Raw genomic sequence first — 56,271 nt, forward strand, 5'->3', positions numbered from 1 at the left:
GAGTGGAGACGTTTGCACAACTGCTTGGTCATGCGGTCTGCTGCAATGACTGCCGTGCAAGTTGTAGCAGCAGGAAGCTTTCTCTTACTCACCTGTTCCACCTCCATCCCTAGTATGCTAAAAATTTCCTTGATCATGCGCCAAAAAATGAAAAAGAGGCTGTGCAATCATGCACAACCTCTCTTCGCTACACTCTTTAGTTCATAACTACGCGCCCTTGGTTATGTAATAGATGATCAAACCATCAGCGAACAGGAATACTGCCAGGGATACAAGACCAAACCCGATAGCAAACTTGTTCTTTGCTTTGACCGAGTTAACACAGCCCCAAGCAATAAAGAATGTGAAGACAAACATCAGGAAATCAAACAAAATGATCTTCATAAACTACGACACTCCTTTACCAAGATGACGCATACCGGAATACAATGGCAATTCCATTATATAGCTTTGGCTATTACGAAACAAGCATATCCAAATTTGTGACAAACGATTTCACAATTGTGCAATAGGACTATTCCCCTGCATTATTCCCTGCCACATCAATGTTCATGCTGGTCGCCTGTTCGTAAACAAATCCAAATTGATACAATTGCGCCTCATCTCGATGCTTTCCAATCAACTGAAAACCGATTGGTAGCCCTCCATGTGAGAATCCGCATGGAATCGACAAGCCTGGATTTCCAGTAAAGTTGGTAGGGGATGTCAGTCGAAGCAGAGCTTGTCGCACGCCTTCTGCATGATTTCCGATCAGTACTTCACGCTGGTTAATATTTGTCGGGATAATTGGCAGGGTAGGTGTGAGCAACACATCGACATCCTGAAAGCTCTCATTGAATTGATCAATCAGGTGCTTCCTGCGCTGCTGCACCTGCACGTACTCGTAACCACGCACCTCTTTACTCATGACCAATCGTTCACGCACTTCAGGGTCCAGATCATCTGCGTGATCCCTCATCGTTTTTTCATGCACGGCATACGCTTCTGCTTGAATCGTAATCCGTTGACCTTCTGCAATTTCATCAATGCCTTTTACAGCAACCTCCCGTATTTCTGCACCGAGGCTACGGTACACATCAATCACTCGATCAACCGCTTTTCTGACCTCTTCCTCAATATTCTGAAAGAAAAAGCTAGGCAATCCGATGACTCTCCCCCGCACACTCTCACCGATAAGACGGGAGTAGTCTTCCCTTGCCTTCGCAAAGGAATACGGATCTTTTTCATCGTGCCCTACGAGAAGATTTAACAGCGCTGCATTATCCTTGACCGTTTTCGTCATCGGTCCGACATGATCGAGTGTATAGGCGAGATCAAACACGCCGTATTTACTCACAAGACCAAATGTCGGCTTCATCCCTACAATACCGCATGCAGAGGCAGGAATGCGAATTGAGCCGCCAGTGTCCGTCCCTAATGCAGCGTAGGCCAGATTGGCAGCCATCGCAGCACCAGAACCGCCACTCGACCCCCCTGTGATCTTTTCCAAGTCATAAGGATTACGGGAAGGTCCAAAATACGATCTGTCCCCAATCGGACCGTATGCAAATTCATGCGTGTTTGTTTTTCCAATCAGGATGGCGCCTGCCTCTAAACATTTCTGTACTACGGTTGCATCGAGATCGGGTACAAAATTTTGATAGACCTTGGACCCCATGGTGGTACGGATATTTTTTGTAAAAATCAGATCTTTGATCGCAATTGGAACTCCATGTAATGGGCCCCGCCTATGGCCAGCCATGATTTCCTTTTCTGCTTGTCTGGCAGCTGTAAGCGCCTCATCTTCGCAAACGGTAATAAACGCATTGCAGGCAGGATTTTCCTGTTGGATCTTGTTCAAGGTTTGCTGAACAATCTCTACAGGAGACACCTTTTTTTCATCGTATGATTGAGATAGGGTGAGCAAATCCACAGGCTTTAACCTCCACTTTTTATTGATCTGGAAGCAGCAGATGATACAACCCCAGAATACAACTGCACCCTAAAACAAGCAATACAAATGCATCCTATTTCTTTTCTAGCGGTTTTTCCCCGTACCAAATGCTCCAGCAGTCCTGTTCTACGATTGGTTCGTGGCCCTGCAGTTTGTCTTTGATGTGGGAAGTAAGCTCTTGCAGTTCATCATCCTGCAGCTCATGAAGAATCGAGCGACCTTTTCGTGCCAACAGATCTGCCTCTAGCACAGGCCAATCCTTGTATTCGCGTCTGACCTCCCAGAGCTTGATCGTCTCTTTGGAGATAAGTCCTGCTCGCTTCATGGACGCATGAACGAGGTCATCTGCTGGTCGTCTCCCCTGCTCACTATTGATCAACCGCGGAAATTTTTCAAAAAAGTAACCCCGCAGATGAGTAGGCGATGCAGGCATAAGGACATCATCCACGGTACGATCCTGGATTAGGCAAATGCCCCCTGGCACAAGCACTCTCTGGGCCTCTGCAAAAAAAGCATCCATGTCCTGCAAATGATGGATGAGCGCGCGGGCAAAAACGATATCGGCGCTAGCCTGTTCAAGACCGGTTGCTAGTGCATCTCCCTGAACAAACGTAATCGCATGGTCTTCCTTACATTGTTCACGTGCCGCTTCGAGCATAACCTGTGAAAAATCGACTCCGATTACTTTCAAAGCCCCCATGCTAGACCATGCCTGTGAATACACTCCCCCTCCAGAGCCTATGTCCACAATCCGTTTCCCAGACGGATTTACTAGAGTCTTTATCAGTTGAAACCATGAATCGTCCACGGTGCGTCCTGTATAGCTTTGCTGATTTTTGGGAGCATGAAAGTCGATTCCCATAGCTACTTCGCCTCCATAAACTCAAGTCTGTTTCCGAATGGATCTTCTGTAAAAAAGCGAATCAAATGGGGAATTTCGTCATCGATGCGGATCGGTACGTCATTTTGCTGCAGGTGCTCCATAAGCGACTCGATGTTTCGGACGACAAAAGCGGGATGTGCTTTTTTGGCTGGTGCAAATGCCGACTCAATTCCAATATGGATAAACTGGGCTCCACACTGAAACCAGACGCCACCACGAACAAGCAGCTTTACTGGTTTAGGAACCTCTGTCATTCCGAGTAGGTCAACAAAAAACCGCCGTGCCGCATCTTCTGCCCCTGGGGGAGCTGCGAGTTGTACATGATCCAAACCGACCCATTCATGCTTTTTAATTGCCATCTGCTTGACCTCCATTTTTGTAGCACAGTACCATCCACTCGTCGATTTGATGAGTGAGGACTCTGCCCTGTTCGATTTTCATTTCAAGATAGGCTTGCTGGGCATCTGTGGCTTCTAACAGATAGCGCTCGATTGCCTCTTCTTGTGCCAGTGATTCTGACAGCCGTTTCACCCATGGCTCGAATTCAAATTTCTTTTTGCGCAGACGCTGCTTGCTTTCTGTCAATCCGTTTGCCTCATGTAGCGTCCTCCATTCATTTACGGATAAACAACGTACGTGACTACGGTCGCGCATCTTCTCCACATGGTTGATGAAAGCAGCTAATTCAATATCCTCAGGTGCGACATTATCAATAAAGAGGAAAGCTCCCCCTGGACGTAAAACGCGACTGACCTCTCGCACAAAAGCATTCGGATCAGGGAAATGGTGTGCAGCAATTCGGCACGTGATCACATCTACCGATTCATCCAAAAAAGGCAGCGCTTCAGCATCAGCTTGTACATATATCATATTTTCTGCATTTGCCTGACGGTTAGCACGAGACGCAGCCTCTAGCATCTCACGAGTTAAATCAGCAGCAATCACTAAGTCGACATGCGGAGCCAAAGTCCTCGCGACATGTCCTCCGCCAGTAGCGATATCCAGGATAGTCCAGTCTTTTTTAGGCTGTAGCCATTCCACGAGTAATCCTAAGTCACTTCCTTTTGCGTGGTTCTGACTATGAACATAGTTTTCGGCATTCTTTCCAAATTGCTGTTGAACGGCTTGCTTGATTTCATCCTTCTTTTGCAAGAGGACCACCTCCTGCCATTATTTTATTCCACACATTCCCTTCTTTGTTATAGAATACAGTTAACTAGATATCAACTTTTTCGATAGGGGGTTGTTTAGCATGGATCAAGAAAGTCTTGAGGTATTTTTAACGATCGCACGGCATGGCTCCATTAATCGTGCAGCACAAGCATTGTTTCTCGCGCAATCTACGTTAACCCATCGCCTCAAGCAACTGGAGAGACGAGTGGGTACCCCATTATTTGTACGTACAGCTTCTGGTGTCAGTCTTACAGGCGAAGGCAGGCGTCTTTTGCCAATCGCTGCTACTATCGTTGAGCAGATGCGGTCATTTACACAACAAAAAGAACAGCCACAGTCAATGAATATCGTAGCTGGCAAAGCTTTTGTCGCCTACGAGCTGCCGCGATTAATCGGCGAATATCGTCAGGCTAATCCCGGTTTTACCTGTTACGTCCGCTCAACACTGTACGAGGAATCCCTTAGTGCACTCCTGACGGGTACCGCGGACATCGCCTTTCTTGGGAGCGAGATGTACCATCCCCATATTCATCAAGAGTTTTTGCCAAGTGACCGCATCTTGTTAGTCATGGCACCCGAGCATCCATGGGTAAACGACTTTCCTGGTTTTTCAAAATGGGGAACCGAGGAAATGATTTTGTTTGGCAATCATACAGCACCGTACCGCCAAAGAATTGACCGCTTTCTCGCTCAGCATGGCGTGTTCCCGAATGCGATCATGGAGCTGGACAGCTTTAGTGCCGTAAAGAAAATGGTCGAACGCCAACTTGGAATCACCATGCTGCCGGAGAGGACGATCCAACACGAATTATCCGAAGGTAGACTTGTCGCACACGATATTGCTCACGGCCAACTGCAGCGCCCCACGTTAATTGCATATTTACATCCAAAAAAAGAGGACGAAGCTTTTCAGCAATTCGTCCAATGGATGAAAGAATCTTATTAAAGTAAGGTTAGTACCGTTAACTCCGGCCGGCAAAAAAACCGAACCGGCAAAATGGTTGTTCCTATTCCTCTGTTTGTATAAACCTGCATAGAATGATTGCCTACACGATACATGCCCTGTACGTATTTACGAGCCAGCTTTGGTGTCAGCAGGTGTCCAATTAAGGGCAGCCTGACCTGACCACCATGGCTGTGTCCTGACAATTGCAGCTGTACAGGATGATTGGCAGCCTCATCAGCAAAATCCGGCTCATGTGCGAGCAAGATCACTGTCTGTCCCTCTGGAATAGCAGTCAGGGCTTGCCGCATGTTAGGGGCGCCATGGAGTACATCATCTACTCCAGCGATATAAAGCTTTTCATCATTTTTGGTAACAGGCACATTCCGATTGTCCAATACCTCAAAACCGGAAGCCGCCCAAGCATTACGTACAGCCATCTGCTCTCTTGCCCGGTAATCATGATTTCCCAGCACTGCGTATTTACCAAGGGGAGCTTGTAGCTGACTAAGAATGGGGACTGCTAGTGCCAGGACTCGCGTATCTTCATCCACCAAGTCACCTGTAAAGCAGATCATATCTGGTTGTTCAGCCATGATCCGATCCACAAGTCGTTGTAGATCTTGTAGCTCCAAAAAATGTCCCAGATGAACATCGCTGAAATGGACCAGCTTGGTTCCTGTGAAGCTCTTTGGCAAACCAGACAACGTGACCGATAGACGCTCTACTTGCAGCGCATCCCGCTCCCAGGCATAGCCATATACACCCGCTCCTATCCCCAGACCGACCAGTCCCCCTACGATTCGTATGACTTTGCGCAAAAAGGACTTGCGTGTGATCGGTTGATAGTGTGGATTAGCCACGAGCTTCCAGATAATCATAGCCATTGACTACGACATCCAGCCTGCCGGTTGCTGGATCAATCAGCAATCCGTGAACAGCGACACTCGGTGGGAGTAGCGGATGATTTTTAATGGTCTCGACACTGCTTTTTACACTGTCATCTACACAATCAAAGCCACGAAGCCATTTATTCAGATTAATACCTGCATGCTGCAGGGTAGACAAAGTCTCTGCATTGACCCCTTTTTCCGTCATTTTTGCCATGGTCTTCTTGCTATCAAGTGCACTCATCCCGCAGTCATAGTGTCCAACAACCATTACTTCCTCTGCGTTCAATTCATAAATTGCAACCATGATACTGCGCATAATACTACCAAACGGGTGGGATACGATTGCTCCTGCACTTTTCACGTGCTTGATATCTCCATTTCGCATGTTCATGGCTTTCGGTAGCAGTTCTTCTAATCGTGTATCCATACATGAGAGCACGACAAGCCGCTTGTCTGGAAATTTTGTCGTCTGATATTTTTCATACTCCTGATTCGCTACAAATTCACGATTGAATGCGAGAATTTCATCTAAATTACGCAATTCGCAACACCTGCCTCACTCAGAGTATTTTCTTTTCTATTTTACATCCTTATCTCAATCCTACAAGCGAACGCGGCACTATTTCTTTCAATTCTATTGATTGTGTATGCCCCATTTGCACATTTCCTCTAAGATTGGCATGAGTGTTTTCCCTCTCGGCGTCAGGGAATATTCTACTTTTGGCGGGATTTGTGGATACTCTTCTCGTTTGAGAACTCCACTTTGCTCTCATTCACTTAATTGTGCACTCAGCATCTTATGAGTAATCTCAGGGATTCGCTTTTTGAGGTCTCCATACCGTAGAATTTCGCTGCTCGCCAGCTGGTACATGATTTTCATTTTCCATTTTCCACCGATAATCGAGAGCGTATAGTCAAAAGGAGCGAATTTTTTCTCCGTCTGTTGTGTATCACTCAGCTGTTCTGAACTCATTTGGTGTTACTCTCCTTTCCGTAAGTATCTCACGAATTAGTGCGTACTATCTTTTGCTTTTCAACCGATTATACTGTTGAGTGTTGCATCATAACAGTCCCCAAACAGTAGAAAGGATGAATCGTATGCCTGCGCCAGATGCTCTCACATTTTACACCGGTGACGTCAGTGAAAATGATATGTACAAGCTCATGATTGGCTCTGTAGTTCCAAGACCAATTGCTTGGGTATCGTCAATGAGCAAGGATGGAATCTTAAATTTGGCTCCATTTAGCTAGCGTCGAGTGGCATTGCAATGAATTTGAGCTCGCAGGTGTGACGCCACGACTCAGTCAAACGAGCGTAGTTCCTGCTGTGCGTGAAGCTCCTATAGCCTTTGAGCTTACACTGGATCGGATTATCCCCGTCGGAACAGATCATCTTGTCCTGGGTATCGTAAAATGCGTTCATATCAACCCACTCGTATACGCAGGCGAGTTTAAAATCGATATCGATGCTTTGCAGCCACTCGCTAGCTTGGCAGGTAATTTCGCTGAGATTAAGCCTGCGTTTTTATTGGGATAACCGATCTTTCACAAATCGAATTATGCTCTGCCTTTTCTTATTTTCCAAAATTCTGCGAAGTACGTAACGATTAGCAGAAGTAGACAAAGCCACCAAAAGCCTGGTTGTATACTATACAAAACGCAGGGCAGAGCGCCCGACCCGATGAGGGTTAGATTGCGGTATCGCGGATATTTCACAGAGAAAAGTGTAATGAGTGATCCGATAATCAATACGATAATAGGGAATTTCTCCACATCCTGCCCTCCTATTCTGGATTGCTGTTCTTTTGTATGTATACTTCTAAGCTTCTGAAGATTAATAGAATCAATTCACAAATAAGCTTCCACAAAATGATCCCCACGATAAAAACAATCACAGCTGTCAGGAAGCCAAGTAAGTAGTTTGTTTCCATTACTGACGTGTACATCCCGTAACTTGACGGCACCCATCTCTCTGTTAGGAAGGCCAGTGCGGCAATTCTGCCAATGACAATTGCATAAAAAGCAATCGGAACCATTCCAACGAAAAATAGCATCCGAATAATTTCCTTTGCTGTTTTTTCTCCAAACTCGAAAAAATTGGCGAACATGTACTTCACTCCCTCTTCTCTCTATTCTTTGACTGTGCATGCCAACGGTGCAACACAAACGCTTGTCTTAGCGTCCGCAATCTCAGTTCTATTCTGAATATGGGTAGGAAGAGAACGAGTATTTGTGGTATCTTTATCATGATAGTGTCCAATTGGTCAATCGGAGGTGAAGCGATGGAATTTTCCTTGGATATGTCGCTATTGCTGCTGGCACTGGGGTTGTCAGGTTATTTAGTCGCTCACCTGTTTAGCGGACCTGCAGCACCCTTTGTACTTCGAGTGCCTTTGCCGTACGAACTGGATTGTCAAAACCACGATAACGGCGCTGTACGTTTGAGCCGCAGACCGAGAATTCTGTTTGTCCGGCGCAAAGCTCCACCAAAGGAATATAGCTGTTCTCTGGATGGCGTAGAGCCGCTCTCCTTCTTGTATTGCTCGTGAGTAGCACGAATACAAGGAGGAATTATGAATGTACTCATTTGTTCAACCGGTTATTGATATTTTAGCGTCACTGCTTCAGGTTTTCTTCCAATTCGCGCAGGATTGGGGGATCGCCATCGTACTTTTTACTTTGTTCGTCAGAGGGCTACTTTTCCCGTTAAGCTTGCGAACAGCTCGCCAAACTGTACTGCAAGGAGTCATACGCCCTGAACTGAAGCTGCTTCAGGAACAATATAAATCAGACCAAACGAAGCTAATGGAAGAAACCATGAATCTTTATAAAAAAGCTGGGGTCAAGCCTTTTTCCATGTTTTCTACAGCAATCGTGCAAATGCCGATTTTCATGGCAATGTACGGCTTGTTTTTTACACATGGCGCGCAAATGTCGTCCTCCTTTATCCCATGGGTGGCTTCCTTTGCTCAGTTTGACCCGTGGCATCTCCTGCCGGCACTAGCTGCTGGACTTACTTTTGTAACGAGTATGATCCCGTTGACTGCGGAAATGGCCACAGACAGCTCGATAGTTACTAGGATGCTAAGCTCGCTTGTTATGGTCGTCGTTTTTCTGATGATTCTCTGGAAGGCCCCCGTTGCCCTGGGGCTTTACTGGACAAGTGGTTCACTCTTTGGACTTCTCGAACGGGGATTTTACCGTTCTCGTCTGGGAAAAAGCGTACTGATGCGAGGAAGCTCTGTTTTGGAAGCGAAGCAGGAATAAGATAGAAATGGTTGAATGAGACCCCTTGTTTATCAAGGGGTTTTCTTGTGCCCCAAAACCTCCAGCCATCTCGTGCTTTTCTCAAAGCTCCAGTACAATATCAAATACTTTACGACTGATTGTATGATGCACATCACTGTTAAAATTAAGCAGTACGGCAACACCAGCTTTTTACTGGGGATCATTGCTACCAGCGAACGGACTGCTAATTGACCTCTGCCATGCTCAATCGTATCAAATCCCTTATACGTATCGACAAACCAAGCCAACCCATAGCTTCGATCCTCGCTTCCTTTCCTCCATTCTTCCGTTACTTTTTTGATATGCTTTGAATACTCATCATCGTATCAGGTGTAATCTTTTTTGGTGTACTTCCTAATTGGGAATAACCAAATCCTTTTGCGTAAATGATTTTGTTCTCATAGGTAATAGACACACTAATCTCGGCAGTATGCTGCTTCTCACATAGTTCATTTATGAAATGAGTGAGTTCGTGTAATTTACTGTTTAAACTTTTTATCCAAAACGACCTCAAATTTCTATCAATTTTTGTAATTTCGTTACTTGTCTCTCTTCAAGTAATACGGGAAAACCCATATTTTGGACACTACCGTTTTCAGCTAGTCGATTCGCTTCACTATCAAAAAAGCTGTCCCCCATATCAGGATCAGCTTTCTAACACCCGCCTATTTAAATCGGCTTTCCGTAACAATCTGTACATATCCGACAGTAGCTGGATCCCCACCCGAACTTTTTCCTACTTGAACATTGTAATATCCATCGATACTACCGAAATCTATATATTTTGGATTCTCCTTTACCGGTTTCGTGCCGTCCTTTACAATCATTCCAACTGCACGCATCGCGATGATCGCATTGTCTGGATATTTGATAGCCTCCACTGGTTTCGCTTCTATCCTCGTTGCAATCCCTTCGATAAACATGATACTGACTGATCCATACGACATTTTATAGGTATGGAGAACGTATGGTGTTTTCTCTTCTGTAGATAATGACGTCCATTCTCCGCTTTCCGAAGCAACAGGTTCCCCTAACAAGGCAGTTACACTAGCTTCCGTATTTCCGGCGTATTTACTTATGAGTATTGAATGCCCTTGAGATACCACATGAAGTTGAAACTAAATCTGTGGTTCCTGGACTGTACATCGGTGAGGTTGCAATTGTTTTTCCTGATTTACCGGTTAGAAAGTATGGATTTGTAAGGGAGTTTTCTCGAGGAGAAGGGAAGCGGTATTAAGTTGATTCGATACTTACTTAAACCCTCATTGATTAAAACTCCAACTTATCAAAAATCTTAACAAAGATTTTAGAGATGTTCCTAGCGTCATCAATTCCACGATGATGAGTCCCATCAAGAGGTATCTTAAGCATATTTAATGCTCGTTCCATTCCAACACCGCGCTCTCTTTCGATCATCTTGCCATGTTGATGCTTAATGCTTATGTGATTACTTAACCAGTGTGTAGGTTTATTATGTAATTCACAATCCATCTTCAATTGATTTTTATCGTAAAACCCCCATGAACATAACCAATAGTCATTGCCAATCCAATTTTTAAAGTCATCGATTGCATTCCCAAAGCTTGGTGCGTTATCAACATCTGCCTGTGAAATGGACGTTAGGTTCTTGCAGAAATCAGATAGCACAGGATTTCGTAGTGGCTTAATAAATGTCTGAAACTCTCCAACTATCTTTAATTTCTTATCAAGTTTAACTGCTCCAATTTCAATTATTTCATTCTGTCTTTTCCTATCGTTCTCCCAGCACGTAGCCTCTAAATCAAAAATTATGTAATTCATTAACGCATCTCCTCATTTGATCAAATTAACATTTCATATGATTTCCTTAATACCACATATGTTCTAATAAAAGCATAGTGTATTTAATTAACGTAAAATCATCATTTACTTCAAGCAGCCCTTTCCAAATTGGGGGATTGTGTTTCTATTCTATGGAGTTGTTATATAACTTCGTTAAAAATTGCCTTATTCCATAAGCAACTTCTGTTTCTCTATCTGACATTAATACAGGCTGGAGGAATTCCTTAGTCAAAAGTAAAACTTTCTCATCCTGACCACCTTCATAATCTTGTTCAACAACTTCAAAGTAGATCGATAGTTCTGTCCAGTCTACACCTTCAAATTCCATGACAGCCCCCAAAAACTTTTAATCAAATCCCCACTTTATTTCTTTTGACTGTCCGATTCTCCCATATGGGCTCGAACTGTAAGGAAGATGATGAAAAATAGCCACTTCCTTGACTTTCCTCAAATATTAGTAAAAGATTTTTCTTATCAGACTTTTTGTATCTATATGCCAACATAACACTTTTATCAATAGTTTTAGACTCGTAATCTTCACCAAAGACGGATACTATCTCTTCTTTAGTAACTGGTTCAATGCCTGAGACAATAAGAGTAATTTGATATTTTTCTGGTTCTGGTGATTCAATCACCTTTGACCCTTTTGAAATTCTATAACCAAAACCATTATCACCTTTAAGATAAACATTATTAACTAGGTCTGCCTCAGTTTTGTTAAGTCTATTAAATACTTCTTCTTTTAATGTTCCCAAAGGTAGGCCGCCACCTAAATCCAAATCATCTAAACTTTCTTGTATATTGACTAGGCGTTCAATTCCATTAGATGGTGGTGATTTTTCGCTGGTCTTAGAGCATCCTATTATAGAAGCCAAAAGTATGATCATGACTCCGATAATTATTGGCATCGAAAATATCCTTAATCTCATTGACTATATTCCCCTCATAACCTATCTCGAATTTAATTCCGAATCAAATGCCAATTTGATTTACTTTTTCTTCAAGTCATCTAGAAGTTCAATTATCTTATTGTTCTGATCAATTTGCGTGACGATATTAGAGTTTAGTTTTCTAAGGGCGTCATATATGCTCAGGAGTCCAGCAATCAATAAAACTCCAAATAATAATTCCATACTCGAATTATCCCTCCTAATAATAACGATATTTCATTTCTGTGCCTAGGAATCCGTCTTTCGTGGCAACTAAAAACCCTCCAGACCGACAACGGAAAGCCTATCCTTTCAGACAGGCTTTCCTCATTATCACGAGGGGTCCATACACATTTCCATCATGGTCTTCCATATTACACATTAGCTTTCATCCACCGGTCCCCAAGGCGTTCCCGTCCAGATGGCAACTGCGGTATCTTTTCCGGGATTTCGAAATGCATGGGGCTTGGTGCTATCAAAATAAATACTGTCGCCTTGCTTCAATACGTATTTTTCATCTCCGATTTTATACTTGGATTTGCTACTAGACACATGAAATATTGTGTTAAATGCCTTCCAGCGACAATCCATACAAAAGGCTTCGCTGAGCAAGGTCTTTTTCAGCACGGATTAGCGACCAAATAAGATGGAGGGATAAATACAGTTCCACATGAAAGGATACTACTAGGGCGGTAGTGCCTCCTCAATTCCGGTTTGTTTATTCTTTGTTTATTGCATGATGATATATTGAAGATGCCCATTGTAAAATTATCTCGAAAGGAATTCTTTTTATCCGTTGATGGAACGCCGTATGCGCTGAAAGGCGCCCGTACGGTGTAGGCTCGAATGAAAACCTTCCAACAGAGAAGGAGATAAGTCGAGAATAGCGTAACAACCGTAATACTCACGCCAGGATCTCTAGGTACAGCTGAAAATACAAAGATTACAGGATTAACAGCTGGCACAATCTACAAGGTGACTGTAGATCCAACAGGATCTGCAACTGTATTGTATACACTAGCGAATGGTGAGTTGACTTCAGATGCTACTACAAAAGCAGCACTATCGGGAATGGAGATCATAGGACTAACGAATGGCACAACTTATAAAGTTGAAGAAGTTTTAGTAGGAACTTTAATGAGTGACCCAACAGCTGTAACCGAAGGTTTCTATTGGGGGAATATAACCTTAAGCCTCGATGGAGACACTTTCAAAGGTTTTAATTGGAATAATGTCGTATTTGGTGGAGACTTTTCAGGTTTAGTAGTAAGTGGTGCCCAATCGGTAAGCGATACTGAGGTAATCTTAGTTAGTGTGAACGGCAATATCGTCCGAAATTCAGGCGAAGGAACGATAACCATTAAGGGAGCTGTATTGAGCGGCGGCTCTGATTTAACGGTAAAAATAGCAGTAAATTAGGTGCCTGTCTCCACTAGGTATTTTCGAAAGTGTCCTACCTCACAATAGGTAGGGCACTTTTCTTTTGAGTAATCATTACAAAACTTTATGAAATCTCGCTGCATTTCTTCTCCCTTAACAAGTCAGCAGTATTCTCTTCTCCATCTGATAAATTCATCAAAAAGGAATCCGACATACCTTTTCTTGTTCCATTTCGTATGCTATCTGATCAAATAGCGCAATGTTTTGGCAGCATTCATCATTTTCCCTCTCCCTTCTTACCTAAAATTTCCTCCTTCTGGATGAAATCCTCTGCCATTATGTCATCCCACCAACCAATTGAATTGACGTAGCTTCCACACTTCTCGCAAGTGTACCCGTCCCTGCCGGACCAGCCTGGCTGGCGATGATTGCAGTCTACACACTCGAGTACCATTTTGAGCCCTTTGTCTTCAATCAATTGCAATCACCTCATTTCTCACAATTTCTCTTTTGTTAAATAAACCCTAATTCTTTCAGTATGTCGTGAGCCTGTTTCCCCCGGTCAGCCATTACTTTGGGTGCGCAACCGAGATGGCGTATGCTGTAATTATTCTGATCCGCGTACCAACGCAACGTTGCCTCCGCAGCCTTTGCTCGCTGAATCCAGTACGGTAACGCTTCGCGGGCTTCCGTAATAAAGTGATATCTGCTTCTTCATAATGGCAATCGGGTTTCAGAACAATAACACATTCTGATCTTCCCGGATGCTCCGCATCTTTTTTCCAGATTACAAGTCCCTCATCTTCATCTGCTTCGGGCTCCATGGCCCAGGAGTAGCAGCCTCACACATTGCCATGTCCACTACCGAATCACGCTTGTCCAACTCACGTCCTGCTTGCATACCGTTGCCTCCCTCTCTTATCCGTGGTAAAATTCACCAAACCAATATGGTCGGAGTTGATTTTCCTTGAAGAAAGAACCTTTGTCACTTTGGTCGGTTTTCTTACTATTTTTCTTTGGAACAATTTCGTTGATTGTTCTATATGCTTGGTTTACAGGGCAGTGATTCACAAGTTATGTTTTGTTAAGCATGAGCACCTCTCAGTCCAATCCAATCCAATCAAATCACCGTTTTATTCTTTAAATCTGGAAGGCTTTTCTACGTAACTTTCAAGAACATAACCACAATTCGTACAAATTCGGTGGATTAGAACTGATCCAAGACCAAAGAACTTTTCAAACGGTGCTACTATAGCGTGTCCTGCCTGCCTACCTCTGCCTATTTCTGTACACCCACACTTTGGACATTTATCAATTAGATTTTCCATAAATGTACCTCTCTAAAATCAATTATTCATTTCCATCTATAGTCGATTTACTGTCAGTAACTCAGGTTGAACAAACCAACTTACCTTTGAAATAAACAGTTCTATCTACGCTATTACAGAAAACGCATGAAGGCTGATATTTCTTTAAGATCATCATTCCCCCATTAACGTAGATTTTTTCATATCTTCATTTCATTACTTCTTTCTTTTAAATACTGTAAGAACATCTCTAGTAGTTCCTTGAGACTGACTAGTATCAAAACAAGAAATTAGTTCCCATCCCTCATTGCCCATTTTATTTAACGTCAACTCAAATTCTTCAGTATCCAACTTTCCTCCAAGGAATCCTCTTGTTTGAAACTTGATTGTTTTATACTCCCATCTTTCCATAATAACCACCTTCTTTTTGACTTTTAAAAAAACCATCTTTTAACCGATTGGTCCAAAGTATTGAATGACCAGTACCAGAAGATTGAGCCTTCAATGGCCCTTGAAGAATCTCCGATAACTAACAGGCTTGAGTAGAAGCCCGCCATGATGCTAAATCCGACTGCAAATAGTCTAAGAATCCTAATTACTCCATTTTCAGAATCAAAATCTTCTTATAAGATTATTCACATCTTGTATTTTCTCTAATATGTCTTCTTTCTTGTCTCGATTTAGCGTGTACACCTAAATCGCTGTGCCATTTGTAACCCCATTGGTCATTATCTAAATTGGTAAAAAGTGCTGAGTCAACTAATCTTCTAGATAAAACTAGTTCTCCATTATTTCGCATCAAATAAAAGTTGTGCTCTTTTGGACTAAATTCCGAATACTTATTATCTGGAATACGTTGAATCTATTCTTTGCTTGATTAAAAAAATATCATCCGCCAATAACGCCTTGCCATCTTCCCTTATGTAAATCTTTTCTATATCGAATCAAACCTATAATACTCACAATTAATCCAATCAAAAATATAAAACCGATATCATAAATAAAGAATGAAACAATTGCTGAATAAAAACCAGTTAGGCAGAAACTGTTAAATTTCCTTTTCTTTTCAACTGTTACTTCTTGCACTGACACCACTCACTTCTGAATGAAATTAGACTTTGGTTTACCTTCTTGAGCCAAACACAGGTAAGTTATATACGATATTTACTCATTCCAATTATACCAAATATTACATGTACGTTCGCATAACGCTGGTGAAATTAAATGTCGGTCATAAAAAATACCACTCCTTTATCGGCTTCTGAGAAGACCAATAAACAAGTGGAATTTGTTTGCTTGTCACTTCGATATTTATCGGCTCAAAATGGCCTATTTCAGATATTTATAGCCATCCTTGCAATAGCCCTTGACACGTTCAAACCCTTGTCCTACTCACTCTCAGCTAATCTTCGCCTCAATCCGCAGCTTGTCCGCCACCATGGCGATAAACTCGGAGTTGGTCGGCTTCGCCTTGGTGTTGGAGATGGTGTAGCCAAACAAGCTGGAGATGGAGTCAAGATTACCACGAGACCATGCTACCTCGATAGCGTGGCGTATAGCGCGCTCTACGCGGCTTGCGGTGGTGTTGAACTTTTTGGCAATGTCCGGATACAGCACCTTTGTAATGGAACCGAGTAGCTCCACGTCGTTGTATACCATCGTAATCGCTTCACGCAAATACAAATAACCTTTAATGTGCGCAGGAACTCCAATTTCATGGATGATGCTGGTAATGCTCGCATCGAGATTGCGCCCTCTGATTTGCAGAGTGGATTGAGGCTTAACGGAAGAAACGAAGGATGAGGCCGGCTTGGTCGTAATGATTTGACGGATGCGCTGAGCCAGAACTTCCATGTCAAACGGCTTAAGAATGTAATAAGCTGCACCAAGCTCGACTGCTTTTTTCGTGATTTCTTCCTGTCCAAAGGCAGTAAGCATAATAATTTTCGGCTGTGGGCTCAGACGCATCGCCTGGATTTGCTCCAAAACAGCCAAGCCATCTAAATGTGGCATGATGATGTCAAGAATCAGGACGTCAGGTACCCGATCCTGCAACAAGCGTACTACTTCGTTACCGTTGTATGCCACACCTACTACATTCATGTCATACTGGCTGCTGATGTACTCTTCTAACAGGTTTACAAATTCTCGGTTATCATCTGCCAACAACACTTCAATCTTGCTCAAAGTCGTTCCTCCTAACAAATGGACGGTCTTTTGGAAAGAAGGTGGCAATCTAGAGGTTGAAAATTTCTAAAAGGATAAGTCCATCCCATCTTTTCACTACAAAAATAATTCGACAAACGCATATCCATTCCTGCTAATGACGAAAGATTGAATGATTTAAGTGATATTTCGACAAAGAATACCTTCTTTCATACTACATTCGGCAAAATGGACAAGAAAATGGAAAAAGCCGCCTCGCTTACATGCGTGACGGCCCGTCGTATTCAGGCAGCCTTATCCGGCTTAGCTTTGGACTCGGACTGAGGTGCATTCCGGACATTGATTCCTGCATCCTGCAGCATCCATTCGATGTAACAGCCATAGCCAGACGTTGGATCGTTTACAAACACATGGGTAACTGCACCGACGATCTTCCCTTTTTGAATGATAGGACTACCGCTCATTCCTTGTACAATACCGCCTGTTTTTTCTAAGAGACGACTATCGGTTACTTTGATAATCAGTCCTTTTGTAGCAGGAAAATGCTGCTTGATCACATTCATGATTTCGATATCGAACTCTTCCACCTTCTGCCCATTTACTACGGTCAAAATCTTTGCAGGACCTTCCTCGACCTGCTCCGCAAGTGCAATCGGCAGCGGTTGATTGTAGTAGCTACGTTTAGGCTCGTCCTTCATCTTGCCAAAGATACCAAAGGGAGTATTCTTGGTGATGTTCCCGAGTACTTCGCTCTCATTGTAAAAGCGAGCAAACTTCTCTCCTGGATTCCCACTCTGCCCTTTTTCAATCGATGTAACACTCGCCTGTACGATCTGACCATCTCCAACTACAATGGCTTGTCCAGTATCTACATCTGAAATGACATGCCCCAGCGCTCCGTATGCTTTGGAGCCAGGATCATAAAAAGTAAGCGTCCCGACACCCGCTGCTGAGTCGCGGATGTACAAGCCCATGCGAAACTCATTGTCCTTTTTATCCTTGGTTGGCTTCAAAGTTAGATTCAGCTTTTCCTTACCACGTACGACGAGCAGTTGAACGGGACTGTTCTTCTTTCCTGCCTCATTAATGAGCTTTTTTACATCATTCATGTCATTGATGTATAGATCATTCATTTTAATGATCATGTCGCCTGCATGAATGCCAGCTTGCTCTCCAGGAGAGAATTTGGAAGTCCCGTTGTCCACCAAATGGTGACCAACAACGAGGACACCTGCCGTTTGCAGCTTCACCCCGATTGATTGTCCACCTGGGTACAATCGCAAATCCGGCAATACGTTAACTTTGACAGCTGTCAGCGGAATGTTTCGCCACTTTACCTGTAAATTGGCTTCACCGGCTCGACGCGGCTCAACGGACATGGGCTTACTTAAATCAACGGATACCTCACGTGCCTCTGTCCCATTGACGTGTAAGATGTCGGGATTGCTGTTGATCAGAGTGCCCATGACTGGCATGGAGACGCGCAACTGTTCGAGGGACCCTTCCATGATTCGCAATTCTCGAGGAAAGGATGACAGATCGCGGAACGGGGTGGAACTCACGACAAGCGCCGTGATGAGGAGAACGAGACTTCCCATCCATTTTCTTTTGTTTTGTCGGATCACCAGCAATCACTCCTACCGTTCCCTACCTACACCTAAAAGACACCTCCACCTTGTGTACTTATAATGTTGCCTGCCGATCAACGGATTATGTCAGGAAAATAACCACTTGGGATGCTTTTTGCTTGACAGAAAAAAAACTGTCAACCTGGATTAGTTGACAGTCTTTCTCTCACGACCGAGGAGTATCATCTCGCGTGCATGTTCTTCTGTTTTAGCCGTTACTTCCGCCCCGCTCAGCATTCGAGCCAGCTCGGTAACACGATCATCCTCCGATAATCTGCTCACGATCGTCTTCGTCTCGTACTCACTCATTTCTTTCTTGATCAGAAAATGAGCATCCGCCATCGAGGCGACCTGCGGCAAGTGAGTAATGCACAGCACTTGCCTGCGTCCAGCTACGCGAGCTAGCTTTTCGGCAATGGCCTGAGCCGCTCTGCCGCTCACTCCTGTGTCAACCTCGTCAAAGATCAGTGTTTCGACCTGATCCGTACCTGCCAAAATCGTCTTTATCGCCAGCATCACACGTGACAGCTCACCGCCTGAAGCGATTTTCGCTAGCGGACGCAACGGTTCACCCGGATTCGGCGAGATAAGGAATTCGATCTGGTCCATTCCGTTGGCATCGACTTGCCGTTTGATTCCATCAATTTCGACACCGTCTTCGTCTGGCGTTTGACGTACATCGATGGCAAAACGGGCACGCTCCATATGTAATTCCTTTAGCTGCTGCTCGATCTCCTGTGTCAGCTTGCCTGCACACTCCTGGCGAATCACGGACAATTCCAAAGCTTCAACAGCCAAGTCAGCAGCAAGCTCCGTCAGACGCTTCTCAATCTGCTGAAGCCGGTCTTCATAATGATGCATGTCATCCAGCTCATCCTGAATGGTAGCGGCGTATTCCAAAATATCGTCCACACTTTTCCCGTACTTGCGTTTCAAGAATTGAATCTGGTCCAGTCTACTCTCCACTTCGGCTAATTGCGCCGGCTCGAAGTCCATCTGATAGGAGAGCTGTCGCAATTGATGCACGACATCCTCAATCTGATAATACGCTGTTTGCACGGTTTCAAGGATCGGGGCTAGCTGCTCTTCATAGCCGACAATCCGCTCCAAATCACCCATAGCATGTCCGAGCCAGTCCATGCCCTTTTGATCTCCGTGCAGGGAGCGATAGGCATCCTGCATCGTGGAGTAAACCTTTTCAATGTTCATCCACTTCTTGCGCTGAGCAAGCAGCTTTTCATCCTCGCCGGGCGTCAGTGCCGCTGATTCGATCTCGTTTAACTGATACGCCAGAAGATCAATTCGCTGCACCAGTTCCCGTTCATTGCGTGCCATCCGTTCCAAATCCTGCTTCGTTTTGCGAAAAGCCGAGTACAGCTGAGTGTACTCGTGCTTGGCAGAACCCAATGCCGCTTCGCCGTATGCGTCCAGCCAGTTGATATGCTTGTCGGACTGCATCAGCATATGCGTATCATGCTGCCCATGAACGGTCACCAGCCAAGGTCCTAGCTCGCGCAGCATCGCCAGCGTCACCAGCTGCCCGTTTAAGCGAATAATGCTCTTCCCCTGATTAGAAATGTCCCTGCGCACCACCAGCATGCCATCCTGCTCGATCTGCACGCCTACATTGGTACAAACAGCCAGGGCAGGGTGTCCCGCAGGCAGCTCAAACAGTCCTTCCACTTCCGCACGGGATTCCCCATAGCGAACGAAGTCGGCAGAAGCGCGTCCTCCGAGCAACAGGCCCAACGCATCGATGATGATTGATTTTCCGGCTCCTGTTTCCCCCGTCAGTATATTCAAGCCTTTTTGAAAAGAAACGGTCACTTCTTTAATGATGGCAAAATTTCGGATAGAGAGTTCTACTAGCATCGCAAGCGACCACCTTTACAGCATTTCCATAAAGCGTTTGGTCACTTCATGTGTATTTTCTTTGGAACGACAAATAATCAGGATCGTATTGTCGCCACTGATCGTTCCCATAATTTCTTCCCATGGGAGATTGTCAATCAGCTCGGCAACCGCATTCGCGTGTCCTGAGAGTGTCTTCAATACGATAAAATGGTCAGCTTGATCAATACTGATATACGAATCAACCAGCATGCGTCTCAGCTTTTGTAACGGATTGAACTTTTGTTCAGCAGGCATTGAATACTTATATCGACCATCAGGAAGTGGCACCTTAACCAGATGCAATTCCTTGATGTCTCGGGATACCGTTGCCTGGGTTACGTTAAATCCTGCTCCACGCAGACGCTCCACCAGCTCATCCTGAGTCTCGACCTCTTGATTACTGATGATGTCCCGAATTCGGATATGTCGTTGCCCTTTGTTCATATGGATTACTCCCATTCCCCTTGTAATTTCGTTCGAATTGCCTCGAAAAAGCCACCTTTTTTCCACCTAATTAAAGGAGTAACAAATGGAGACTTTTTGATGTAAATATGGTCGCCACCCTCAAGTCGATAGCCAAACTGTCCATCAATCGATAAGCCCATCTCCTGATGAATCGCATCTACCTCCACGCGAATCACCTGATCGCTGGACAAGACCATCGGACGTGCTGTTAACGAATGCGGAGCAACAGGCGTCAGTAATAGCATGTCCACATTCGGTGCTACAATCGGACCGCCTGCTGACAACGAATACGCAGTCGAGCCAGTCGGTGTTGACACGATTACACCATCACCGCTAAAAGTAGCAACGTAGGCGTCATCCAGATATACCGCGCACTGAATGATGCGACAAAAAGAGCCTTTTGCAATTCCGATGTCATTCATCGCTGTATACGTTCCCAAAGTCGAGCCTTTACGGACCAGGGACGCCTCCAGCATCGCGCGCTCTTCTATATCGTACTTCCCAGAGAGCAAATTATCCACAGCATGCGGCAGGTGCTCCGGTTCGGCTTCTGATAAAAAACCGAGAGTTCCTAAATTAATCCCAAAAATCGGAATTGATCTACCTGCGAGCTGACGAGCAATTCCGAGAAGGGTCCCATCGCCGCCTAAAACGCAGACCAGATCGGCTTCTCTGCCTATTTCTTCAATGGATGCTCCCAAGTCGGAACGTCCAAGATCCGACGCAATATTCTCATCCAAGAAAACGCGTGCGCCCCTGACCTCAATTAAATAGAGCAGCTCTCTTGCGACAATGCGCGCTTCTGGTTTTCCTTTGTTCACGATAATTCCAATTTTTTTCATATGGCCCACCCCAAACTCGTTGGTTGGAAATCCTTATACAAGTATACAACTTTTCTTGCATAAATAAAAAGCCTCGAATGTAATTTTACGCCCGAGGCTTTTGTTTTCTTTTTTATTTCAGCTTTGCATGTGCAGAAGCGACCACTTCAGTCACGCATTGTAACCAGCTTTCCGAATCCATGCCTGCATCGTTTTTTTTGAGATGCATGACGAATTCGATGTTGCCCTCTCCTCCGGTTATCGGAGAAAAATCCAATCCTTTTAAGGCAAAGCCGAGACTACTGGCAAATTGTCCAATATCAGTGAGCACGGCTTCGTGGATTTCGGGCTCCCGTACAATCCCGTTCTTACCGACCTTATCTTTGCCAGCCTCAAATTGCGGCTTGACCAAAGCCACAACATCCCCGTCTTGCTTTAAAAAGCGATACAGCACAGGAAGAATCAGCTTTAGCGAGATAAACGAAACATCGATGGACGCCGCATCAGGCAGCTCTCGATCAAATGAGGCCGGGTCCATATGCCGGAAATTGGTCCTTTCCATTACGACTACGCGCTCATCCTGTCGCAGGCTCCATGCAAGCTGTCCGTATCCCACGTCAATTGCATAGACGAGCCTTGCCCCATTTTGCAGAGCACAATCTGTAAACCCGCCGGTCGACGCCCCAATGTCCATCATGACTCGGTCAGTAAGGTCTACATGAAACACCTTGAGTGCTTTTTCCAGCTTCAATCCACCCCGACTTACGTAAGGGTGGACCTCGCCTTTAACCGTAATGGCAACATCCTCAGGAAACTTTGTGCCTGGCTTGTCGCAGCGCTCATTCGCTACTTGAACCAGACCAGCCATTACCGCCGCTTTTGCTTTCTCTCTTGTTTCATAATGTCCTCGCTCAACCAAGAGGACGTCAATTCTTTCTTTTCTTATGCTCATGCTTCCACTACGCCCTTCGAAATTGGTAACAGGGTACGCACACGAGAAGCAATATTCTCCGCTGTGAGTCCTACTTCCTGACGTTGTTCTTTGACACTGCCATGCTCGACAAAGTAATCGTCAACTGCGATTACCTGTACGTTCATGCCATGGTAGCCAGCTCGATTGTAGCATTCGATAACCGCACTACCGAAACCACCCATCTCTGAGCCTTCCTCGACCGTAATAATATCGTAACCTTCCCCAGCCAGGCGGAACAAAAGCTCCTCGTCCAACGGCTTGCAGAAGCGTGCATTAATGAGCATAGGCTTGATTCCTTCAGCTTGAAGCTGATTGACTGCCTTCTCTGCGATTTCGAATACGTGACCGAAAGAAAGGATTGCTACATGCTTTCCTTCTCGCACGATCTCGGCTTTACCGATTGGCAGCACTTGAAGCTCCTCATCCAGTTGCACCCCCCGGGCAGGGAGACGAGGATAACGATACGAGATCGGACCGCCCTCATAAACAGAAGCCGTTTTCATCATATGACGCAATTCATTTTCATCTTTTGGAGCCATGATGACCATGTTCGGGATGACGCGCATGTAAGCGATGTCGTACATGCCCTGATGTGTTTCTCCATCCGCTCCAACTAAACCAGCGCGGTCTACAGCAAATGTAACATTGAGCTTTTGCCGGGCAACGTCATGAATGAGCTGGTCGTACGCTCTTTGCAGGAAAGTAGAGTAAATGGCTAGCACGGGCTTGAGTCCTTGTGTTGCCAATCCCGCTGCAAACGTACATGCGTGCTGTTCGGCAATCCCGACGTCGAACAGACGATCCGGATATCTTTGACCAAACGGAATGAGACCGGAGCCAGCCGGCATCGCAGGAGTAATCGCGACAATCGACTTGTCTTCACTCGCCAGCTTTATCATCGTATCTGCGAAGACAGATGTATAGGTCGGTGCTGACTTCGGTGTATCACCTGATTCGATCTTGTAGGTTCCGATTCCATGCCATTTGACTGAATCAGCCTCCGCAGGCGCGTAGCCTAATCCTTTTTTCGTAATCGCATGAATCAGAACGGGACCTTTTGTTTGTTTCGCTGTCTTTAGTGTATCAAGCAAAAGCTCCATATTATGACCATCAATCGGTCCAATATACGTAAAGCCCAACTCTTCGAATAGAACACCTGAAACGAGTAAATACTTCATGCTGTCCTTGAAACGCTCCGCCATATTCGCCAGCTTGCCGCCAACAGCAGGAATGGATTTGAGCAGGGCTTCTACCTCATCCTTTGCCCAGCGATAATTTTCAGTCGAGCGTATTTTTCCCAAGTAATTGTGCAGGGCACCGACGTTAGGAGCAATCGACATCTCGTTGTCGTTTAGGATCACGATGACGTTTTTGTTCTCATGTCCGATGTGATTCAAGGCTTCCAGAGCCATACCGCCTGTCAGTGCACCATCGCCGATGACAGCAACGACATGGTTTTTTTCCTTTTTCAAATCACGAGCAGTCGCCATTCCCATCGCAGCGGACAAGGATGTACTGCTATGACCGGTTTCCCAAACGTCGTGCGGGCTCTCCACCATTTTTGGAAATCCACACAAACCTTTGTACTGGCGCAGTGTCGGAAACATCTCGCGACGACCAGTCAGCATTTTATGTACATATGCCTGATGTCCAACATCCCAAATCAGCTTGTCCCGAGGGCTATCAAATACATAATGCAAAGCCATTGTCAGCTCGACTACTCCCAGGTTTGGAGCAAGATGCCCCCCTGTTTGTGAGAGCGTCTCAACAAGGAATTGTCTGATCTCATTTGCCAGCGCATAGAGCTGCGGCATTGTACATTTTTTCAGGTCCTCTGGATCATTTATAGAAGTAAGCAGCATTGGTATTCCTCACTTTCAACTGTTCGTTCTCCGGCGATTGTGCATGCTGCAAATCAATCTGGCCAATGGAAAACTCGGCTCTCTTTTCTTTCAATAAAGCCTTACTCCGCTTATTTTCAACTTGATTCATTATAACGGTTTCTTAATAAAAACACCACTTTTCCTCCATACCTCGTAACAGACTGCGCAAAAACACCAATTTCTGTTAAAATAAAATAGATCGACAAAAACGCGTAAGTGAGGTGTGATCCCCATGAAGTTCACAGAAATTACATACAGCCGTGTAGACATGGATCAGATCGAAAAGCAATTCACAAGCCTTTTGAATGCATTTCAGAACGCGGCAAGCTTTAAAGAACAGGATAAGGTTATGGGACAGTTGAATGAGCTGCGCCAAGAAGTAGAAACAGCTCGAGAGGTGGCCCAAATACGGCACACGATCAATACTGAGGACCCGTTTTACAAAGCTGAACAGGACTATTGGGATGAAGCTGGTCCCTTATACCAAGGAATGATTTCCCGGTACTACGATGCGATCGTCCACTCTGCTTTTCGTACCGAGCTTGAGAACAAATGGGGAGCACAGCTGTTTCGGCTTGCTGAAACAACCTTAAAAACGTTTTCACCTGAAGTTGTGGCCGATTTGCAAGAAGAAAATCGGTTGACGAGTAGGTACACAGCGTTGATTGCTTCTGCCAAGATTATGTTTGAAGGCGCGGAACGCAATCTCCCGCAGCTGATTCCTTTTCAAAAATCCACTGACAGACAGCTACGCAAACGTGCATTTGAAGCCAAGTACCATTTTCTAGAGCAGCATACCGAAGAACTGGACCGTATTTATGATAGCTTGGTAAAAGTGCGCTCGCGAATCGCGAAAAAGCTCGGCTTTAAAAACTTCGTAGAGCTCGCCTACGCCCGGTTAAATCGCACTGACTACAACGCAGATATGGTGGCTGCCTTCCGCTCCCAAGTACATGAGCACATCGTACCTGTTGCGACAAAGCTGATCGAAAGGCAGCAAGAACGCATAGGCGTTGATACTATGAAGTATTACGATTTGGACTTTGATTTTGCTACAGGCAATCCGGCTCCCAAAGGCTCCCCCGATTGGATCGTGGACAACGGGAAAAAGATGTATGCGGAGCTGTCAGCCGAGACTGACGAGTTTTTTACCTTCATGCTCGACAATGATTGTCTGGACTTAGTCAGCAAAAAAGGAAAGGCAAGCGGCGGCTACTGTACCTATATGAGTCACTACAAGCTTCCTTTTATCTTCTCCAATTTCAATGGAACCTCTGGCGATATCGATGTGTTGACTCACGAAGCTGGTCATGCTTTCCAGGTGTATGTGAGTCGCAAATTTGAGGTGCCTGAGTACCACTTCCCAACCTACGAGGCATGTGAAATCCACTCGATGAGCATGGAATTTTTGACTTGGCCGTGGATGGAGCTCTTTTTTGAAGAGGATACGCAGAAATACAAATTTACACACTTGAGCGGGGCACTCCTGTTCATCCCGTACGGCGTTGCTGTAGATGAGTTCCAGCATGCCGTTTATGAAAAGCCGGAGATGACCCCACAAGAACGGAAGCAGACGTGGCGTGAAATTGAGCGCAAATATCTGCCTTACCGCAATTATGATGAAAATGATTTTTTGGAAGCAGGTGGCTACTGGCAGCAGCAAGCCCACATCTTCCGTGATCCGTTCTATTACATTGATTATACGCTTGCTCAAATCTGTGCCTTCCAGTTCTGGAAACGTTCGCAAGATAATGCCGAAGAGGCTTGGTCTGACTACCTTGCTTTATGTAAAGAAGGCGGCAGTAAATCGTTTACCGAATTGGTGGCTTTTGCAAAGCTATACTCGCCTTTTGAGGATGGCTGCATTGAATCTGTAATTGGCGAGATTGAAAACTGGTTAAACAGTGTTGATGACAAGCAGTTGTAAAGTGATGTTACAGAGTCATACAAAAAAGCTGGCTTTCCACTTTTGGAGGCCAGCTTTCTCTCACTTTTTTCGATCTCGCACATAATCAGCAAGCGGACTCAGCGCCGATTGCTCGATTCCAGCGTCGGCAAGGGCTGCTCTGGCCTCATCAATTAAGGCAACGAGACGTTCCTTTGATTCTGCCAAGCCTAACAACGAAGGATACGTTGCTTTTTGACGATCAGCATCACTGCCCACTGCCTTGCCAAGCTCAGCTGCGTCTCCCTCTACATTCAAAATATCGTCTTTAATCTGGAATGCCAGTCCAATGCAGACACCGTAGCGTGTCAAAGCATCCATTTGCGCTTCTGTAGCTTCAGCGAGGTATCCTCCGCCCCGCAGTGCAGCGATCAGCAGGTCCCCTGTTTTATGGCGATGAATGAACTCCAGCTGCTCCAAGTCAAGCTGTTTGGTCTCTCCCTCGATGTCAGCCATTTGTCCCCCGACCATCCCGGTAGCACCAGCGCGTTTGCCAAGCTCGGCGATCAGGTTGACCGTAGTTTTTGCAGATACATCTGCTCGCTCACCGTACTGTTCCGCAATAAAAGAGAAGGCACGTGTCAGCAAGGCATCTCCAGCCAAAATGGCCGTTGCCTCTCCAAACACCTTGTGATTCGTTGGCTTGCCGCGTCGCAAATCATCATCATCCATGGCGGGCAGATCATCATGAATTAACGAGTACGTATGTATCATTTCCAGGGCGACCGCAAAAGGAATCCCCCGCTCAATCGGCTTGTCCAACGCTTCCAAAACCGCGAGAACCAGCATCGGACGCAGTCTTTTTCCACCCGCCATCAGGGAATACTTCATGGATTCATACAGGGAAGAAGGAACACCTTGTTGTTCCAGAGCAGGAACGAGGTTGTTTTCAATAAAGTCGATCTTCTCTTTCAGGTAGGCTTGGAATGTATCCACGGTAATCATCATTCCCCTTCCACCCGAAAAGCCTTTTGCTTCAGCTGTCCGTCCTCTTCTACAAGCTGAACGATTTTGGCTTCAATTGCATCCAGTTTCTGGCCGCAAATCCGGGAGAGGGTTACGCCCTCCTGATACAGAGTGATTGCTTCTTCCAAAGGAATTTCTCCTTCTTCAAGACGATTCACAACTTCCTCGAGCCGTTTCATCGCTTCTTCAAACTGCATGTCATTCTCTTGGTCTGTTTTCTTGCGAGCCATTGTGTTTCTCCTCCCGATTAATCTGTTCCACACGTGCAGTCGCACTACCATCTTTTAATCGTACCATGAGCTCGTCTCCCGGAGCAAACTGCTCTACGGATTTCACTAAAGTTTCACCTGTATATACCAAGGAAAAGCCCCGCTGCATGACCTTCAGTGGACTGAGGGCATCGAGCTGTGCAACGCGAGCCGCAAACGACATTTGCTTTTGTGTGAGGTGTCCCCTAATTCGTTCATCCAGTCGTGCGCGGAGTGTGGAAACATTTTTACGCCGCTCGCCGATCCGATCTGCGAGCTTGTAACGCTTCAGCTGACTGTCGATTCGCTCAAAGCGCTCACGTCTTCTGACGAGCAGATTCTTCATCACTTGACTCATCCGCAGATGTGCCCTGTCCAGTCGTTCGGCTGATTCCTCCAACCGCCTCTGTGGTTGACGCATGGCATAGGAGTTCGCTAAACGTTCCAACCGCTTACGCTCTGCGCTCAGGCGATTTTGTACAGCGCGGGATATGCGGCTATCGAATTGCTTGACTCGCTCTACCCATTCCAAATAGTGGGGTACCGCCAATTCTGCTGCGGCGGTAGGTGTAGCTGCTCGCACATCAGCTACAAAATCTGCAATCGTTATGTCCGTTTCGTGTCCGACAGCCGAGATGACGGGGATAACCGAGGAGGCGATGGCCCGCGCTACCATTTCGTCATTGAAAGCCCACAGCTCTTCGATCGAGCCACCGCCTCGCCCCACGATCAGCACATCGATATCCGTCTGCTGATTTATGATGCGAATAGCTGAGATGATAGAGGTAGGTGCGTCCACTCCCTGCACGACAGCCGGAGCCAGTACGATCTGGGCTTGCGGGTATCTTCGCCTGATGGTGGTGCAAATATCCCGAATCGCCGCCCCTGTAGGTGATGTAACCACCCCTACTTTTTTTGGGAAACGCGGAAGCAGCCGTTTTCTTTCTGCTGCAAACAGTCCTTCTGCCGCCAGCTTTTCTTTTAATTGCTCAAACGCCAAATAAAGAGATCCCAGTCCATCCGGCTGCATCTCTTTGGCATATAGCTGATAGGCGCCATCCCGTTCAAATGCAGAAATCGAGCCCCTTACGATTGTTTTGGTACCATCCTTTGGAAGGAAGCGCACGAATCGATTATAGCTGGCAAACATCACCACTTTGATCCGTGATGTCTTATCCTTGAGGGTAAAATACATATGCCCGCTGGAGTGGTGGGTAAAATTCGAGATTTCTCCTCTCACCCATACATCCTGCAAATATGCTTCCTTTTCCAGCACATGCTTGATGAAGCGATTCAGATCACTGACAGATAAAATGTTTTGTGCAGCCATAAGCCCTCCTATAGAAAAGAAATGGATAAAGCAATGAGTGCCCTATCCATTTCCATGTAGCAGGTACTGTTATCGTTTTGCTTGCTTTCTCGCTGCCATCACCGTGTTTTTCAATAGCATCGTAATGGTCATAGGTCCTACGCCGCCAGGAACTGGTGTCAAGAAGCTTGCCACTTCCTGCACCTCGTCAAATTTGACGTCCCCTACCAGCTTGCCTGTTTCGATGCGATTCACCCCAACGTCGATTACGACCGCCCCAGGCTTCACATGTTCTTTTCCAATCATGTGAGCCTTACCAGTAGCAACCACGAGAATATCCGCTTTTCGCGTGTACTCCTCCAAATTTTGCGTGCGCGAATGACACATCGTGACCGTAGCGTTCTCTTGCTGCAAAAGTAAGGAAACTGGTTTGCCTACGATGTTGCTGCGGCCGATGACAACAGCATGCTTGCCTGCAATTGTTGTACCTGTGCGTTTGATTAATTCAATAATCCCGTGCGGTGTGCAAGGAAGCATCGTTTCATTCCCCAGCACCATGTTGCCTACGCTGATTGGATGAAAGCCGTCCACGTCTTTTTCCGGGTGGATCGCTTCGATCACAGCAGCCTCTGAAATATGAGCTGGCAGAGGGAGTTGAACCAAAATCCCGTTAACGTTCGGATTTTCGTTCAATTCTTGGATGATCGCGAGCAATTCTTCCTCTGTAGTCGAAGCATCCTTCAAAATCATCTCTGAACGGATACCGACTTCCTCACAGCCCTTGGACTTTCCGCGTACATACGAATGAGACGCAGGATCATCGCCTACCAATACTACCGTCAAGCCTGGGACGATCCCTTGTTCTTTCAGATCAGCAACTTCGTTTGCCAATTCGAAGCGAATACTTTGTGCTACTTCTTTTCCTTGGAGAATGGTTGCAGCCATGGAGAAAAAGCCTCCTTCATTTACGTCGATACATTCAGTGTACCGATTTAGTGAGTAGCTGTAAAGCCGAATCATAAAAAGTTCACCTTTATTTAATGTTCGCCTTTTGCTTCATCCACCCAAGCATAGCGACGCCATAAGCGTTATCTCCTGAATAAACAGGGTCGCAGAAGTATAATTTCGCTTTGACTGCAGGGTGCTCCAATCGTTTGATCAAGCGCTCACGCATGTATTGATTCGCAGCGACACCACCGACGATCAGGATATCTTTCGGCAAGCCTTGCTCTACTGCATGACGCAATGACTTTTCCAGCGTATTGGCGATACATTGCTCTGTTGCACGGGCAATATCAGCGTGGCTTGCCGCTCCGGCCTGAAGTGCACGTAGAAGCGATGCTTCCGGTCCAGAAAAGCTAAACGATAGACCATCAACTGCTGAGGAAACCCGAAATTCTCCTGATGCTTGCTTTGCCAGCTGCTCCAATTGTGGACCTGCCGGAAATGACATCCCAAGAGCAACGCCGATGCGGTCTACTAATTGTCCGGCATGAAGGTCAATGGTACCTCCTACCTTTTCAATCGAGTAGCCCGTATTCGATCGTTCACATACCAGAAGCTCACTCGTACCTCCAGATAGATGCACAGCCAAAAAGCGGTTCTCTTTGGAACGTACATCGGCGGTATATTCCCCTGCGGCAATATGTCCTTCCTGATGGGTAGTCAAATGGAGCGGTACACGCAAATAGGTCGCAAGTGATTTCGCGAGACCCTCTCCTACCTTAAACACTGGCATATAGGATTGATCTACAGGGCGCGGCTTTTCACTGACACATACAGCTTCAATCTCATAATCCATCCATTTCATTTGCTCACTTAGTTCTGGCAAGTTCATCACATGCTGAAAGACGGCTTCAGACTGTTGCAGACCGCGCTTTCCTTCCTTTACTTTCAGGAGGCGTTTTGCTTCTGCCACAATCCGGCCGTCTTCCTGAGCCAAGCACAGTGATGTCCGGTAATTGCTCGTATCAATGCCTAACATTACCTTTGTCATGCTTGTATCTCCTGCCTGTTACGCCTGTGCCGTCTCACGAGTCTGCAAGAAGCTGGACAAGACGCCGTTAATATATCGATGGGATTGCTCATCAGAAAACAGCTTGGCAATCTCGATGGCTTCGTTCATAACGACTTTATCGGGAGTTTCTGCTTCAAACATGATCTCATAGAAAGCCAGACGAAGAATAGCGCGATCAACATTGGCAATTCTCTCTAACTGCCAGCCACGCAAATACTTTTTGATCTCTGCATCAATCTCTGCCAGGTTTTTTAAAACACCATCGAGGAGATAACGCAAATACTCTGCTTTTTCTTCGGATTCTTCCATAACCAGTGCAACTGCTTCCATAACTGGGACTTCAGCCATGTCAATCTGGAATAGACATTGGACTGCTTTTTCTCGTGCTGTTCTTCGTTTCATTCCATTCACCTACTAATTAAAGTGAGCTCGGAGTTCATCTCCCCGAACGTAATCAACGGAACTTGCCTGGCAGAATCCGATCAAGGATTTCCCGCAAATCTTCTTTATGATCCAATTTACGACCAATGTAGTAGCCGGTTCCGACAAACACAACAAACACCAGTGTATCCCAAAAGCCGACAAGAAGGTAGATGATACCGAAAAAAAGTCCGGCAATAACCCCCATTAGCTTCCCCTTGTGCTCCCACAATAACTCCCATAACATGGCTTTCACCTTCTATTCCACACGCTTGCGAGCCGCGTAGTTTTCTTGCTGAGCCACTTCCGTAACAACGACTGCTACTTCAGAAATAACAACCCCAGCAATGCCTTCCACTTGCTCCTTTACACCGGCCTGCAGCTCTAGTGTCAAATCAGGCAAAGGCGTTTCCCCATCCACAGAAACACGCAAGGTAATAATATTGCCGCTTTCCAACGCTTTCACAGTCGTCTTCATATCACGGACGCCTTTTACCCGTCTTGCAGCACGCTCAGCAATGGTTTGGATCGTCTGAATCGTAATATTAACTTCACCCAGATCATTGCGCTGGCGAATACCGCGTTCCACTTTAGGCTTGCTTCTGCGGAAGGAACTGAAAAAGAAACGAAGGCTGACAACGAGGAAAATGATCGCAACGATGAGATACGCGATGTTGGTCCCAGCTAGCATTTGATCTACATATGGCGTAAATACATCTGGTGAGATCCATCCGCTAAAAGCGGTTATTGCGATGCAGGACAGGATGATCAGAGCAAAGCTGTAAATCGTCAAGATAAAGCGGTCAAACAAATTCACATGCATCTCTCCTTTAAGCCAAGTTTGCAGGGGAGACAAACAAGGCACGTATAACAATAGCCCAATTTGAATGAGTAAAATGCCCCCTGTTAGTAGGGGGCATCCATCCGCTGCATGTTAACGCACGCGCTGGTAATCTTCCACTACAGCAGCAGGCGCTGGCGCTTTTTCTTCGGCTTTCAGCTCTACGTCGACGATATGTACGTTAACCTCAACCACCGAAAGACCCGTCATGCCCTCGATCGCATTACGCACACTATCTTGAATATTTCGAGCAACATCCGGAATTCGGTGTCCGTATTTCACGATAATAGAAACATCAACCGCAGCCTCACGGGAACCTACTTCCACGCGAACGCCTCGTGCAATATTTTTACGGCCTAGTCGTTCAGCTATTTCTCCTACGAAACCGCCGCTCATTTGTGCTACGCCTTCTACCTCGGACGCAGCCATGCCAGCGATCACTTCCAATACTTCGGGAGCGATCTGGACTTTTCCCAGCTCCGTTCTATCTAAATCTGGAGTAAACTCTTCCATGCTTCGCACCTCCCTTTAGATTTGTTATTCATTATAGCAAGAGCACCGTTTTTTTACAAATTCGCTCTTACTCACCAAGATTCAGATCATACAGCTCCAAAAACTTGGTGTCAAATTGTCCACTGATAAATACTTCATGCTCAAGAACTTTCAAATGGAAAGGAATCGTGGTTGTAATTCCCTCCACCACAAATTCTCCGAGTGCACGTTTCATTCTCTCTATCGCTTCATCGCGGTCTTTTCCCCATACGATCAGCTTTGCGATCATCGAATCGTAGTACGGCGGAATAGCGTATCCAGAATAAGCTGCGCTGTCCACACGAACTCCGAAACCACCTGGTGCCAGGTATTCTGTAATCCGTCCTGGAGATGGCATGAAGTTTTTCGCAGGGTTTTCGGCATTAATTCGGCACTCAATCGCCCATCCGTCCAGCTGGATGTCTTCCTGAGTGAACGACAGTGGCTCTCCCGCTGCAACGGTCAGCTGTTCCTTGATCAGATCAATTCCCGTTACCAGCTCAGTTACAGGATGCTCCACCTGAATACGTGTATTCATTTCCATGAAGTAGAATTTTCCGTGTTTATCCAAAAGGAACTCTACCGTACCCGCTCCGTGGTAAGAAACAGCCTGGGCAGCCGCTACTGCAGCTTCTCCCATTTCCTTGCGAGTCTCCTCACTCAAGGCAGGGGACGGAGCTTCCTCGATCAGCTTTTGATGTCGGCGTTGGATGGAGCAATCGCGTTCGCCCAAGTAGACAGCATTGCCATGCTTGTCAGCCATGATTTGAATTTCTACATGGCGAGGACCTTCTACGAATTTCTCCAGGTACACCCCGGCATTACCAAACGCTGTTTTCGCTTCATTTTGCGCCTGACGAATCGCTTTTTCCAAGTCTTCATCGTCTACCGCAACGCGCATTCCGCGGCCGCCACCGCCTGCAGTTGCCTTGACCATGACTGGATAGCCAATTTCATTCGCTGTTTTGATAGCGTCAGCTACATCTTCAATCAAGCCCTCTGTACCTGGTACTGTCGGTACGCCAGCCGTTTTCATCGTATCTTTGGCTGTAGATTTGTCACCCATTTTCACAATTGCTTCTGGATCTGGACCGATAAAGGTGATATTACAAGCAGCACAAATCTCTGCAAAATCAGCGTTTTCCGCCAAAAAGCCGTAGCCCGGGTGGATTGCATCTGCTCCCACCTTGGTCGCTACGCTCATGATGTTTGCTATATTCAAATAGCTTTCTTTGGATGCCTTTGGACCAATACAATAGGCTTCGTCGGCCAGTTTGACATGAAGCGCCTCACGATCCGCTTCGGAGTAGACAGCGACCGTACGAATGCCCAGCTCGCGACATGCACGGATAACCCGTACGGCAATCTCACCGCGATTGGCAATCAATACTTTTTGAAACATTTCGCTCTCCTCCACCTTATTCTGGCTTCACCAAAAACAACGGTTGACCATATTCAACCAATTGGCCATCTTCTACGAGTACTTTAACGATCTCGCCCGTTACTTCTGCTTCAATCTCATTAAACAGCTTCATCGCTTCTACGATGCAAACTACTTTGCTCGCGTTCACTTTGTCGCCTGCTTGGACATACGCTGGTTTGCCTGGCTCTGGAGCGCTATAGAAGGTTCCGACCATCGGGGAAACAATTTTGTGCAGGTTGGCGTCATCTGCTACTGACTCAGCTTTTGGCGCTTCCGCAGCGACTGGCGCTGCTACAGGAGCTGGTGCGGCTGCTACGGGAGCTACTGCCACTGGCGCAGCTACGGGAGCAGCTGTAGCAGGTTGTGCAACTACTACCGTTTCTGTACCACTGGATTTTCTCAGGGTGACTTTTGTCCCGTCGGATTCCAGCTTGAATTCATTAATGGAAGATTGATCAATCAACTTAATAATTTCGCGGATTTCATGAATTTTCATTACGAACAAGCACTCCTTCGTTTGTTTCGATCAAGATTCAGGGAGTCAATTATGTATCCTTTTGGCAAACCATAAATCCATGGTAGCTTGTTGCCTAGACCACGTCAAGAAAGGATTTCCCCTCTTCTTTCCCAGAAGAAGTGAGGAAATCCTTACAATCATGCCCGTTTTGAGTGTTGCTTATAACGGGAATACGTCCCCAAGATTCACCTGCATTCACTCAAGAAGTCTTAAACTGGACGTTAATATTCGTAGCAGGCACATTCAGATGCTGCTTGACATGCGCGATGATTTCTACGGCTTCATTTGCGCTCAGTTTATCCTTTTGTACGATGACCGTTACTTTATCGTCCTGTACAAATACGACTGCATCCTGGTAGCCGCTCGCTTTGAGCATTTCCTCGACATTCATCGTGGCATTGTCTTGGGAAGAAAGCTCTTCGTATTTTGCTTTTGCTTCTGCGACTGCTTGCGGCGAAGAGTCTGCATTGCTCATGATCGCGAGCTGTTCATCCTTTTGCTGTTGTACCTGCGCTTCTCTCTTCATTTTATAGCCTTGGAAAATCTCGCTTGTGGTATCTGCTACTGGTATTACTGCATTACCTGCTGTCTGCTTGGCTGGATCAGGAGTCCCGGGAGTATTTGCTTGTGGTGCAGTAGCTTCTTGGTTGTTGTTTTTCGAATCGACTGGTGTAGCTTGAGGAGCTTGCTCGACTTGCTTGGATTCAACCACGACCCCAGAAATCTGCTCCTGCTTTTGCACAGCCTGCTGATTTCCCGAGGTGGGCACTTGGTCCACAGGTCCCTTCACCAAATAGTACCCGGAAAGCACCACCATGACAGCCAGCATTGTCAACAACCACACTGTTTGTTTCCGCAGAATCATTTGCCATTACCTCCTACCCTTTTTTGGGCAAAATGGATATCTTGTAAGCGGGAACATCTAAAACCTTTTGAACAGCTTCGGTGATCCACGCTTTCACCTGAATGTTATCAGCACCCTTTGCTACCACCAGGACGCCGCGAACGCGAGGCTTCAGCGTTTTCACGACGACGGGTTGGTCTTGCTTGCCGCCCTGGATGATGACCAACTGCTCATCGCGGGACTGGTCATTTTGATTGCGAGTCGCTTTTTCCTTATCCATCTCCTGATTCGTGGAGGAGCGTATGTTTCGGTTCTTTTCTACTACCAGCTCAGGCGTGGATTCTAGATTGACCATAACATCCACACCCCCTACACCGACCACGCTCCCCAAAATATCCCGCAGCTGTGATTCGTATATGTTTTCGTACTCAGCGATGATGTCCGTAGCGGGTGAGCTTCCCAGTACGGGAGTCGATGAGTCGCTGCTTGGCGTGCCCCCAGATTCATTCGTGGAGACACCAAATCCGAGGGGTGCCTGATCTTTTTCTACAGCGAGAAAGTCCGTCAAGATCATAGCTGCAACCCCTACTCCCAATATGACAATCAAGTAATGGAATGGCCTCAGCTTTTTATTTCCACGATTGCCTTCCCACAGCTTCTTCAGCTTTTCCAGCATCTCTCTCACCTCGCTTTCTCGGACACATCCGTTATTGTTTTTCCCCTCTGCGAGACTCGTCCACGACGACAACCTGTTCCTTGGTAAGCCCCCACTGCTTGGCAATATCAGTAGAAATTTGTGTGAGCATCGGGTCGCTCTGCTGCGCTGCTGCTGCTATTTCCTGTTTTGGCTCGATAGAAGACTTCTCGCCGATGACTATCTCTACCGGTTGAATTGGTTTAACGGTTTCGATCGGAATCTGCCCTTCCTGCTTTTCCTCTCCTGGCTCTCCCAGTACAAGCTCGATTCTTTCCAGCTTAGGCTGGTCGGGATTTTTGCTATTTACGATGACTGCCACATCCTGCACATCCACCCCATACGCTTCCTCTACCCTTGCCTTCACTCCCGCTGCAACCTGTTTTTGGACATAGGCGGTCATTTGTACATCCTGCTGGCCTAATAGTTTGTCGGTGATCCGTTTCCACTCCGCATCGGCCGGCTTGTTCAATTGCTGCTGATAGCGATCCAGTCGAAACGCAAGGTCCTCCTGCGAAAGACTAAACAGAGAAAAGACCGGGGAAATGATCGTGAGCAAAAGAATCAGGCCCATCACCATCTTGACGTAACGCTGGAGTGTCGTATTCGGGAGAATTAAATCGAGAAAGGCTGCCAAAAGGACGAGTAGGATGATTTTTTTCAGCCATAAGGTTAACCATGTCATTTCGATCACCTACCGAACCATCATAGAGATGTTGCCCGCTGCGATAATGATGGTAATGGCTAGAAAGAACATCAGCCCGACCGTTGCCAGCGCGGCGAAAACGAACAACAGGCTTTTGCCAATCGTGCCTAGCGCACTAATAATTGGACTGTTCCCGAGTGGCTGCAGTACGGCAGAGGATACGTTGTAGATCAGAGCCAGTACCAAAATTTTTAACGCTGGAAAAGCGCATAACGTGATTAAGATCAAAACCCCAGCTAAACCAACTGCATTTTTCACGAGTAACGATGCATTCAACACGGTATCTGCCGCATCAGAAAACATTCGCCCGACAATCGGTATGAAGTTTCCGGTTATATATTTGGCTGTCCTGAGCGTTACTCCGTCTGTTACTGCCGAGGTGGCCCCCTGAATGGAGATGACCGCCAGAAAAATGGTTAGAAAGGAGCCAAGGACACCCATGGCAATATTGCGCAGCAGTGTAGCGAGCTGTGTTACTTTATATCTTTCAGAAAACAGGCTGACGATGGAGAGCATCGCTGAGAGAAACAGTAACGGAAACACCACATACGAGATCATCATCCCGCTGATGTTGATCATGAAAATGATGAGCGGGTGAAACATGGTCGCTGTGGCCAGATTGCCAACTGATGCGAGTAGCGCTATCACCAGAGGAATCATGGCTAGCATGAAATCCGACATGTTCGCTATGGCGTCCTTGGCGTAAGTAATGGCGACGTGGAAGCTGTTGATAGCTAGAACCATCAAGACGAGATAAGCAATGGAATAGGCAACGGTCGAAACGGCATTTCGTTCAAAAGCATTTTGCATCGTCTCCAGAATCATGGCGAAGACGGTAATGATAATAATCGAGCTGAGCAATTTTCCATTCATCAAAATCTCATGAAAAACGAACTTGCCCATCCCTTTAAGCACACCTGAAATGCTGAATTCTCCCTGATTCATGAGCAGCTGAACAAAGCCTTCAGATTTGATGTCGGGCAAATATCCTTTGTACTCTTTCTGAAGCTGCGTCCAGTATTGCTCTACTCTCTCTAGCTGCAAATGGCTTACCTGCTGCTGGACGATCTCGTTTATCGGGTCAGCAGTGGGTGTAGCAGAAGCGAATACACCTTCAATCGGTAGGAGCATTAGTAGGAACAAGACGAGGATCAACTTGCGTGTAAGCGCCACTGACATCCCACCTCCCCTCACGCCGGCAACAAGTCGATGACTGTCTCAATGATGATTTGGATAATCGGCACGGCCATGACCAAAATCAAGACCTTACCCGCCAGCTCGATCTTGGAGGCGATTGCCCCTTGTCCTGCGTCTCTGGTCATTTGTGCGCCGAATTCAGCAATGTAAGCAATTCCGATAATTTTTAAAATGGTTTCCAGGAACACCAGGTTCAAATCTGCCTGGACTGCCAGCCGTTCGAGAATTCGAATGACTTCAGCTATTTTGCCAACGAGAAAGTAAAAGATAATGACACCGCTGGCGATAGCCAAAAGGAAGGCGAACATCGGCTTCTGCTCTTTGATGACCAAAGCCAGAATCGTAGCCACCAGCCCAAGCCCGACGATTTGCACGATCTCCATCTGCAGCCCCTCCTCAGTTGAACAGGAAGACGCGTTTTACCTCGGTAAAAAGATCGCCGATGTAGTGCGACACCATATACAGGACGATGATAAACCCGACGAGTGTAGCCCAGTGCGCGATATCTTCCTTGCCCGCCTGCTTCAGGACCGTATGCAAAATGGCTGTGATGAATCCTACCGCTCCGATCTGGAAAACAGGTGTCAAATCAAAATCCACTGTGAACACCTCACCTTTAGAACATCAGGATGACGACCAGCAGACCACCAAGGAAGCCAAGACTCTTATACATTTTTTCGTACTTTTCCTGTTCGAAACGAGCTTCCTGGGCAAGTCCCTGTAGATGGGTGACAGCCAGACGCAAATGCTTTTGCTGGTCTTCCCGATCGGATGAACCTAGAACCTGGCCCAAGCTTGTCAGCACATCTCGTTCTTGTTTTCGCAAGGCCGTATGCGTCCACAGCTTCCCCATCGCTTGCCTTAGAGCTTCCTCAGCGGACTGTGCCTTCTCGGTATTCAGTAGTTCCGCAGCAAAGAGAAACATTTTGCCGACGTCCTCCGAAACACGTTGACCGACCTTTATGAATGCACGATTCAACGGAGTCAGACCATACACGATTTCGGTTTCAAGCATTTGCAGGGCAACCAGCAGCGCTCGCAGCTGAACGGGGCGATAAGCGTAATAGCGACCAATCTGCCAGCCGACCATAGATGCGGAAAAAAGGATCAGTACGGCGCCGATCAGCTTGATCATACGACCTGCTCCTTTTTAAGCGGCTTCAGACATTGATCGTAGATGGCCTGGATCGTTCCTACCCCTTTTGTCCGACTGAGGACAATGTAACGTGAGAAAGCACCCTGTCGGATCAGCTTTCCCAGCATGGGTCTCTCGGCAACTTCCGTCACATCCGCTCCGTGTGCAGAGCAGATGACAGATACACCAGCATGTATCGCTTCCCACACGGCATCACCGTCTTCGGGGCGGCCTATCTCGTCCACGATCAAAACATCCGGTGACATGGAGCGAATCAGCATCATCATGCCTGCTGCTTTGGGACAAGCATCCAACACATCCGTACGTGGACCGACATCTCGCTGCGGTACGCCTTGCAAGCAGCCAGCCAGCTCAGAACGCTCGTCCACAATCCCTACCTTCCGACTCGAAGACCACTCGCTGCCGTAACTGATGGATCTGGCCATGTCACGTAACAATGTGGTCTTTCCGCATTGAGGGGGGGAGATGAGAAGCGTGTTGAGCAATTTACCGCTCTCAAAGAGAACCGGCATGACCTTTTGTGCCGCTCCTTTTTTCTCGCGAGCAATCCGGATATTGAAGCTGGTGACATCTCGGATTCCTTTTACCTCTCCCTTGTCCAGCACCACTTTACCCGCGATTCCGATCCGGTGACCCCCAACAACTGTGATGTAGCCCCGTTTCAGCTCTTCTTCCAATGCGTACAAGGAGTGCTGGCTTACCTGGTTCAAGAGCTTGACTGACTGTTCCTCGGTGAATTCCCACCCTTGGCTCGCTATCGAAGTGAGCTGCCCAGAAGCTGTGACATAACTGGACTGCTGACCATATCTGACTTCCAAGGGCTGATCTTGCCGAAGACGTATTTCTTCTAGCTGCTCTGTTACCGTGGGAGGAAGGGCGTGTAAAATAGTGCGTATGCTTGCCGGCAAGATCGCCATGATCTCCTTCACGGCTGGTCCCCTCCTTTTTGGCTGAAGGATGCTTTTTTTGCTCGCTCAGCCTTTGTCCACATTGAACTTACCTCCATCCTATGCAGAGATGGACGAGATTTATGCTAAAAAATACGCCAGTGGATTGCTTGTACCAAAAAAACAAAACGGTCATGACCGTTTTGTTTGACCACAAGCGGTCACATCCACTTTTATGAAAAACGTCGAGACGTTTTTCACAGAAAAAAAGCTTGCCCTCACATGTATTCATGTAAGTCGACAAGCTTATGTCTTCTGGCACTACTTGGTTTAGGTCGGATTAATCGGCTCTGTGTCCGCTCTGCTATCATGTTGCTCGATGACGTAATGGGTATAGCCCTCGTCATCCTGCCCTTCGTGTAAAAAGATCATTTCATGACAGCTGGGGCAGGAAAACTCATACGTCGTTTCGAGATGATTATCGCTCGCTCCTTCATATACATACGCATCCTCATCATCGTCGAGATCGTAGTATGCCGCGTATTCGTCCTGCTCATCGTCGTCGCAATCTCTTACGGTTTCATACAGCTGTTCGTCATCATCAAACAAGTAAAGCTCGATGTCTTCCAAATCTTCGTCTAAAGCCTCTACATAATCTTCTGCTTCTTCTACTCGGGTCTCCAGTTCATGAAACTGGGCAGTAACATCGTCGATGATATCGATTAGCTCAAGAATGATCTTGCCCTCAGAACTTTTTTCACTAATGTCCATTCCTTCTGCTAAACCACGTAAATAAGCAATTCGATTGGTCAACGACTCCACTTTTTCCACTCCCCCTATCTGGTTCCTGACACTATCTTTCCCAATAGTGAGCAGCGATACCAGTGGAAGGAATTGGATTTTATTTTCGCACCCCAATCAAAATAAAAGAAACGCCAACCATGATCCACGCAATTTTGGCAAAGCTGATTCGATCTGACATCCCGAGTAAACCGATCGCCGTCGTCGTAATCAGGATAGCGGGTCCGACAATCGCCAGTCCGGAATTAATCATCAGTGCCTTTTCCACTTGGTTTACCTTTAAAATGAGCAGTGCAGCCAATATTTCAATACTTCCGGACAATATTCGCAGAGCAGCCATCCCCATAATTGCTTTTTCCCACATACCGTCTCGTCCTCCCCTCGTTCCACTCTATGCCTGTACCAGACCATTTAAGCACTTTATGGGCAAACACCTATGCTTTTCACTCCTCCACCCAAGAGGGCATACACTGAACTATACGCCTAGAAGAAATGAGGAAACTGCCAATGCTAGACTGCGAGTATCCGTTTGTGCCCACCAACTGGGCAAATCCGTCCGGGCTGACAAGGAGCAAACCTCGTGCGAATGGAATGACAATGGTCATTGACAAAGGACTCGGGAGTACTGCCTTTCGAGATTTACTGGAACTGGCCTCTCCCTATATGGACATATACAAACTTGGCTTTGGCACGACTGCCCTGTACCCGCTAAACCTGCTGCAGCAAAAAATCACGCTGGCGAAACAACATGGACTTACCGTCATGCCAGGCGGAACTTTTTTCGAGATCGCCGTCCGACGAGCACCCGTAAAGGATTATATGGCACATATTCACGCACTTGGCTTTAACGCAGTTGAAATTTCGGACGGAACCTTTGCCCTGCCTTCCTCGCAGCGCCGGGAGGCTATTCGGATAGGGGTAGAATCCGGACTTGTCGTCTATACCGAATTCGGTAAGAAAGCCGCGGACTACCGTGCAGAACGTGACGAGCTCATCGAAACTCTATTTGCAGATCTAGAGTCAGGTGCAAGCCACGTAATTGTTGAGGCAAGGGAAAGTGGAACAGTAGGAGTTTTTGATCCTAATGGCCAGGTGGACGAGAGCTTTGTTCACGATATCGTCCATACGGTAAAAAGCCAGGCAGCTCGCCTCATCTGGGAAGCACCCCAAAAGGAGCAGCAAGTGAGCCTGATTCGCTCCATCGGAATTGACGTAAATTTGGGAAATATCGCCTACACAGACGTTTTGGCATTGGAAACACTTCGGCGTGGCTTACGCAGCGATACAGCCCTCATTATGGAGGAGGGGAGGTCAGATCCGTGCGTATAGAAGTGGTGCCTACCGTCGAGGAAATTCGTTTTGACCAAATCAGTAATCGTGTAGTGATCGTCATCGATGTTCTCCGTGCGTCCAGCACGATCGTGACAGCACTCGGGAACGGTTTTCTTTCCGTCATCCCCGTAGAGACGATTGGTCAAGCCAACTCCCTTCGCGCACCTGACAGCGTCCTGGCTGGTGAACGGCACTGTCGAAAAATTCCTGAGTTTGACTGCAACAACTCTCCAACTGAAATTGCCACGCGAGCAAAGGGCGGAAGCCACCTCATCCTGACGACCACGAACGGGACACGGGCTATCCAAAAGGCAGAACGAGCCTCTGCTCTTCTTATTGGCTGTTTTCTCAACGCCACGGCGTGTATCCAGCACGCGCTCACCCATCATCTCGATATCACGCTTTATTGTGCTGGCACACGCTCTGAATTTGCCCTGGAGGATGGTCTGGCGGCGGGGTTGATGCTCGTGCAGGCACAAAAGCTGAATGCTCATTTCCAAGTATGTGATCTGGGGGAAGCATTAAAAGCGAGCTACCTCCATCTCTCTGATAGGCTGGCAGCACAATTGCTCCAAACTACAACTGGAAAACGGCTTGTACAGAACCACTTTGGGAGCGATCTGCACTATTGCGCCAGGATCGATCACTATAAACTTGTCCCGTTCGTAAAGGAGAAACGAATACTCCCACACCTTGTCTCATAAAGTGAAAGGAGAACAGGGACAGGGGTTTTGAAGATGCCAATGATGTCTGGAGAAGTGATGCTCGTCATCCTTATCGTCATAGGGTTAATTGGCCGGTCACCGATTATTGCTACTGCCGCGAGTATCTTACTGGTACTGAAGCTGACGGCATTGGAACGATTTTTCCCGACAGTCGAGCGACGCGGCTTGGAGCTTGGTCTGCTTTTTTTAACCATCTCCGTCTTAGTCCCGTTTGCGAGTGAAAAGATCTCGTGGAAAGACGTCACCCCTCTTTTTACGACTGTCGTTGGCTTGACGGCTCTCGCAGGCGGAGCGATTGCCACCTGGATGAATGGAAAAGGTCTTGATTTACTTCGGACCGAACCGCATATGATTGTTGGCTTAGTTATTGGCTCGATTATTGGAATTGTGTTTTTTCGAGGTATCCCCGTCGGTCCGCTGATGGCCGCTGGGATCACGGCATTTGTATTGAAGCTATGGGAATGGTTCGCCGGACGTTAAGAACTGCTCACTTCCTGCAGTGATCGTACACGAAGAAATCCCCCTCCCTTGATTTCACAGGAGGGGGATTTGTCTTTCATTACTAAAGATTGCGCTGCCACTCCGAGGTATTAGAACTTCGTGCGTGAGCTGCTATCCATATCTAAGTTTTATCATTTTAATTATTTTAGTATTGACTGAAATTACTGAAAATCAGTAAGATTAGACTCATATCCGAGATCGGTGCGAAGCGAATCATTGCTATCGGGCTGTTGCCCTGGGCCTTCTTTACTGCGCGGCTCCAAGCATCATTACACCTGTTACCATGGGCGCTATCATTGCTCGCATTTCGTTTGAGGCAAGCATTGTCTTTCTCCCAATGGGCATGTCCCTGTCCATCTCCGCAACGATCGGCCTACGGATCAAGCCCGCTTGTTAACAACGTAGACACTCTGGCGCAAGCAGGCTCCCCCTGGAGTATGAGCTTATTTATAAAGGAGGTGAGGTAAGAACCTATTTTGATAAAGAAGTTTATCATGGTGTCTAATCTCAATCATCACCAAACTGAAAGGATGATTCCCGTGAACAAGCAAAACTGGACCTCTATCTACGAAGCATACGCCAACAAAATCATTGACCCTAACATAGTTCCCGGGGCGATTATTGCGCTAGCCAAGGATGGAGAGCAAATTTACGAGCATACCTTTGGATACAGCGACGTCGAGCGCCAGCAAGAAATCACCTTAGACACCGTATTCGGCATCGGTTCCATCACCAAGTCATTCAGCTGCATTGCAATTATGCAATTGCAGGAAGCTGGCAAGCTGTCCGTCACAGATCCCGTTGTCACTTACTTGCCTCAGTTCCGTTTCGCAGATGAAGCGGCCTCCAAGCTAATTGCCATCCATCACTTCATGAGCAATTCATCGGGAATTCCGCCGCTGGCATCCCTGTTCGGTACTCTGCGACGGAGCATTGAGGAAGATCCTGATCATACCTTATTTTTGCCGCCTTTTGATAAGAAGAGTATCCAGGAGCTCCCCTACATTGATACGTACGATGATTTGCTCGCCTATCTTGCTGCCACGGATCTTTCACTTTTAGGAGAAGCCGGGACTCAGTTCAGCTATTCGAATGATGCCTTCGGACTACTCGGAGCAATTATCGAGAAGGCTAGCGGAATGCCCTATGAAGATTATGTAAAAAGCAACATCCTCGAGCCCGCTGGCATGACCAACACGGTGTTTTCCATCACCGATTTACCGGAAAACGCGTCCGTTTCCACCCTCTATACCAAACGATTGACCGATGGCAAGCCTGAGCTGTTCGCTTCCCCTTATTGGTGGGATGCACCAGCACAACGAGCAGCCGGTTTCTTAAAATCAACTGCCCGTGATATGCTTCGCTACGCCGAAATTTTTCGGACTGGTGGCTGCGTCGGGGATGTGCGGATTCTCTCGGTAGCAAGCGTCGCACAGATGATGACACCTCACATCGGGATTAATTCATTTATTAACTACGGCTACGGGCTGTTCATCACACCAGCTCCGCATCATCACGGCGGCTCTTTGGTCGAGCACTCTGGCGGAATAAAAGGGGTCTCGGCGCAAATGCACATCCTGCCTGAAGCGGGGATTACCGGAGTTGTCCTGATCAATGCAGACGGTGCCCTCCCCGTAAGAGGTCTGCTAGCAGCAGCACTCAATGCTCTGCAAGAGCGGCCTGTGAACACACCCGAGTTCCCCTACCCCGACTATGTACCGGACTCAACAGCAATGGCCGAATACATCGGTGATTATTCATCCGCCGAGGAGAGCTGCGTCACAGTCCGCTTAGCAAGCGAGACGCTCACCATTTCCATCAAGATGGGAGAAATCGAAAGCGCTCTGCCGCTCGTTCCTGTCGGCCCCGATCAATTCATCGCAGAGCTCGGCCCTGGCATGACTAATTCCGTGATATTCTACCGTGACGAAAATAGTCGGGTCAGCCGAATATTGTTCGGGTTCCGACAGCTCACCAAAGCAGACAGAAAAAGCTAATGTTGCTATAATAAAAAGGCTAGGCTCGTTTCAAAGGGCCTAGCCAAGTTACTTGAGAAACGTAGTGACGTTTTTCCAAAGGGAGTATTGGCTTTGAATAACTTATCTCCAGAGCTGTTGGCTTATATCGAAGAAATCGGTCTGTATCACGAGCAACAAGGAGTCTCTAGAATTGCCGGGCGAATTTTGGGCTTGCTGATGGTCACAGAAGGTACACTGTCAGCCGAGCAGATCGCGTCAGTACTCCAGGTGAGCCTGGGTAGCGTATCAACCAACATTCGTCTGCTGCTACGCTCTGGACACGTGGAAAAAAAGAGCATAACAGGTGACCGTGTTACCTACTACATATATTCCGAGAATGCACTGGAAAGGGAGCTTCTCGCCTCAATCGAACGGGTCCATTCCTTGAAAAAGACGCTTGAAAAAGGAGCACAAATCCAATCCGTGAATAATAACGAAATAGTTACTCAGCGCTTTGTGGAAATGGAAAGAGGTATCGAATATTATATAGAATCACTAAACGAATTGCTGAACCGCTGGCGTGCGCAGCGTTGATGAAAAGTAAAAATGATAGAAAATAACAAAACCCCCTTCAAGAGATGAAAGAAGGGGGTTATACGTTTTTAAAGGCTGTTTTCAGTGTAAAGAACGAGTGATTGGTTTTAATGCTCTAAAGTCCGTTATTTTTGATTTCAAATGGGACTTCCCATTTCAGTTCGCGATATTGTTTCTTTTGGAGCATATACGAAAGAGTGAGCGTCTTCGGTTGTCGCTCCATGCCCTCAATGAAGAAAGCTCCTGTAACGTGGATTCGACCATCTTCGCCTCTTTTATACTTTCTGTCATACGATACTTCATACACTTTTCCTGATTCATCCTTTGCTTTCCATGCGAGCGAATCAATCACTCCCTCTGGCAATTTACCTGTGAAGGGGATTACCACACCTGGTTCATCATAAAATCGGCCCTCTATCCTCTCTTCCTTATCCGTGTTTTTTACGTGAATGCTTTGCAAGAGATAGGAGGTTCCGTCTTTTTCGACCGCAACGGAATGCTTGCTTAAAGCATTTACATCTACTGTCATCTCAAAGTTGGCTGGTTCATGCAGATAAAGTGAGTGTAGCTTCATGGTCAGCTTCTGATTTTTTGCAAATGGCGAGAACCCATGCCGAATCGTATAGGTGGAGCCGTCTTCAGATCCTTCAACTACGTTCATGTTTTTGAGGTCGTTCTTTTTCAGATTGTTAATATCGGCATGCAATACATCGTCATACCCAGCTACCGCATTGCCCTTCTCGTCGAAAATTTGAACAGCAATACCCACATTCTTTAAATAACGGAGCACCATATCGGCTTCTTTGTTTTTTCCTTTTTCAAGTGTAGCCATGTTCCAATTGTGCTCACTCATGATTTGATTCAACCGCTGAGTCCACTTATCTGTAGATGTCCGCTCCATCTCAAAAATACTGGCGCTTGGTGTTGTCATGATATTTTTGAACGAGAAAGAGATACCTTGTGGCGTCGTATACTGCTGATTGATGTCCGTTACAACAGCGGCAGCTCTCGCCTTTTTCATATCCACCGGGAAAGTTACCTCCCAGCTTCCGAGTCTCCCATCGAGCGAATTTGTTTTAATATTGATTTGGATTTCATCTGGGATTTTACTTGGCTCTGGCCAGTCCTTGAAGATTTCGCGCTCAAAAACAAAATACTCTCCATCCGGACGTTGAGATTGGCCGCCATTACGTTCAATTTCGTTTCCATCCTTATCCATAAAAGTAACGTTAAATTTTTCGCTTTCTCTCAATTTAATTTGTTTGCCATCCCGATCTACTAGTCTGGAAAAGATCGCGATACGCGTCGGGTCGGCAACCACTTCTTCCACAGTAAAGGTTACTCCTTGCACGGTGTCACTCTTGTTGATGACCTGCACATAACCGGTTTCCACTGCTTTTTTTATGCCATTGTCCACCCCTTTGATCGAGTCAATGACACTGGTCACATAGCTGGCAAACGTAGGCGACACAATCGAACCAAAAGTAATGAGAGCGGTCACACTTGCAACTGCTAATGCTGTTTTTTTCATAATAGAAATACTCCTTTTTTTCCAGTTTGGCTTCGGTATAGGAATCGGTACATTCTCTAATGAACGCATGACCTGCTGGGTGAAATCTGACGGAAGCCTAGATGGCGGCAGCACAATCTCCAATACGAATTCATCTTCCTCAGAAACCAAGCGACTGCAATGCGGGCAGCTATCCACATGTTTCTCTACTTGTCTGTTTTCTTTTTCGGTAAGCTCTCCACGAAAATAGGCTCGTACTGCATCAGCTTTAGAACAATTCATAGATGGCAGCACCTCCTGACATTTCGTGAGCAAAGCCGGCCCGCAGCTTTTTCTTGGCATGATGAATCCGCATCTGTACGGTGGTCATGGGTAGATTGAGGATTTCGCTGATTTCCTTGTAGCTGAGCTGCTCTGTATATTTCAACAGGAATGCCGCACGATATTCTTCGCCTAATGCCATGATCTGGCGCCCTATGACGTCTTTTTTTTCTTTTTTGAGGTATGCTTTTTCCGGCGTGTTGTTCTCAATGAGCATCGCCTCTTCCAAAGGCTCCCTGGCGTAACGCTTGTTTTTACGCCAGACATCTATGCAAAGATTGGACCCGATTCGGTATAACCAGGCCAAAAACGCATCTGTTGGTCTGTATTTGTCCAACTGACAGAATGCTTTGAGAAAGACCTCTTGCGTCAGGTCTTGTGCATCCTGCGTCTGTCCGGTCATTCGGTACAGAAAGCCGTACAATTTATCCTTGTACTTGTCAACGAGGTGCGCATAAGCTTCCCTGTCTCCCGCACGCACTTGTTGTATGATCAACCAATCGTCCTGCACTTGATAGATCCTCCTATCCCAAAAATCAGTTCGCTGCGCAGCGCTCTTTTTGGCAGGCTCACTATGTTTAACGGAAAGGATTGTATTTCCTTTCAAGTTTTTCAAAAAATTTTTTTTATTAAACCCTTGCTTCTCAAACAAAAAAAAGCCGCACCCGGATGGGCACAGCTTTTTTGTATCTTGTTTGTTTACGCGCGGGAAACATATGCTTCCGAACGAGTATCGATGATCAGACGCTCTCCTTCTTCTACGAAAAGAGGAACGTTTACTACGAAGCCAGTTTCCAGGGTAGCTTTCTTCGTTACGTTAGAAGCTGTATCCCCTTTTACACCTGGCTCACATTCTGTTACAACGAGTTCAACCGTGTTAGGAAGCTGAATTCCGATCGTTTCACCGTTGTATTGCATGATCTGTACATTCATGTTTTCCTTGAGGAAACGCAGCTCACGCTCAATTTGGCTACGAGTAAATGTCATTTGCTCGTAAGTTTCCGTATTCATGAATGTGTATTCATCGCCACTCGCATACAGGTATTGCATGGTGTTGGACTCAATCCGCGCAGGGTTCACTTTCTCACCGCCACGGAAAGTCATTTCTGTCGTATTACCGCTACGCAGGTTGCGCAGTTTGGAGCGAACGAACGCCGCGCCTTTACCCGGTTTTACGTGTTGGAATTCGAGTACAGTAAAAATATTGCCATCCACTTCGATCGTCAAACCGGTACGAAAATCGTTTACAGAGATCATGGTAGTCCTCCCGAGAATCAATCAATAACAGAAATAGTATAAATTAGACGGGCAAAATGATCAACTCTTTCGTTGACTTGCCTAGGTTCTCATGGCCATCTGCTGTGATGAGCACATCGTCCTCAATTCGCACGCCACCAAGCCCGCTAACATAAATGCCTGGCTCCATCGTAACGAGCATCCCTGGTTCCAAGACAAAGGTGCTTACAGTCGACAATCCTGGCAGCTCGTGCACTTCAATCCCAAGTCCGTGTCCAGCACTGTGGCCATACGCGTCTCCATAGCCTGCCGCTGTGATAATGTCACGTGTTGCAGCATCAGCAGCCTTGGCAGAAACGCCTGGCTTCAGAGCTTGTACACCGGCAAGCTGTGCACGCAGAACAATGTCGTAAATCTCTTTCATTTTTGCACTCGGCTCACCAACAGCCAGCGTACGGGTAATATCTGAATTATACCCATTGTAAGCGGCACCAAAATCAAGTGTAACCATTTCGCCAGCTTCGATGATTTTCTCACTTGCACGTCCATGTGGCAGTGCGCCGCGAACACCAGAAGCCACGATCATATCAAATGCAGAACCAGTCGCACCTTGCTTGCGCATGAAGTATTCGAGTTCAAGCGCCACATCTGTTTCCCGTACTCCTGGTCTGATATAGCCTTGAATATGCTCAAATGCTGCTTCGGCTATCCGAACAGCCTCGCGGATGATTACCATTTCGGATTCATCCTTGAACATCCGAATTTTTTCCACAAGTCCACTCGTGGCAATCAATTCAACATTTTCAAATGCCCGATTCCATTCCTGATATGTTCCGAATGAAACACTGCTCTCAAACGCCAAACGCTTGATTCCTTTGTCCGCTAAAAGCTTTGCGATTGCTTCAATTGCTTTGCGCTCATTGTTTACGACCGTAAAATCTGGGGCCTGCTCCTGTGCTTGTTCTACATAACGGAAATCTGTTACCAGAAAGGCTTCGGATTCTGTTACAATCACCCAGCCAGTTGAGCCAGAAAAACCGCTCAAATAAAAACGATTCTCCGCTTTTTCTGTAATGAGCGCATCCGCTCCCAAATTTGCAAGTGCTTCTCTTAATTTTGTCAGACGTTGTTTCACCACAACCGTCTCCCCTTTCATCATAGGTCCTTTTATTTCTTTTCGATTTTACGGACAAGGGCTCGCAATGCCCACTCGTATCCATCCATTCCCAAACCGACTACTTGTCCGATCACAATAGGAGCGAGAACAGAATGATGTCTAAATTCTTCTCTGGCATGAATATTGGAAATATGTATTTCGATAGTTGGCAGGGCAACACTCGACAGTGCATCACGTATCGCGTAGCTGTAATGTGTGAAAGCACCTGGGTTAATCAGGATTCCGTCATGAACGCCTCTTGCCTGATGAATCGCATCAATCAGTACGCCTTCGTGATTGGATTGGCAATGTTCCAGCTTGCCTCCCAGCTCATCCATTACCTTGCTCAGGTTCGTGACCAAATCAGCAAGCGTTTCCCTTCCATATACGTCTGGCTCCCGTGTTCCCAATAAATTGAGATTTGGGCCATTCAGCAATAGGATGGAAGTCATTATGCATCCCTCCCCAAATAGGTTTCGATAAAAAAGTTTTTTTACTAATGAAACATTTTACCACAAGCCCTGCAAATGTAATAGAGATGAAAGAGTAGTCCATACGATTAGAAAGATTTGCACTTATTCCTCTGTGGGGATGGCTTTCCATCACCCGATTTTCGTGTCAGTGGATTTCATCTGATTGCTCCAGTGTCAGCGTCATTCCTACGAAAAGACCAAAGGACAAGTACCAGGCCCCTTCACTAGACAAGATGTCTAAGTCCCAGTTCCCCATCCGAAAAAAAAATCCTGCAATCATGAGCATAACTAGTCCAAATAACAAGCCACTCCACCACACCCGCTGCCTGCTAAACAGCAGAGAGAATAAAAATGTCGCAGCGAGAGCTTCAAAAAAAAGAATCACTGCTCCCAAACCAATACCTGCTATCGAATTTTCATCCACACCTACCAGCGGACGTGCAAAAGCGCCCAATCCGTAAGGGGTCAAATTTAAAAAGTGGGCAAGCAAACGAACAATACTCCAAATGATCGTGCCCCAAAAAGCAATCTCAAGCACTTTGGATGTCCCCGACTGCTTATTCGTTGACTGTTCTTCCTGCTCTGCCTTATGTTCTCGTTGTCTTCCTCTTGTCTTAGTCGCTTCCACATACATCACCTCCATTGTAGTATGCGCGCCCTGCTTGTTTTTCACTAATTGTTGACTTTTCTAACCAGATCGTGAACTGCTTGTAGCCTCATTGCCTTATTTCCGTTAAGATAGGAGGTAAGGAAGGTGATTCACGTTGGCAGAGCAAAAAGTACCCAGCTACGGTGGTCAGGCCGTTATCGAAGGTGTCATGTTCGGCGGCAAAACTATGACTGTTACAGCTGTTCGCAAAAAAAATCAAGACATTGAGTATTTTGAAGCCCCCCGTACGGAATATAAATGGATTACTCCCTTGAAAAAAATTCCGTTTTTGCGCGGGATTGTCGGATTAATCGAGGCCAGTGCGAACGGGGCCAAACATCTTAACTTCGCCTCCGAGCGCTACAATACGGAATCCGGTGAAGAAGTATCGGAAGGCCCATCCAAACTTACCATGATTCTTGGTGTTGCGGTCGTTGGTGTCCTCTCGTTCTTGTTCGGCAAATTCGTATTCACACTCGTTCCCGTATTTCTCGCCGACTTTCTATTGGGTAAATGGGTTCCAGATGGTGTTCCTCAGACCTTGGCAGAAGGCGGCTTCAAGATTCTTCTACTCCTCGGCTACATTACTGCCATAGCGAAAGCCCCCATCATCAAAAGGCTGTTTCAATATCATGGGGCTGAGCACAAAGTGATTAACGCCTTCGAGTCCGGGGTAGAATTAACAGTAGCGAACGTGCAAAAATTTTCCACCTTGCATTACCGTTGCGGCAGTAGTTTTCTCATTTTCACGGTGTTCGTCGGTGTCGTGATTTACTCACTGTTCAGTTATGACTCCCTGACGGAACGTGTCGTGCAACGCATTGTTCTCTTGCCACTGGTGATTGGCGTTTCTTATGAGGTTCTACAGTGGACAAACAAGCTTCGTGAAACTCCAGTCCTCCGTTATCTTGGCTACCCGGGATTGTGGCTCCAAAAGATCACAACGAGAGAGCCAGACGACAGTCAAGTGGAAGTAGCGATCGCTTCCTTCCAAAAGATGCGAGAGCTTGATCAGAAGCATGTGCAAGAGAGAATGGCTACGACCGGATAACGTGAGGCACTTTTAATCTCATAGAGGTGAAGCCCTATGTTACGCCGCATCCCACCAGTGATTCTGATTGTGTTGTTGCTGGCAATCTACGGATTTATGACAAAACTCATCGCTGACCCCATTAACACCTTGATTATTTTGGGATTGTGTGTGGTACTCTTTTTGGTGGTTCGGAATTACTTGCAGAGCGGCTCCTTCTTTCCCCGGGCCTCTGAGCAGCGAAAGCCTAAGCAGGCAAAGCCAAAAACCAAGGGGAGTCCCAAAACACCGGTCATCCGACAAGCGTTTAAAAAACAATCTGCGTCGCCTCGAAAAGATCACCCATTCCGAGTGATCGATGGCAACAAAGGGAAATCCAAAGAAAAGCAAAGCGATCAGAAATCGCATGACCACATCTCTCATTGAAGAATGCGAAACAAAAAAGAAACAGGGTGCCCGAATAAGGCTGCCTGTTTCTTTTTTGTACAAAGGTTTTAACGCTTCACACGGGTATTTTGGGAGAGGTATTGCGAAAGACTCTGACATAGTCATCGAAATCCCAATGTTCTAAAAACACACGTGCTGCCGATTCCCCGGACGCAAACAGCTGCAGCTTCATTTCAGGTGGCAATTGGAATTGAGTAGTTCGAACACCGAGCGTGTTGATAAAAATAGTCCGCACTGCTTTTGCTTTTTCGACGTAAAGGCGGTCATGCGCATCCAGCATGGTTGAAAGAAGGCTGCTCGTAAACGAGAACAGCCCTTTTATGCGGTCCTCCTTCCTTTTCCCTTGGTCGTCCTGGAGACGAAAACCGATCGTTGGCCAGCGGGGTGTACCTTCCACATCAAACAGCCAGACAGGGTAGTTGCTCAGTAGAGCGCCGTCTACGATATAGTGAGTTTGGCCTGGCTTTTTTAGCAGCGCAGGTTGAAAGAAAAAAGGAATAGAGGACGACATTCGAACAGCCCTCGCAATCGGAAAATCTTCCGGGTCCAAATCGTATCGGACCAAGTCATCCGGCATGACGAGCATCTTGCCAACACTAATATCCGAGGCAACGATGCGCAGCTTGCCAATCGGAAGGTCCCCAAAGGTTCGTATTCCTTTTCTACGCAGCAAATCTTCCACGAACAATTCAATCCGATCCGCACGATAAACCCCTTCTCGGACAACCAGCTCATAAATCGGGCCCACAACTGGCATGCGCCCCATTCCGCTTCGCTGAAGAAAGTAAAGGTAATCCAGTTCTTCGTAGATCGGTTTTAGCTCCTGACTGGTGTATCCAGCACTAAGCAAGGCTGCTACGATAGAACCGGCGGAAGTACCAGCCAGCTTTTCCCATGTGTAGCCATGCTCCTCCATTACCTGTAAGGCTCCAATAAAAGCAATCCCCTTCACTCCGCCACCCTCAAAGACTGCGTCTGCTTTCATGTCAGCCTCCTTAAAACAGCCTTTTCTATGCCTGTTAACCGAAGCGCGACAGCATCTTACCCGAAAAAAATGCTCCTCTCTACAAATATAGGGTGATGGCTAATCCCTTACGACAGCGAAAAGCGCAAGCCTGGACGGCTTGCGCTTCTTTACACATCATTGTTATTCTTCTTTTTGCTCATCTTCCTGGCGGATGCGTCGAAGCTCTTCCATCCGGGCAGGATCAGCCTGGAAGTATTGCACGAGGTATTCCAAGCAAGTGATGGATTCCCAGCTGAGGTGATGCTCGATCCCCTCAACATCCTGATACACATGCTCCTCTGCAACACCAATGACTCGCATGAATTCCTCAAGAAGGCTGTGGCGGTCAACTAACCTTTTGCCGATCTTCTTCCCTTTTGCAGTCAAAACCAGCCCACGATATTTTTCATAGACGAGGTACTTGTCCTTGTCCAGTTTTTGTACCATCTTCGTAACCGAAGAGGGATGTACTTCCAACGCTTCAGCGATATCGGAGACACGAGCATAGCCCTTTTCTTCAATTAAGCTGTAAATGCGTTCCAAATAGTCTTCCATACTCGGCGTCGGCATGTGAACCCCTCATTTCCAAACCGTATATTTCTGACGTCCAAAAAAGGCACGTAGAAATATAATACCGCTTATTGAGAAGCATTTGCAAGATAAACCTGCCCTAATTCGGTTGTTTTTCACGATTTAGGTTCATCATTTGGACAAATTGGACTAATTGCTTACCTAAGCCCTCCATGCGAGCCTGCAAGCGTTCATCTTTGAGCTTGCCTTCCGGTGTGAACGCATTGTATGCATTTGGAACACTCGGACTAGATGGGAGTGGCCACGCATGCAGATTGCGCATGATCAATTGCAGGGTGTTGACTGTATTTGTCGCTCCCATACTACCACCCGCTGTTCCAATCAAAGCTACCTGCTTGTCGCGAAGATGGCGGCCCTCCAGAAAGTCCATCGCATTTTTTAATGCTCCACTGATGGTCCCATGGTATTCAGGTGATCCAATCACCAGTGCGTCCGCTTCCGAGATCGCTTTTGTAAATGCATGTACTGCCTCAGGATAAGTGGATGAATCCTCTCTATCATCATAAATAGGCAATTTCCATTCAGCGAGGTGGATCATCTCGACCGTTGCTCCTGCTTCCTGCGCTGCATCCAATACGATTTGTACTGCTTGCTTTGTCGTCGAATTTGCATTCATGCTTCCAGCAATTCCTACGATTTTCATTTGTATCACCCCATACGAAAAATCAATGCTGATATTGTAATTATAGCCAAATAAGTATAATTAGTAAATAAAAATGTTTGTTTTCTATCTGCAGTTCTGAACAAGCCCTCTACTCTCATACACTTGTACCAAGTTGGATAGAAGGATGATGCCTATGGACAAAGCCGCATGGCAGATCGCTATTGTATTTGCCGGATCTGCACTTGGAGGAACCTATTTAGGCGGTTATGAATGGCTACGCTTTTTCACATATTTCGGCTCATGGGGAACCATTGGCATCGTGCTTGTCAGTCTCGGGATGGGCTGGCTCGGGTACTCCCTACTCGCTTTATGCCATCGCATCGGAGCACGCTCGATTTACGATCTCTATTTGTACCTATTTGGCGAAGCAATTGCGTCTACTTTATCTGTTGTAACTCATTTTTTATTGATTGCCTATGTCGGAGTCATGGTCAGCCAACTGGCGAGTAACCTCATCCAAGGCTTGTCTCCTATTTGGTTTATCTTCCTTTCCATTCTCCTTTCTGTCGTTTTTATTTTGCGCAGCTGGAAATGGATTGTATCCGGCTTAGGTATCTCCTTGGCCATCGGTTTTTTATTTTTCGGTCTCATTTTTCTGGAACAGTTTCATGTGCCTATTCCCGGTCTAGGCTATCAAATGAATCTGAATTGGCTCATGCATTCTCTTTTTTATCTCGCTTCACACACTCTGCTATGCATCGTGGTCACGATCCCACTCGCCGCTCGCACAGACAGTGAGCATACACTATGGCGTGGTGTTGGGATTGGGACCGGCTTCTTCTTTTTGACTACCCTGCTTGGGCAAGCGATCCTACTGGCATATTGGCACGATGTTCACGCCTCGCCTTTGCCCACGAAGCAGATACTGTTGCAGCTTATTCCCATGGGAGATTGGCTGCTTGCCATGCTTTCTCTCGCACACGGAGGGCTTATGATCGCTACGCTTACGTACGCTCTTGCCGCCCCTGTGGCACAGCGCAATGATTTACAGCTTGCTCCCCTTGTTTTGGTCATTCTGGTTACTCTATTATTGGTTGCCCTGGTTCCACTTGCTATCCCCTGGAGCTCTACCGTGATTGCCAGTGCTGCCACTTACTGCGGCATGCTCGTTTTGGGCAGATACATTTGGAAACGACAAAGCTGAATCAAGAGCTGGCTGAAACAGGCAACAGGATGCTTACTGTAGTTCCCTGTTGC

General features: G+C 46.6%; 68 protein-coding genes and 1 pseudogene (2 of these 69 cut by a window edge). 14 read left to right on the forward strand and 55 right to left on the reverse strand.

What is annotated here, in order from left to right; all coding sequences use genetic code 11:
• The 6 genes from steA to SB752_RS05240 all read right to left on the reverse strand — a co-directional run.
• Positions 1 to 92, reverse strand: partial view of a putative cytokinetic ring protein SteA gene (steA, locus tag SB752_RS05215; RefSeq protein WP_410714644.1) — the 5' portion only. It extends 1,075 nt beyond the left edge of the window; only the first 92 of its 1,167 coding nucleotides appear in the window; the start codon lies at positions 90 to 92; the stop codon falls past the left edge of the window.
• 115 nt (positions 93 to 207) lie between these two features.
• Positions 208 to 384, reverse strand: coding sequence for a DUF2759 family protein (locus SB752_RS05220; RefSeq protein ID WP_103105339.1), 177 nt, complete (start codon positions 382 to 384; stop codon positions 208 to 210).
• A gap of 130 nt (positions 385 to 514) precedes the next feature.
• A complete protein-coding gene (locus tag SB752_RS05225) occupies positions 515 to 1,912 on the reverse strand; it encodes an amidase (RefSeq protein ID WP_410714645.1) in 1,398 nt (465 codons plus the stop codon).
• 94 nt (positions 1,913 to 2,006) lie between these two features.
• Complete coding sequence (locus SB752_RS05230; RefSeq protein ID WP_410714646.1) at positions 2,007 to 2,795, reverse strand: class I SAM-dependent methyltransferase; 789 nt, start codon at positions 2,793 to 2,795, stop codon at positions 2,007 to 2,009.
• 2 nt (positions 2,796 to 2,797) lie between these two features.
• Entirely contained in the window at positions 2,798 to 3,175 is a 378-nt protein-coding gene (locus SB752_RS05235) for a VOC family protein (protein ID WP_410714647.1), read from the reverse strand.
• Positions 3,165 to 3,968, reverse strand: coding sequence for a class I SAM-dependent methyltransferase (locus SB752_RS05240; RefSeq protein ID WP_410714648.1), 804 nt, complete (start codon positions 3,966 to 3,968; stop codon positions 3,165 to 3,167). The genes SB752_RS05235 and SB752_RS05240 overlap by 11 nt, the downstream gene beginning before the upstream one ends.
• Positions 3,969 to 4,068: 100 nt before the next feature.
• Between SB752_RS05240 and SB752_RS05245 the strand changes: the two genes are divergently transcribed.
• Positions 4,069 to 4,935, forward strand: a complete 867-nt coding sequence (locus tag SB752_RS05245) for a LysR family transcriptional regulator (RefSeq protein ID WP_410714649.1) — start codon at positions 4,069 to 4,071, stop codon at positions 4,933 to 4,935.
• Here the strand turns inward: SB752_RS05245 and SB752_RS05250 are convergent.
• The 3 genes and pseudogenes from SB752_RS05250 to SB752_RS05260 form a co-directional block, all read right to left on the reverse strand.
• Complete coding sequence (locus tag SB752_RS05250; protein WP_410714650.1) at positions 4,932 to 5,819, reverse strand: metallophosphoesterase; 888 nt, start codon at positions 5,817 to 5,819, stop codon at positions 4,932 to 4,934. The genes SB752_RS05245 and SB752_RS05250 overlap by 4 nt on opposite strands.
• Entirely contained in the window at positions 5,788 to 6,366 is a 579-nt protein-coding gene (locus SB752_RS05255) for a beta-class carbonic anhydrase (RefSeq protein ID WP_410714651.1), read from the reverse strand. Before SB752_RS05255 ends, SB752_RS05250 begins: the two co-directional genes overlap by 32 nt.
• A 93-nt stretch (positions 6,367 to 6,459) precedes the next feature.
• Positions 6,460 to 6,798, reverse strand: a pseudogene (locus tag SB752_RS05260) (winged helix-turn-helix transcriptional regulator).
• 315 nt (positions 6,799 to 7,113) lie between these two features.
• Between SB752_RS05260 and SB752_RS05265 the strand changes: the two are divergent.
• Positions 7,114 to 7,362: a hypothetical protein gene (locus SB752_RS05265; protein WP_410714652.1), complete on the forward strand. Its 249-nt coding sequence runs from the start codon at positions 7,114 to 7,116 to the stop codon at positions 7,360 to 7,362.
• A 247-nt stretch (positions 7,363 to 7,609) separates the two neighbouring features.
• On the opposite strand, the gene SB752_RS05270 is transcribed toward SB752_RS05265, so the two are convergent.
• Positions 7,610 to 7,933: a hypothetical protein gene (locus SB752_RS05270; RefSeq protein ID WP_410714653.1), complete on the reverse strand. Its 324-nt coding sequence runs from the start codon at positions 7,931 to 7,933 to the stop codon at positions 7,610 to 7,612.
• A gap of 174 nt (positions 7,934 to 8,107) precedes the next feature.
• Here SB752_RS05270 and SB752_RS05275 point away from each other — a divergent pair, with 174 nt between their 5' ends.
• Positions 8,108 to 8,374: a hypothetical protein gene (locus SB752_RS05275; RefSeq protein WP_410714654.1), complete on the forward strand. Its 267-nt coding sequence runs from the start codon at positions 8,108 to 8,110 to the stop codon at positions 8,372 to 8,374.
• A gap of 28 nt (positions 8,375 to 8,402) precedes the next feature.
• Positions 8,403 to 9,092, forward strand: a complete 690-nt coding sequence (locus SB752_RS05280) for a YidC/Oxa1 family membrane protein insertase (protein ID WP_410714655.1) — start codon at positions 8,403 to 8,405, stop codon at positions 9,090 to 9,092.
• Positions 9,093 to 9,778: 686 nt separating this feature from the next.
• Here SB752_RS05280 and SB752_RS05285 read toward each other — a convergent pair.
• The 5 genes from SB752_RS05285 to SB752_RS05305 form a co-directional block, all read right to left on the reverse strand.
• Positions 9,779 to 10,150 (reverse strand): hypothetical protein, encoded by a 372-nt coding sequence (locus SB752_RS05285; RefSeq protein WP_410714656.1) that lies wholly within the window; start codon positions 10,148 to 10,150, stop codon positions 9,779 to 9,781.
• A 232-nt stretch (positions 10,151 to 10,382) separates the two neighbouring features.
• The gene (locus SB752_RS05290; RefSeq protein ID WP_410714657.1) at positions 10,383 to 10,913 is read right to left on the reverse strand and encodes a 3'-5' exonuclease; all 531 of its coding nucleotides are present in this window, start codon (positions 10,911 to 10,913) and stop codon (positions 10,383 to 10,385) included.
• A gap of 145 nt (positions 10,914 to 11,058) precedes the next feature.
• Complete coding sequence (locus tag SB752_RS05295) at positions 11,059 to 11,262, reverse strand: hypothetical protein (protein ID WP_410714658.1); 204 nt, start codon at positions 11,260 to 11,262, stop codon at positions 11,059 to 11,061.
• Positions 11,263 to 11,284: 22 nt separating this feature from the next.
• A complete protein-coding gene (locus SB752_RS05300; RefSeq protein WP_410714659.1) occupies positions 11,285 to 11,842 on the reverse strand; it encodes a hypothetical protein in 558 nt (185 codons plus the stop codon).
• Between the two features lie 402 nt (positions 11,843 to 12,244).
• Positions 12,245 to 12,490: a cupin domain-containing protein gene (locus SB752_RS05305; protein ID WP_410714660.1), complete on the reverse strand. Its 246-nt coding sequence runs from the start codon at positions 12,488 to 12,490 to the stop codon at positions 12,245 to 12,247.
• A 348-nt stretch (positions 12,491 to 12,838) separates the two neighbouring features.
• Between SB752_RS05305 and SB752_RS05310 the strand changes: the two genes are divergently transcribed.
• The gene (locus SB752_RS05310; protein ID WP_410714661.1) at positions 12,839 to 13,282 is read left to right on the forward strand and encodes a hypothetical protein; all 444 of its coding nucleotides are present in this window, start codon (positions 12,839 to 12,841) and stop codon (positions 13,280 to 13,282) included.
• Between the two features lie 1,484 nt (positions 13,283 to 14,766).
• Here the strand turns inward: SB752_RS05310 and SB752_RS05315 are convergent.
• From SB752_RS05315 to dxs, 9 genes are all read right to left on the reverse strand, one after another.
• Complete coding sequence (locus tag SB752_RS05315; RefSeq protein WP_213023146.1) at positions 14,767 to 14,961, reverse strand: DUF4177 domain-containing protein; 195 nt, start codon at positions 14,959 to 14,961, stop codon at positions 14,767 to 14,769.
• 477 nt (positions 14,962 to 15,438) lie between these two features.
• Positions 15,439 to 15,636, reverse strand: coding sequence for a hypothetical protein (locus tag SB752_RS05320; RefSeq protein WP_410714662.1), 198 nt, complete (start codon positions 15,634 to 15,636; stop codon positions 15,439 to 15,441).
• A gap of 312 nt (positions 15,637 to 15,948) precedes the next feature.
• Entirely contained in the window at positions 15,949 to 16,737 is a 789-nt protein-coding gene (spo0A, locus tag SB752_RS05325) for a sporulation transcription factor Spo0A (RefSeq protein WP_410714663.1), read from the reverse strand.
• Positions 16,738 to 17,000: 263 nt separating this feature from the next.
• Positions 17,001 to 18,341 (reverse strand): SpoIVB peptidase, encoded by a 1,341-nt coding sequence (spoIVB, locus tag SB752_RS05330; protein WP_410714664.1) that lies wholly within the window; start codon positions 18,339 to 18,341, stop codon positions 17,001 to 17,003.
• A gap of 150 nt (positions 18,342 to 18,491) precedes the next feature.
• A complete protein-coding gene (gene recN / locus SB752_RS05335) occupies positions 18,492 to 20,216 on the reverse strand; it encodes a DNA repair protein RecN (RefSeq protein ID WP_410714665.1) in 1,725 nt (574 codons plus the stop codon).
• 15 nt (positions 20,217 to 20,231) lie between these two features.
• Positions 20,232 to 20,681 carry a transcriptional regulator AhrC/ArgR gene (gene ahrC / locus SB752_RS05340; protein ID WP_103105365.1) on the reverse strand — a complete coding sequence of 150 codons (450 nt, stop codon included), beginning with the start codon at positions 20,679 to 20,681 and terminating at the stop codon, positions 20,232 to 20,234.
• 5 nt (positions 20,682 to 20,686) lie between these two features.
• The gene (locus tag SB752_RS05345) at positions 20,687 to 21,544 is read right to left on the reverse strand and encodes an NAD(+)/NADH kinase (protein WP_410714666.1); all 858 of its coding nucleotides are present in this window, start codon (positions 21,542 to 21,544) and stop codon (positions 20,687 to 20,689) included.
• Positions 21,545 to 21,656: 112 nt separating this feature from the next.
• A complete protein-coding gene (locus SB752_RS05350; RefSeq protein ID WP_410714667.1) occupies positions 21,657 to 22,475 on the reverse strand; it encodes a TlyA family RNA methyltransferase in 819 nt (272 codons plus the stop codon).
• Positions 22,472 to 24,358 carry a 1-deoxy-D-xylulose-5-phosphate synthase gene (dxs, locus tag SB752_RS05355; RefSeq protein WP_410714668.1) on the reverse strand — a complete coding sequence of 629 codons (1,887 nt, stop codon included), beginning with the start codon at positions 24,356 to 24,358 and terminating at the stop codon, positions 22,472 to 22,474. Before dxs ends, SB752_RS05350 begins: the two co-directional genes overlap by 4 nt.
• A 253-nt stretch (positions 24,359 to 24,611) precedes the next feature.
• Here dxs and SB752_RS05360 point away from each other — a divergent pair, with 253 nt between their 5' ends.
• Complete coding sequence (locus tag SB752_RS05360) at positions 24,612 to 26,306, forward strand: M3 family oligoendopeptidase (RefSeq protein ID WP_410714669.1); 1,695 nt, start codon at positions 24,612 to 24,614, stop codon at positions 26,304 to 26,306.
• Between the two features lie 60 nt (positions 26,307 to 26,366).
• On the opposite strand, the gene SB752_RS05365 is transcribed toward SB752_RS05360, so the two are convergent.
• The 21 genes from SB752_RS05365 to SB752_RS05465 all read right to left on the reverse strand — a co-directional run bounded on the left by SB752_RS05365 (position 26,367) and on the right by SB752_RS05465 (position 41,245).
• A complete protein-coding gene (locus SB752_RS05365) occupies positions 26,367 to 27,269 on the reverse strand; it encodes a polyprenyl synthetase family protein (RefSeq protein ID WP_410714739.1) in 903 nt (300 codons plus the stop codon).
• The gene (gene xseB, locus SB752_RS05370) at positions 27,269 to 27,520 is read right to left on the reverse strand and encodes an exodeoxyribonuclease VII small subunit (protein ID WP_049740229.1); all 252 of its coding nucleotides are present in this window, start codon (positions 27,518 to 27,520) and stop codon (positions 27,269 to 27,271) included. Before xseB ends, SB752_RS05365 begins: the two co-directional genes overlap by 1 nt.
• On the reverse strand, positions 27,489 to 28,868 hold the full coding sequence (gene xseA / locus SB752_RS05375) for an exodeoxyribonuclease VII large subunit (RefSeq protein ID WP_410714670.1): 1,380 nt from the start codon (positions 28,866 to 28,868) through the stop codon (positions 27,489 to 27,491). The genes xseB and xseA overlap by 32 nt, the downstream gene beginning before the upstream one ends.
• A gap of 69 nt (positions 28,869 to 28,937) precedes the next feature.
• On the reverse strand, positions 28,938 to 29,792 hold the full coding sequence (folD, locus tag SB752_RS05380) for a bifunctional methylenetetrahydrofolate dehydrogenase/methenyltetrahydrofolate cyclohydrolase FolD (RefSeq protein WP_410714671.1): 855 nt from the start codon (positions 29,790 to 29,792) through the stop codon (positions 28,938 to 28,940).
• 88 nt (positions 29,793 to 29,880) lie between these two features.
• A complete protein-coding gene (locus tag SB752_RS05385; RefSeq protein WP_410714672.1) occupies positions 29,881 to 30,843 on the reverse strand; it encodes a tRNA (adenosine(37)-N6)-threonylcarbamoyltransferase complex transferase subunit TsaD in 963 nt (320 codons plus the stop codon).
• 18 nt (positions 30,844 to 30,861) lie between these two features.
• Positions 30,862 to 31,266, reverse strand: a complete 405-nt coding sequence (nusB, locus tag SB752_RS05390; RefSeq protein WP_410714673.1) for a transcription antitermination factor NusB — start codon at positions 31,264 to 31,266, stop codon at positions 30,862 to 30,864.
• A gap of 52 nt (positions 31,267 to 31,318) precedes the next feature.
• Positions 31,319 to 31,531, reverse strand: a complete 213-nt coding sequence (locus SB752_RS05395) for a DUF2273 domain-containing protein (RefSeq protein ID WP_103105375.1) — start codon at positions 31,529 to 31,531, stop codon at positions 31,319 to 31,321.
• Between the two features lie 12 nt (positions 31,532 to 31,543).
• Entirely contained in the window at positions 31,544 to 32,101 is a 558-nt protein-coding gene (gene amaP, locus SB752_RS05400) for an alkaline shock response membrane anchor protein AmaP (RefSeq protein WP_410714674.1), read from the reverse strand.
• Between the two features lie 117 nt (positions 32,102 to 32,218).
• Positions 32,219 to 32,638, reverse strand: coding sequence for an Asp23/Gls24 family envelope stress response protein (locus tag SB752_RS05405; RefSeq protein ID WP_103105376.1), 420 nt, complete (start codon positions 32,636 to 32,638; stop codon positions 32,219 to 32,221).
• Positions 32,639 to 32,705: 67 nt separating this feature from the next.
• The gene (gene accC / locus SB752_RS05410; protein WP_410714675.1) at positions 32,706 to 34,058 is read right to left on the reverse strand and encodes an acetyl-CoA carboxylase biotin carboxylase subunit; all 1,353 of its coding nucleotides are present in this window, start codon (positions 34,056 to 34,058) and stop codon (positions 32,706 to 32,708) included.
• Between the two features lie 16 nt (positions 34,059 to 34,074).
• Positions 34,075 to 34,575 (reverse strand): acetyl-CoA carboxylase biotin carboxyl carrier protein, encoded by a 501-nt coding sequence (accB, locus tag SB752_RS05415; RefSeq protein WP_410714676.1) that lies wholly within the window; start codon positions 34,573 to 34,575, stop codon positions 34,075 to 34,077.
• Positions 34,576 to 34,795: 220 nt separating this feature from the next.
• The gene (locus SB752_RS05420) at positions 34,796 to 35,461 is read right to left on the reverse strand and encodes a SpoIIIAH-like family protein (RefSeq protein ID WP_410714677.1); all 666 of its coding nucleotides are present in this window, start codon (positions 35,459 to 35,461) and stop codon (positions 34,796 to 34,798) included.
• Positions 35,462 to 35,474: 13 nt separating this feature from the next.
• Positions 35,475 to 36,116 carry a stage III sporulation protein AG gene (gene spoIIIAG / locus SB752_RS05425; protein WP_410714678.1) on the reverse strand — a complete coding sequence of 214 codons (642 nt, stop codon included), beginning with the start codon at positions 36,114 to 36,116 and terminating at the stop codon, positions 35,475 to 35,477.
• Between the two features lie 31 nt (positions 36,117 to 36,147).
• Positions 36,148 to 36,819, reverse strand: a complete 672-nt coding sequence (gene spoIIIAF / locus SB752_RS05430; RefSeq protein WP_410714679.1) for a stage III sporulation protein AF — start codon at positions 36,817 to 36,819, stop codon at positions 36,148 to 36,150.
• Positions 36,820 to 36,828: 9 nt separating this feature from the next.
• Entirely contained in the window at positions 36,829 to 38,013 is a 1,185-nt protein-coding gene (gene spoIIIAE, locus SB752_RS05435; RefSeq protein WP_103105381.1) for a stage III sporulation protein AE, read from the reverse strand.
• A 17-nt stretch (positions 38,014 to 38,030) separates the two neighbouring features.
• On the reverse strand, positions 38,031 to 38,420 hold the full coding sequence (gene spoIIIAD, locus SB752_RS05440) for a stage III sporulation protein AD (protein WP_005827266.1): 390 nt from the start codon (positions 38,418 to 38,420) through the stop codon (positions 38,031 to 38,033).
• A 13-nt stretch (positions 38,421 to 38,433) separates the two neighbouring features.
• A complete protein-coding gene (gene spoIIIAC / locus SB752_RS05445) occupies positions 38,434 to 38,637 on the reverse strand; it encodes a stage III sporulation protein AC (protein WP_049740243.1) in 204 nt (67 codons plus the stop codon).
• 16 nt (positions 38,638 to 38,653) lie between these two features.
• Positions 38,654 to 39,172, reverse strand: a complete 519-nt coding sequence (spoIIIAB, locus tag SB752_RS05450; RefSeq protein WP_410714680.1) for a stage III sporulation protein SpoIIIAB — start codon at positions 39,170 to 39,172, stop codon at positions 38,654 to 38,656.
• Positions 39,169 to 40,122: a stage III sporulation protein AA gene (spoIIIAA, locus tag SB752_RS05455; RefSeq protein WP_410714681.1), complete on the reverse strand. Its 954-nt coding sequence runs from the start codon at positions 40,120 to 40,122 to the stop codon at positions 39,169 to 39,171. Before spoIIIAA ends, spoIIIAB begins: the two co-directional genes overlap by 4 nt.
• A gap of 288 nt (positions 40,123 to 40,410) precedes the next feature.
• A complete protein-coding gene (locus tag SB752_RS05460; RefSeq protein WP_410714682.1) occupies positions 40,411 to 40,911 on the reverse strand; it encodes a CD1247 N-terminal domain-containing protein in 501 nt (166 codons plus the stop codon).
• A 70-nt stretch (positions 40,912 to 40,981) separates the two neighbouring features.
• On the reverse strand, positions 40,982 to 41,245 hold the full coding sequence (locus SB752_RS05465) for a YqhV family protein (protein WP_410714683.1): 264 nt from the start codon (positions 41,243 to 41,245) through the stop codon (positions 40,982 to 40,984).
• A 143-nt stretch (positions 41,246 to 41,388) separates the two neighbouring features.
• Between SB752_RS05465 and comA the strand changes: the two genes are divergently transcribed.
• The 5 genes from comA (at position 41,389) to SB752_RS05490 (ending at position 45,991) form a co-directional block, all read left to right on the forward strand.
• Entirely contained in the window at positions 41,389 to 42,210 is an 822-nt protein-coding gene (comA, locus tag SB752_RS05470; protein ID WP_410714684.1) for a phosphosulfolactate synthase, read from the forward strand.
• Positions 42,201 to 42,917, forward strand: a complete 717-nt coding sequence (locus tag SB752_RS05475; RefSeq protein WP_410714685.1) for a 2-phosphosulfolactate phosphatase — start codon at positions 42,201 to 42,203, stop codon at positions 42,915 to 42,917. Before comA ends, SB752_RS05475 begins: the two co-directional genes overlap by 10 nt.
• A 39-nt stretch (positions 42,918 to 42,956) precedes the next feature.
• Positions 42,957 to 43,418, forward strand: coding sequence for a DUF441 domain-containing protein (locus SB752_RS05480; protein WP_289136297.1), 462 nt, complete (start codon positions 42,957 to 42,959; stop codon positions 43,416 to 43,418).
• A 560-nt stretch (positions 43,419 to 43,978) separates the two neighbouring features.
• Complete coding sequence (locus SB752_RS05485; RefSeq protein WP_410714686.1) at positions 43,979 to 45,436, forward strand: serine hydrolase domain-containing protein; 1,458 nt, start codon at positions 43,979 to 43,981, stop codon at positions 45,434 to 45,436.
• A gap of 93 nt (positions 45,437 to 45,529) precedes the next feature.
• Positions 45,530 to 45,991, forward strand: coding sequence for a GbsR/MarR family transcriptional regulator (locus SB752_RS05490; RefSeq protein WP_410714687.1), 462 nt, complete (start codon positions 45,530 to 45,532; stop codon positions 45,989 to 45,991).
• 115 nt (positions 45,992 to 46,106) lie between these two features.
• Here the strand turns inward: SB752_RS05490 and SB752_RS05495 are convergent, their stop codons facing one another.
• The 6 genes from SB752_RS05495 to SB752_RS05520 form a co-directional block, all read right to left on the reverse strand.
• On the reverse strand, positions 46,107 to 47,783 hold the full coding sequence (locus tag SB752_RS05495) for a DUF4179 domain-containing protein (protein ID WP_410714688.1): 1,677 nt from the start codon (positions 47,781 to 47,783) through the stop codon (positions 46,107 to 46,109).
• A complete protein-coding gene (locus SB752_RS05500) occupies positions 47,770 to 48,333 on the reverse strand; it encodes an RNA polymerase sigma factor (RefSeq protein WP_410714689.1) in 564 nt (187 codons plus the stop codon). Before SB752_RS05500 ends, SB752_RS05495 begins: the two co-directional genes overlap by 14 nt.
• A gap of 188 nt (positions 48,334 to 48,521) precedes the next feature.
• A complete protein-coding gene (gene efp / locus SB752_RS05505) occupies positions 48,522 to 49,079 on the reverse strand; it encodes an elongation factor P (RefSeq protein WP_410714690.1) in 558 nt (185 codons plus the stop codon).
• A gap of 43 nt (positions 49,080 to 49,122) precedes the next feature.
• The gene (locus SB752_RS05510; protein ID WP_213023169.1) at positions 49,123 to 50,193 is read right to left on the reverse strand and encodes a M24 family metallopeptidase; all 1,071 of its coding nucleotides are present in this window, start codon (positions 50,191 to 50,193) and stop codon (positions 49,123 to 49,125) included.
• A 32-nt stretch (positions 50,194 to 50,225) separates the two neighbouring features.
• Positions 50,226 to 50,666 (reverse strand): type II 3-dehydroquinate dehydratase, encoded by a 441-nt coding sequence (gene aroQ, locus SB752_RS05515; protein WP_103105393.1) that lies wholly within the window; start codon positions 50,664 to 50,666, stop codon positions 50,226 to 50,228.
• Between the two features lie 166 nt (positions 50,667 to 50,832).
• On the reverse strand, positions 50,833 to 51,321 hold the full coding sequence (locus SB752_RS05520; protein WP_410714740.1) for a YqhR family membrane protein: 489 nt from the start codon (positions 51,319 to 51,321) through the stop codon (positions 50,833 to 50,835).
• A gap of 130 nt (positions 51,322 to 51,451) precedes the next feature.
• On the opposite strand from SB752_RS05520, the gene SB752_RS05525 reads away from it, so the two are divergent.
• Together SB752_RS05525 and SB752_RS05530 are read left to right on the forward strand one after the other, a co-directional pair.
• On the forward strand, positions 51,452 to 52,387 hold the full coding sequence (locus tag SB752_RS05525; protein WP_103105395.1) for a DUF1385 domain-containing protein: 936 nt from the start codon (positions 51,452 to 51,454) through the stop codon (positions 52,385 to 52,387).
• Positions 52,388 to 52,423: 36 nt separating this feature from the next.
• Positions 52,424 to 52,792, forward strand: a complete 369-nt coding sequence (locus SB752_RS05530; protein ID WP_410714691.1) for a hypothetical protein — start codon at positions 52,424 to 52,426, stop codon at positions 52,790 to 52,792.
• A gap of 76 nt (positions 52,793 to 52,868) precedes the next feature.
• On the opposite strand, the gene SB752_RS05535 is transcribed toward SB752_RS05530, so the two are convergent.
• From SB752_RS05535 to SB752_RS05545, 3 genes are all read right to left on the reverse strand, one after another.
• A complete protein-coding gene (locus SB752_RS05535; RefSeq protein WP_410714692.1) occupies positions 52,869 to 53,798 on the reverse strand; it encodes a patatin-like phospholipase family protein in 930 nt (309 codons plus the stop codon).
• Positions 53,799 to 53,960: 162 nt separating this feature from the next.
• Positions 53,961 to 54,389: a transcriptional regulator MntR gene (mntR, locus tag SB752_RS05540; protein WP_103105398.1), complete on the reverse strand. Its 429-nt coding sequence runs from the start codon at positions 54,387 to 54,389 to the stop codon at positions 53,961 to 53,963.
• Between the two features lie 100 nt (positions 54,390 to 54,489).
• Positions 54,490 to 55,053 carry an NADPH-dependent FMN reductase gene (locus SB752_RS05545; protein WP_410714693.1) on the reverse strand — a complete coding sequence of 188 codons (564 nt, stop codon included), beginning with the start codon at positions 55,051 to 55,053 and terminating at the stop codon, positions 54,490 to 54,492.
• 154 nt (positions 55,054 to 55,207) lie between these two features.
• Here SB752_RS05545 and SB752_RS05550 point away from each other — a divergent pair, with 154 nt between their 5' ends.
• A complete protein-coding gene (locus tag SB752_RS05550) occupies positions 55,208 to 56,218 on the forward strand; it encodes a hypothetical protein (RefSeq protein WP_410714694.1) in 1,011 nt (336 codons plus the stop codon).
• 1 nt (position 56,219) lies between these two features.
• Here SB752_RS05550 and SB752_RS05555 read toward each other — a convergent pair whose 3' ends face one another.
• Positions 56,220 to 56,271: the final stretch of a PAS domain-containing sensor histidine kinase gene (locus SB752_RS05555; RefSeq protein ID WP_410714695.1), read on the reverse strand. The gene runs 1,619 nt beyond the window's last position; the window shows 52 of its 1,671 coding nt (coding positions 1,620–1,671); the start codon falls outside the window, past its right edge; the stop codon is at positions 56,220 to 56,222.

It is taken from the genome of Brevibacillus sp. SIMBA_040, from assembly GCF_046535075.1.
Lineage (GTDB): Bacteria > Bacillota > Bacilli > Brevibacillales > Brevibacillaceae > Brevibacillus.

Coding starts and splice junctions, on each gene's coding strand:
- SB752_RS05405 (WP_103105376.1), bottom strand. CDS start 32,638: ATGGAAGAGTTTACTCCAGATTTAGATAGAACGGAGCTGGGAAAAGTC.
- efp (WP_410714690.1), bottom strand. CDS start 49,079: ATGATCTCTGTAAACGATTTTCGTACCGGTTTGACGATCGAAGTGGAT.
- spoIIIAG (WP_410714678.1), bottom strand. CDS start 36,116: ATGCTGGAAAAGCTGAAGAAGCTGTGGGAAGGCAATCGTGGAAATAAA.
- SB752_RS05550 (WP_410714694.1), top strand. CDS start 55,208: ATGGACAAAGCCGCATGGCAGATCGCTATTGTATTTGCCGGATCTGCA.
- accB (WP_410714676.1), bottom strand. CDS start 34,575: ATGAAAATTCATGAAATCCGCGAAATTATTAAGTTGATTGATCAATCT.
- SB752_RS05395 (WP_103105375.1), bottom strand. CDS start 31,531: ATGTTATGGGAGTTATTGTGGGAGCACAAGGGGAAGCTAATGGGGGTT.
- SB752_RS05235 (WP_410714647.1), bottom strand. CDS start 3,175: ATGGCAATTAAAAAGCATGAATGGGTCGGTTTGGATCATGTACAACTC.
- SB752_RS05350 (WP_410714667.1), bottom strand. CDS start 22,475: ATGAGCATAAGAAAAGAAAGAATTGACGTCCTCTTGGTTGAGCGAGGA.
- SB752_RS05480 (WP_289136297.1), top strand. CDS start 42,957: ATGATGTCTGGAGAAGTGATGCTCGTCATCCTTATCGTCATAGGGTTA.
- recN (WP_410714665.1), bottom strand. CDS start 20,216: ATGCTAGTAGAACTCTCTATCCGAAATTTTGCCATCATTAAAGAAGTG.
- SB752_RS05315 (WP_213023146.1), bottom strand. CDS start 14,961: ATGGAAAGATGGGAGTATAAAACAATCAAGTTTCAAACAAGAGGATTC.
- SB752_RS05545 (WP_410714693.1), bottom strand. CDS start 55,053: ATGAAAATCGTAGGAATTGCTGGAAGCATGAATGCAAATTCGACGACA.
- SB752_RS05495 (WP_410714688.1), bottom strand. CDS start 47,783: ATGAATTGTTCTAAAGCTGATGCAGTACGAGCCTATTTTCGTGGAGAG.
- SB752_RS05465 (WP_410714683.1), bottom strand. CDS start 41,245: ATGTGGGAAAAAGCAATTATGGGGATGGCTGCTCTGCGAATATTGTCC.
- comA (WP_410714684.1), top strand. CDS start 41,389: ATGCTAGACTGCGAGTATCCGTTTGTGCCCACCAACTGGGCAAATCCG.
- SB752_RS05530 (WP_410714691.1), top strand. CDS start 52,424: ATGTTACGCCGCATCCCACCAGTGATTCTGATTGTGTTGTTGCTGGCA.
- SB752_RS05250 (WP_410714650.1), bottom strand. CDS start 5,819: ATGGCTATGATTATCTGGAAGCTCGTGGCTAATCCACACTATCAACCG.
- SB752_RS05420 (WP_410714677.1), bottom strand. CDS start 35,461: ATGATTCTGCGGAAACAAACAGTGTGGTTGTTGACAATGCTGGCTGTC.
- dxs (WP_410714668.1), bottom strand. CDS start 24,358: ATGCTGCTTACTTCTATAAATGATCCAGAGGACCTGAAAAAATGTACA.
- SB752_RS05245 (WP_410714649.1), top strand. CDS start 4,069: ATGGATCAAGAAAGTCTTGAGGTATTTTTAACGATCGCACGGCATGGC.
- spoIIIAD (WP_005827266.1), bottom strand. CDS start 38,420: ATGGAGATCGTGCAAATCGTCGGGCTTGGGCTGGTGGCTACGATTCTG.
- SB752_RS05360 (WP_410714669.1), top strand. CDS start 24,612: ATGAAGTTCACAGAAATTACATACAGCCGTGTAGACATGGATCAGATC.
- SB752_RS05535 (WP_410714692.1), bottom strand. CDS start 53,798: ATGAAAGCAGACGCAGTCTTTGAGGGTGGCGGAGTGAAGGGGATTGCT.
- folD (WP_410714671.1), bottom strand. CDS start 29,792: ATGGCTGCAACCATTCTCCAAGGAAAAGAAGTAGCACAAAGTATTCGC.
- spoIIIAB (WP_410714680.1), bottom strand. CDS start 39,172: ATGATCAAGCTGATCGGCGCCGTACTGATCCTTTTTTCCGCATCTATG.
- SB752_RS05275 (WP_410714654.1), top strand. CDS start 8,108: ATGGAATTTTCCTTGGATATGTCGCTATTGCTGCTGGCACTGGGGTTG.
- SB752_RS05520 (WP_410714740.1), bottom strand. CDS start 51,321: ATGTATGTGGAAGCGACTAAGACAAGAGGAAGACAACGAGAACATAAG.
- xseA (WP_410714670.1), bottom strand. CDS start 28,868: ATGGCTGCACAAAACATTTTATCTGTCAGTGATCTGAATCGCTTCATC.
- SB752_RS05345 (WP_410714666.1), bottom strand. CDS start 21,544: ATGAAAAAAATTGGAATTATCGTGAACAAAGGAAAACCAGAAGCGCGC.
- SB752_RS05280 (WP_410714655.1), top strand. CDS start 8,403: ATGTACTCATTTGTTCAACCGGTTATTGATATTTTAGCGTCACTGCTT.
- SB752_RS05365 (WP_410714739.1), bottom strand. CDS start 27,269: ATGATTACCGTGGATACATTCCAAGCCTACCTGAAAGAGAAGATCGAC.
- SB752_RS05295 (WP_410714658.1), bottom strand. CDS start 11,262: ATGGAATTTGAAGGTGTAGACTGGACAGAACTATCGATCTACTTTGAA.
- xseB (WP_049740229.1), bottom strand. CDS start 27,520: ATGGCTCGCAAGAAAACAGACCAAGAGAATGACATGCAGTTTGAAGAA.
- accC (WP_410714675.1), bottom strand. CDS start 34,058: ATGTTTCAAAAAGTATTGATTGCCAATCGCGGTGAGATTGCCGTACGG.
- SB752_RS05385 (WP_410714672.1), bottom strand. CDS start 30,843: ATGACAAAGGTAATGTTAGGCATTGATACGAGCAATTACCGGACATCA.
- mntR (WP_103105398.1), bottom strand. CDS start 54,389: ATGCCGACGCCGAGTATGGAAGACTATTTGGAACGCATTTACAGCTTA.
- spoIIIAF (WP_410714679.1), bottom strand. CDS start 36,819: ATGACATGGTTAACCTTATGGCTGAAAAAAATCATCCTACTCGTCCTT.
- aroQ (WP_103105393.1), bottom strand. CDS start 50,666: ATGACTTCCATCCTATTGCTGAATGGCCCAAATCTCAATTTATTGGGA.
- SB752_RS05230 (WP_410714646.1), bottom strand. CDS start 2,795: ATGGGAATCGACTTTCATGCTCCCAAAAATCAGCAAAGCTATACAGGA.
- nusB (WP_410714673.1), bottom strand. CDS start 31,266: ATGAAACGAAGAACAGCACGAGAAAAAGCAGTCCAATGTCTATTCCAG.
- ahrC (WP_103105365.1), bottom strand. CDS start 20,681: ATGAACAAAGGGCAACGACATATCCGAATTCGGGACATCATCAGTAAT.
- SB752_RS05290 (WP_410714657.1), bottom strand. CDS start 10,913: ATGAATTACATAATTTTTGATTTAGAGGCTACGTGCTGGGAGAACGAT.
- SB752_RS05220 (WP_103105339.1), bottom strand. CDS start 384: ATGAAGATCATTTTGTTTGATTTCCTGATGTTTGTCTTCACATTCTTT.
- SB752_RS05300 (WP_410714659.1), bottom strand. CDS start 11,842: ATGCCAATAATTATCGGAGTCATGATCATACTTTTGGCTTCTATAATA.
- SB752_RS05270 (WP_410714653.1), bottom strand. CDS start 7,933: ATGTTCGCCAATTTTTTCGAGTTTGGAGAAAAAACAGCAAAGGAAATT.